We start from the raw sequence: 57,671 nt of genomic DNA, 5'->3' as shown, positions 1-57,671 counted from the left end.
AGCTAAGGATAAGCCGCCTAACATCCCCCAATAAAAAGGTTTTCCTTCTCTTAACCACAGCCAAATAAGATACCCACCACCAATTTCAGCTAACCCAGCTAAAAGGAATAATATAATCGTCATAACCAACCCTCACTTCTTTTTTAATCGTTTTTAACCTTTTACACAAGATATTCAACAAACTTGTCCGGACAAAAAGATGGATCGATCATAAAAAGAATTCTCTTTTTTACATGATCTAGTCAGGGATATTTGAAGTTAACTTCCACCTGAAATACAAGGTGTGTAGCAATAACAATAGGATTAAGCTCATAGCGAAAAACAAAAGGCTAGAGCTGTAAGGGATATTAATAAAAAGCGCTTGTTGGAGTGAAGTAACTAACATAATTACCCCTACACTAATGGTTGTTTTAAGAAGGAGCTGCTTCAACCTTTGGGGTTTGCTAAAAAATCTCATAAGAGTAGTGGCTATAAACCAGTATATAACAACCAGTGAAGTAAGAAAGATCATGTTTTTAGGACCTAGTAGTAAGCTCGTAATGAAACTGGAAATATAAAACAACACAATGTAAATAACAATAAAAAAATAAGGAAGTTTATGAGCTGATTTCATGAAAACATAGATTCTCCTTTTTATAGTTAGAATATTTTAATGTTTCAAGGCCTTTTGTCTGTGACAAAAGGCCTTTATATTATTGAACTCCTATCATCAAAGCAAAATAGAATGATAAAACCATAAGTAAGGTAGCGCTTGAAGTCATGGCTACCGATTCCCGTTTAACGGCTGCCATAATAGTTATCGCCGTAAATAACACGCCCATAATACCTAAAAGAAGACTCATGGGTCCAAAAGAAAAGCTTACGTTAAATATCTTTAAAGACTCTGCATTTTGAATGGTTTCAACTAGATCACTTTGCGTAAAAGTTGTGTATAGGGGGAAGCCCCATAAGACTTTATTAAACTATAGATTTGATGCGGAGGCCATGACTGCCCCATGAATGCGGTCAGGCCAAAAATAACCAACGCATAGATACTTTCTAATCGTGCCCATTTCAAGGGGTTAAAAGATGCATCATTGTTCCTTTTTCGAAAAATAATTCCATTAATTATCGCGAATAATACTAATGAAACCATGAATAAATGCTTAAAAAGCAAGGCTTGTCCATAGTTTACGGTTAAACTATTCTGATACTCTTGAAAAATGGAGGCATTAGGATAGTCGTATGAATTAATATCAATACTCATCGTAAAATAGCCTGCCACAGAAACAATAACCAAACAAACCACTGCAACCGGGGTAAACCATTTAAGAAATCGTAACCAATTCTCCTTTGTCTTTGAAAACCAACTTGCTACAAAAAGAATCCCTATCCACACCGTGACAGCTAAAAAATGAAACGTATGGGCTAGAAAACCCTGCCACTCTGTGATAGATGCTGCATGACTGGATCGTGTGTAGCCAACAAGCATTAACAATGTCAATAATAGAGCTAAACCAAGCAATATGGGATTAGATTTGAAGTTTTTAGGTAGTAAAACTCGAATAAGAAGCGCTGAAATAAGGGTAATGAACACCCAGGATTGACCCACTTCAAACGTAAGTAAGACATTTTTAAAAATGAACCACATATCCCGATCTGCCGAGAAGATGGCCGTTGTTCGAATAACGGGAAATAAAGCAGCTAGAGGGATAATTCCTGTGGCTATGTACAATGTTTTTTAGGAACGTGAATCGGTGGTTTATGATTCTCCGGAACGAGTAACAGAATGAGTGCTCCAATTAAAATGGAAAAAGAAATATACAATAAGACTTCAGATAACGTCAATAAAAATATCATGACTTTGTATCACCCTCCTTATTTCTTTCTCTTGCTAAACAGCATCCAGAACAATAAAAAGGCCCCAGCAATGGTTATAAAGATAATGATCCCATACATGAATGGAGATGGACTCGATTCATTATTATCAACTTGCTGTGAACCATTTCTTTCATCTGTCTCTTGTACCAAGGTTGAATCATCTGGTTTTGAAGTCTCAGGCTCTTGAGTTGTTTTATCTTTAGTCTCTTGATTGTCTTGTTCTTTATCTGGTGAAGACTCTTGGGCCGCCGATATCGTAAATCTGTATTGGTTTTTAATTAAATGACCATCTGCTCCAAGGATCTTCCAATTTACCTGATACGTTCCCGATGGAAGGTTTTCTTCAAAATTAGCTTGTAAGACATTATCGTTTAAGTTTACCGAGCTTGGTTTGATTTTTTCTTCTTTTTGATTTAGAACATAAAGAGTACTCCCGTTTTCAATTTTAGTATTAAAAGATAATTCTATTCGTTTAACGGTTTCTTCTAGTGTTGCCCCTTCCTTAGGCGTGGAGTTTTGTAATACAGAGTGTGCTTCTGCGCTCTTCATTGGGAGCATACTTACTATCAATGCGAATACCATAAACGAAGCTAACAGTTTTTTATTCATCGAATCTTCCTTTCACAATCTTTACCTTTTTAAAAGGAGTTTTCTTAAGTCTCTAACAATAGCATCCATTTCAATGTCTACTCCTACCTCTTTATGACTCCTCCTTCTGACGTGACTTAAAGATACTGGTCCCGTGAGCGAATCCACCGTAAAGGTCTATTTACCTAACATGTTTCTTCAATTTAGATAAATGGAATGAATATCCTTTCACTCATGCTTATCCCCTTTTTCTTAACGAATTCTTAATCAGAATAACACCTTAACGATGAAGAAGGCTTTCCAATCTGAAAATTGTTTGAAAGTGTTCAAAAACGAAAGAGAGATCACTTTTCTCCCCCAAAAATGCCCCCAAAGCTAAGCAGTGGAGGCATACGATTTAATGGTCATGTTGGTGAGAATGATCTTCACCTTCATTTTTACATAAAAGAGAATCATCATGAGGGTGTTCACGTGTTTCCATTTGGACCGTTACATGGCCAATATCTTTATCCTTTAGTTGGGACTCAACGTTTCTTAATAGTTCCTGACACTCTTGGACTGTTAAATTCTCCGTAACTACAGCATGGCAGGAGAGAGCATTTTGTCCACTTGTAATACTCCATACGTGTAAATCATGAATCCCTAAAATCTCAGGAATCGCCTCTATCGTATCGGTGATGTCTTGGATGTTTACGTTTTTAGGTGTCCCTTCCATCAGAACATGAACAGAATCTTTGGCTACACGCCAACCACTAATTAATACAAGGACAGCTACAATGACACTTGCAAGAGGGTCTGCCCAGCCCCATCCCAAGAACATGATGAGTAGCGCAGCAATAACAGCACCCACAGATCCTAATAAATCACCTAATACATGTAGAAAAGCAGCTCGCAAGTTTATGTTTTCCTTGGTATCCCCCTGACGCATCAAAATCCAAGCAACAATTACGTTTACAAGGAGACCGATGATACCTATCGTCAGCATTCCAACGGAAGCAACTTCAGGGGGATCTGCAAATCGCTGAAAAGCTTCATAAAAAATGTACAATGCAATTAATATGAGTGTAACTCCGTTGAAGAGGGCAGCTAGGATTTCAAACCGTTTATATCCGTAAGTCTTGCTATAGTTGGCTACTTTTTCTCCCATTATAAAGGCTAAAAGGCCAACCCCTAACGAGACGGAGTCACTTAGCATATGACCTGCGTCAGCTAAGAGAGCAAGACTATTGGTTAAGACCCCCCAATAGCTTCTACAATCATATACAAAGTAATAATAATAAAACTAATCATTAAAGCTTTTTTGTTTGCGCCATGCGTATGATCATGGCCATGATCGTGTCCCAAACTCATACCTCCTATGTTAATCCCTTATTCTTAAATGTTTATTAACAGTGACTGGCGTGCTTAATCGTTTGGTTTAGCATATTCATAACATGTTCATCATCATGGGAATAATACAGACTTTTCCCATCTCTGCGGAATTTTACTAACCGTAAGTTCTTTAGAAAAGTTAGCTGATGGGAAACTGTTGATTGACTTAGGCTTAGATGTTCAGCAATTTCGTTCACAGCATATTCATTTTGAAACAGTAAATGGAGAATCCGAATTCTCGTAGGATGGCACAATGCTTTAAAGGTTTGTGAAACGACAAATAATGTTTCCTCATCAAGTTCTTTTAGGAAACTGTCGTCCACTTTTTCCTCAAAATCACGTAACTCTGTTACCACGGCTTTACTATTATTTTTCGTTTGTGTTGCATCATTCATTAGCAATATCTCTCCCTTTCTGAAGTTATCCCCTCTACATATGTATATATTAACATATGAACATATTACACGCATGATAAATCAACGTCAAACATAAATAAGTTATTAGGGGGATACATTCATTTTACGCTTCTGATTAATGTCAAAACAACTATGGAGAGATAGAATGGGAACTGCATGGATTATGGGGCTTTTGCCTCTGGATTAGGAATAGGAATCGGCGGAATTTTTGCTTGGATTTTTAAAGGAGTTCAACAAAGCTTTATATACGCTTTATGCACGGGCCTTATCATTGGATTGTTAGCTTTTGAAATGATTCCTGAAAGTCTCCGCCTGGGGGGATGGGGAGTATTTTTTGTAGGGGCCATTGCTGGCATCACTCTTTTTCGGTGTATTCATCACTCTTTAGATAAGGTTACAATCATTACCCGAAGCCCTCAAAAAGATATCTTTGTTCGAACAGGTATTATCTTAACCATTAGTATTTCTGTTCATAACTTTCCAATGGGATTTGTACTTGGTTCAAATATAGGTTCAGAGTTAGCTGGTGCCATGGTGCTAACTCTCCTTTTACATAACATTCCCGAGGGGATTATCATATTCACACCCTTATTTTTATCGGGGTTTGGGATTCTAACCTGGATGTTGTGTACAATGGTTGTTACACTCCCCATCATCATAGGATCTCTATTGGGGCAATTTATCGATATTAGTTTCCCTTTTTTGTTAGCCTTCATTGTAAATATAACGATTTCCATTATTCTCATGGTTGCCATACAGGAAATTTTTAAAGAGTCTATAAAACAATCTTCCTGGATGTATAGCCTTATTGTGGGTATGGTAGGAGTTGGGGGTATCTATTTATATTTAACATTAAGCTGAGCAAAATAACCTCTTTAAAAGAAAACATTCGAGAAAAAGAAATAAAAGAACTTACCCTTACCATCTCACTTTATGGATCTAAAATAAAAAAATATATGTCTCTAACGATACTAAACAATTGCTACTTAGGACCAATAATTAAAAACTACTTACCTCACAGGCTGTTGGGATCATCTCAACAGCCTGTTTTTTATGCGACTGATTCAACTACCTAAGGGAAAACCATTAATAACGCTAGAAACTTCCATATTATATGGTCATCCCTACTCATCTTATCCCTTAACGCATTGGGACCATGTGTAAGTTGTTTAGAGGAAAAACAAAGTGACCATCATGAGAGTGGAAACATTCACCAGTTTTATTACAAAAGGGTTAATGATTTTAAGTATTCATTACAAGCATTTAATCAATACACTCTACTTATAAGTTAGTGATATTATGTAATCTAGCACCTTTAATGCTTTTTGAGCAACCACAAAGCTTGATACATTTGAAACTAGCATTTTTATCTAATTCAGTGACTTTGTGGTACAGAAAAAACTTTGGACAGGGGTATCAACATGAAAAGAATCACATTAATTGTAGCCATGATGGTTATTATGAATGTATCAATTGTCTCAACAGCTTTTGGTGCATCAGATAAATTCCAATCAAATTTAATGAGCGAAGCTGCTATCATGATAGACTCAGAGACGGGCGAAGTGCTCTACGAAAAAAATGCCAGTAAAAAAATGTATCCGGCTAGTCTAACCAAAATTGCAACAGCTATCTATGCGATAGAAACGGGTAATTTAGATGACGTTGTCACCGTTAGTGAAAATGCAAGAAACACGGTTGGAACAAAAGTCTATTTGGAGGAAGGGGAACAAGTTACCCTAAAAAAGTTGCTTCAAGGGCTGCTGATTAATTCCGGTAATGATGCGGGTGTTGCGATTGCGGAACATTTGAGTGGGAGTGTAGAGCGTTTCTCCACTGAGATCAACCAGTATTTGAAGAACGTCGTTGGCGTTAAAAATACCAATTTTGTAAATCCACACGGTCTTTTTGATGCTCAACATGTAACTACTGCGGAGGATTTAGCTAAAATTACACAGTATGCAATGAAGAATGAAGTGTTTAGAGAAATATTTGGCACAAAGAAACTAAAATGGAACGGCGAATCTTGGGATACTACTCTTTATACTCATCATAAGTTAATGAGGCAAAATCCATATAAAGGAGTAACTGGTGGAAAGACAGGATTTGTTAACCAATCAGGATTTACATTGGCAACTACAGCAGAAAGAGAAAACATAAGCTTAATAGTGATCACCTTAAATAGCAATTTCCAAAGAGGGGCTTATAAAGACACTACAAAACTACTAGACTATGGATTCAGAAGTTTTCAAACTTCTACTATCTCCGAAGGAACCACGTTTATAGTTGATGGCGTAAAGTATAAGGTCCCCGAAAAACTATCCTTTACAAAACCCTTAAATAGAAAGGTAACTAAAGAAGTAAAAAATGGAAAGTTAAAGGTTATTGATCAAAAAAATGGTTCAGTCCTAACATCCCTTAAATTGGATAAGGTTGAACCTAAAAAAGAAAAGGTAATGAAGGAACAAGATTCAGCATCTAAGAACGTTGATGCGGTAGGGGTAGTTCTCGGAAACCTCCCAAGGGTAGTATCTTTCCTTGGTAAGACATTGCACACCCCGTTGTTATTGAATACTCTTTCGTTCTAATCACTTATCGATTTTAATAAATATTGGTATGCTTGGTAACGATAAATGAACCCTTGCATGCCAAGGGTTTCCAATAGAGTTTGATTAAAGTAAAAATCATCCAGTACTGCGGTTCGAAAAAGTCCAAGCCCAGGACTTACTTCAAACCTCGTACTATACGTCCCCACCAAAGAAAATTAAACCTTCCTCATCATGATAGGGGGCACAAAAAAGGCTTTTTCGATCGAATCTTTGGGGTTAGATCGAAAAAGCCATGAAAAATCTATAAAGGGGTTACAACTCCTATTGCATCTAACTATTCGGGTCTCGCCAACATCTTTGACTCACGCTTACAACCCTAAATTAGAAAGAATCTATGGCCCTCATTCGAGATTCATAATAAGATTAAACTGGATATTTCAGCAATAAGTCGTAGCATTATTTATTACGACGATTTACAGCTAGGAAGTGTTATTTCGCGCGAACCTATTTATGAAATTTCAAATTACTTTTGTCAACCTTTGTAGTCTCTAGGCAAATGGGGCAAGGTTCGTTATTGTTTTCCATAGCTGAATTTTGGAAGGTCTGTTTATCCATTTGAACAGATTTGGATAAAAACAAGTGATGACAATGCTCACATTGGGCAAACAACTTTTCAGGCATACATATCCCCCCTTGAGTAGCTAATTTCTAGTTTATATAAAAATATACCTTTAATTTATTGAATTTAATCGAAGATACGTCCAAAAACACCCATGTAATGATAAGTCGAAAAAGTAAAAAAGACCAGATTAGAATAAGCTAGTCTTTCCTGAAGACCTAATTTCTTTAGAAAAAAGAAACTATGGTTTGTATTGTTTTGTTTTCGAAAATAATAAACACACCTAAACCAATATAAATTATTGCCATAGCCCATCTGCTGTATTTTTCAACTACTTCTTCGATACCTCCAATGTTTAAAAGCTTTTGTGCTGTGAGTACTAATAAATAAATTAAAAGGATAAATACAATTAAAGTTATTAGTAGTTCCCTACTGTTCAAAGTTATAAAATACGGAACAAACAATCCTATATTATCAGCGCCACAACTTCCTATTACTACCAATGAAACAGTTTTTACTAATTTACTTAATCCTCTTTTTTCTAATTGTTCTTCTACTATTTCTTCATCAGAATCTCCAAAAATTGCAACTTTCAAGCCAAAATAAATAGGAATCAATCCAAGCAGTCCCAGAACCCATTTTTCGGGAACAAAATTTAAGACATATGCTAAGAACAAGCTAATACCAATCAAAACAAATGAACCTAAATACTGGCCTATATAAATATCTCTATATTGCTCTCGAGTCTTGGCTCTCGCAAAAAAGATTAATAATAAAACGAATAAATCTAACGCAGTCGCTCCATATATTATAACTGCTGTGACAATTGTTTGAACCATAACACACCTCAATCAAAGTTCTAATTGAATATATTTAACTTGATTCAATTAGAAAGAAAATATACTTAATTCATTGATTTATTTAAATTCTAAAGGCAAATTGTTTACAAATAAAGGATATTATCTCGATGTCTTCTACTATCCTGCCATATAATTTAATAGTAATTATGTTAAAACCCCATAATCTCGCAATGCGTTACTCCACAATATGGTCTGTTTGTAGAAGATACCTTTTTATTTATAAAGGTATCTTAGTATCAATAACGTTCGTTTTTGATACAGAAATACGAAGAAGAAAATTTATTAATTTATCCTTGATATTCTAGTTTCAAAAGTCGTATCAAAAACAAAATATCAATATATACACTGAATATCCTTTTTGATAATATATAAGTAACGAATTTCAAAAGGAGTTACAAAATATGTTATTTGGGTATGCCCGGGTCAGTACAAAAGATCAAAATTTACATATGCAATTTGACGCGTTAAAGAAATATGGCGTAGAAGAGAAAAATATCTATTCAGAAAAAATCACCGGAACAAAAGAAGATCGGCCAGCATTCATGGAAATGATGAAGTATCTACGCGAAGGAGATACAGTGGTCGTTTATAAACTCGATCGTATTGGCCGTAGTACAAAACACTTGGTGGATCTCATTAATGACTTCCAGGACAAGGACATTAACTTTGTTTCCATAAACGAAAACATTGATACAACAACAGCGATGGGGAAACTTGTTTTTACAATCTTCAGTGGTCTGGCTCAATTTGAACGCGACATTATATCTGAAAGAACAAAATCCGGATTGGATGCTGCTCGAACTCGGGGAAGAAAAGGTGGTCGACCAAAAAAAGACAAATCCAAGCTGGATATGGCCTTTCGCATGTATGATAGTAAAGAGTATAGTATAGAGGAGATACTGAATGCAGCTGACATTAGCAGGGCTACTTTTTATAGATATTTAAGTAACCGTTAACTCTCAATAATTTCCTCGAAAAAGAGTTCTTCCTTTCTCCTACTATATAGTTCAAAAGCAGTTAGCCAAAATAGGGGGAGCGTCAGAAAATGCGGAATTACAACGTTAAATACATTTTTTCTAAAAATTAGATCCCATCTCGTGTATAATACTTTAAATCCTCACCCACTAAGCATCAAAACAAAATACTTAAATTATTTAAACTACAGATGGTACTTTTTTGCTCTTGCAAATTATTATTAGGGGGAAGCCAATGTTTAAAACATTGTTAAACAAAATATCAGATGCTAATTTAGGTGTATTTGGCAAGCGAAATATGTATGAAATGGCATTCGAAAATGCATGCCACTCGCCACCTCAATTTTACTGATGTAATAAAGACTCCTTGTACCTGAAACTCTCGCCCGTAAATACGGTTAAGTGAGAGTGATGGATAAGGCGATCAATGACCGCCTCTGTTAATATAGGGTCACCGAAAACGTGATTCCACTGGCCAAACTGTAAGTTCGTTGTAATGATAAGGCTCTTTGTCTCGTAACACATTGATATAACTTGAAACAGGAGCTCTGCTCCTTCTTTGTTCAAGGGAATGTAACCCAACTCATCTAAGATGAGGAGATCTAGCTTTTTCAATTGCTTTAAAAGCTTAGGTAGCGTTTCTTTTTGATTGGCTTCAATGAGCTGGTTCACTAACGATGCCACAGTATAGAACTTCACTTTACTGCCAAACCTGTGTATGGCATTCAGACCAACCAACGTTGCCAAGTAGGTTTTACCGGTTCCCACTCCACCATAAAAAATCATATTTTCCTTCTCTTTGATGAATTCTCCATTTAATATAGTATCTCGATCAATCCCTTGAGGGATTTGAATATGGTCCCAAACATAAGGGTGGTTGCTTGTTTTAGGGAGCTGGGCTTGACTCAATAATAGTTGTACTTTACGCTCTTCCCGATTCTCAACTTCTTTTTCAAAAAGCTTGAGTAAATATTCTTCATGGGTATCGGCCTCAATTTGGTGATAGTGTTCGCGAATCCAACTGAGTTTCAAACGTTTCGCGTGCTGTTCAATTTGTTCCCTCATGTTGTCACCTCCTGTTTAAAGAAAGCGTCATAATGAGAGAGTCCTCTGGTAGCTTCCGGAACGGGTGGAACTTTAACCTTAGGTTCCACCTCTTGATAGAGGCGATTGTCTTTTCGCAATGTATAAAAACAATGTTTAATATGATCTGAACTAGGGTGACCATGCGATGATGCTTGTTTTAACGCCTTATTTAGTAGACTGAAATCATTATTCTTTAATAGAGTTCCCAAAAGCCGTAAGGCTTCTTTTTGTTCTTCTTCTGTACAGTTCATGAGATAGTCCGTCCATATCGGTGGAAATTGCTCATATAAGTTGGTATATTTTATAGCTCTTGGTCGTCGCGAAAGTAAATGTAGATACGGCTGCCAAACCATTGATTTTCTCTTGGCACCATATAAACGACTGTGTTTAACGATGATTTCATTATGATCATTAAGAATCATAATTTCGTTGTAACTAATTTGCACACGTACTTTTTCCTTCGCAAAGCGTGGAGAAGTTGAATATAGTTTTTTATCAACTGTAACCATACCAGTCTTATCAGCTGTTACTTCCTCTCTACGAGCACACTCGAATTTCTTTTCAGGGAGAATAAGCCATTCTTCTTCATCCTCCGAAAACAAAACAGATTGAAGAACATTCTTGTCGTAATGGAGCCTATCACGATCTTCTTCTGCTAATTGCCATTGTGCTTCATTGAAATGGTCTAAATCAGTAATAAAGCATTCAGGAAGTAGGAAATTGTTTCGCACATATTTCACCATCGCTTCCACATGCCCTTTTTCATTTCCTTTTCCAGGGTTACAGAATTCATACTGGAATCCGTAATGTAAGACAAAACGCTCAAATGTCTCGGTGAGCTCGCGCTCTCCTTTTGCACCAATTTTCTTTACCGCCGGAGAAAGGTTATCAAAGCGTATCGTACGAGGGACACCACCCATGTAATGAAACATGCGCTGCAACCCTTCTAATAAACATTCTGTGTTTTCCGAAGGAAATACTTGAAAGTAGAAACAGTTGCTGAAAGGGAACGACATAACTAAATACGGAAGATCGATCACTACGTTATTGTATTCGAAAGGAGCCGTACCAAAATCCACTTGAGCTGTTCCTGGTGTGGAATCCAATGGCAAAGAGGATTCCTCGATATATTCTTTCAATTCTCTTTTTCTCTTAGATACGTAATCTCGCACAGTGCGCGCTGATCCCTTGAAGCTATGATTCTTTACTAATTGTTGGTACATTCGTTTTGCTGTTCGATGATTTTTCTTTTTCTTTTTCAGATCCTCTTTAATCCACTTATCTACTATTGGTTTAACAGGGTCCATGATAGGTGAAGGCCGTACAACCTTACCGCGTTGCTCAAACTTTTCTTGATCCGCATACTTTTTTACAGTTCTAGGATCTAAATTCATACGACTGGCTACACCTGAATATGTACAACCTTTTTGATTAGCTTCCAATCTGATATAATCGATCTGTTCCACTTGTAACATCTCCTAATTACCTCCTGCTGAACGTTGTTGGTCCAACGAGGAGTTTAAAGTTATTGGGAGAGGTTGGCAAGTGGATTTTTTATGTCTTCATGTTCGAAGAACACCTACATAAACTGACTGCCATTACCTACATTTCTAGAATGCCATAAACAAATTTAGGTAAGGTTCTGACCGTTATTATCTGGATATGTTTTTTTATAGTTGGACCTTTAATGGCCTTTATATTTACAGTTATGAGCGTTGATAGTGTGATGACCGAATCCTTCAAATTAAAAAAAGGGTACCTTTTTATTCTTGTTTATGTAGGCTTTGGGGTAGCTTATTTTATTACGCACCACAACAAAGAAAAAATTAATGATAAAGAAAGAGAAATAAGGAGGTTAAAAGATGAAAATACTGAGCAGCGTGAAAACCTAAAAGATCACGCAAAATCTCTATGGAAAGAAATGACCAAAATAAATGTACATGCTCATAATGAAAATGTTTTAAAAGTTTTCGAAAAGTTCATAATGAACAATTCGAATGTAGTAGCAGTTGAGCTTTACGATTATTATTTCCAAGATGGATCAGGAGATACAGATGTAACTATAAAAATTAATCATTCCTTAGGCTTAGTAATGGAAAATAAAGATCACAATACAATACTCCAGAACTATTATCACATTCCAAAACATACATTAGATAAATTTAACACTGCGCGATATATGTTCCACGCTACATATAACCAATTAGAGGACAAAAAACCTTTAATCCAATTTTTTACTGAAATAAGAAAGGAATTGTCGGGAAAGGATATTGAATACAACAAAAATGATGTAATAAAATTTGCACTTCTTGTTTTAGCAGGTGGACTTATAGATGAGTTTCTACAACGAGTAGACAATTCAAAGGTTAGAGATGTAGACCTTCTTGAAAAAGGTAATGAAGGTAAAACGCAAGATTTATTTGAGAAGGCTAAAACAGGGATTTTGAGAGGTATTTTAGACGATGGCGAGTTTTATTCCTTTAACTATAAGAAAAAAAATGGTGTACCTGATAAAGAAAAAAGATTATATGTTACTCGAAAGGTCCTTATGAGAGGTAAACCAAGCATTTTTGTAATAACTGTAGATAATAACGAAAATGTAAACGACAAGTCATTAATGGACTCCTTTATTAGGCTTTTGGAGATTGAACAATCCATTGAAGTAGAATATAATAATAATAAAGATGGTGTAAGGAGGACATAAAAGTGGCAGAAAAAGAAAACGTCCTTTTAAAATCCGTTCTTGATTATTTAGAAGAGAATGGAATCACAGTAAAGGAAAATGGAAAAACTCCCCAAGATCCTTATTATTATAAAAGTCACCAAAGCAGAAAAGAAAATTCAACCTTAGTAGTTAGATAAAGAGGAGATCATACATGTTAGTCTTGACTAATATGTATGATCTTTTTGTATCTCTTTAAACCCCGTTTATTAATTCCTTTAAAAACATAGATTAGAGAGTTAATTTATATTTTACCTTTATCCTTAAGACAAAGGTAAAATGCAACCCTAATATTTTTTTGTATATTTCTAAGATTATCTTCACCTTTAAAGTCTATTTTAGCAAGAATTTCTTCTCTGTCACTATTGGTCATTCTTTTGCCACTCTTCCTTATATAAGACTCTAAAATGTTTGTAGCAAATTCTTTTTTCTCTTCAAAATATAAAGCATTAAATCGGTTCACTACATTAAATCTAGACCGTAATTCTGGAGGGATTTTCTCCTTGTAATTTTGTTTATCTAAATTTGAGGTAAATATAATAATGTAGCCATTTAGATCGTGAACACGTCCCATCGCATCGTCAAATTTACCTTCCTCTAACAGTTGAAGGAAAAAGTTGTGAGCTGCAGGATCAGCTTTTTCAAATTCATCTACTAAAAGCACCCCTGCATTACTTTTACTTATCTTTTGTACTAGGTCACTTTCAGCTTCACTGTTCACATATCCTGGAGGACTACCAATTAAGCTTGCTAATGAACTTTCACTTTTGTAGTTAGCAAAGTTAATTTTCGCTAACGGATTATTACCATCAAGAAACCCATGCAAGATACGTGCAATCTCAGTCTTACCTACTCCCGATGGACCAAGTAAAAATACTGACATTATAGGTAAATCATTTATTTTTGTATTGAAAAACTTAAACATACTGATTTCTCTTTTTAGAATGTCTTTGAATTTATGATGACCAACCAAATCTTTTTCAATGGTCTTAAACAGGCTCTTAAGTCTAGTTTTATTTAAATCAATTACTTTGTTAATTGATTCAGAGAGTGGTTGTTCTTCTTCAACCTTATCTAAATCTTTACTTTCATTCATATTAATGAACTCACGGTACCTGAAGAACAGACTAAGCTCTTGAAGGGCGACTTGCTCGTATTTTGATTCTACCAAAAAACGAACATTCTCATGGTTTTCCGTAATTTGGTAAAGTAATTGCTCAACGTTATACTTCATAGTTTGAAAGTTCTTATTAGTAAGTGCAGTTACAGTACTGGTGAGATCAATATCACATTCAAAGTCAACGTCTGTTTTTTCAAGACCAATACCAAATTTCGCTAAGCTCAAAACAGGGATTCTATCTTCTTCCCTGCTTTTTATGTAATTCTGATATTCATCTTTATTGTAAACGTAAATAGTTTCTTTACTCAAAATTAAGGTCCTTTCTGACTAAAATTCAAGCCTTTGAACAATTGCCAATAAATCCAGATATCTATACATCTCGTTATTATGATCCTTCTCTACTCCGGACTCACTTTCACTGGATTCTTCTATCTCCTCATCATCAACACTTGTATCATTTTGAGTCAAATAACTAAACGTGCTCTTTAAGTCCCTTATTTCTCTATTTCCTTTGTAAATTCCTATAAGCGAAACATTTCCGACAAATAAGTCGTCGATTGTGTAATTATTTTCAAACTCATTTTGCACCTCTGAAGGTATTTTAAAAAGATATTGTTCACTATTTTTCTTGGCAGTGATTAAATACGAATGATCTTCACCTATTGTTTTCATCAGTTCCCCTATTGATATATCTTCATGTGTAAATCGATCTAAAACTCCTTGTTTGACTAGTTTCATTTGTCGTGTCTCTTCTTCGTTAGATAAAGATAATTCAATATCATTGATTAGAACTAATTGGCCTTCATTAGCTTTATCTATGTCTCCGTCAACTACTTTTATTGCAGAAATTAAACTTCTTAAGATAACAGCATTCGTGGTTTTGATTTCTACAGTTTTGTTTAGACCAGTGGCCTTTGAAAATTCGTAGGATCCTTCGCCTTCAGCTGTAAAAATAGTAGATAGCATTGCTTTTAACCTGGCAGTGAGTTTAGTTGTATGTGTTTTTTGCTCATTTTGGTCTTCTTGAGTAGGAACCTTATTATCAAGCAACATTGCTATTTCAAATACCTTATCAAAATTGAGATAAAAAACACTGAAGTGATCTAAATTTAATTTCATAATTACCCCCCCGTGTGTATGTCCCTTTTCAGCAGATACCTTTTAAATAGGGTTTTCTAGGTTACAGCATGTTGTAAAGTAATCACCCTTTTCTTCAAAATACTGGGGTATCGCTAGTTGTTGTTCCATTATGGTACTATAATGCTCGGTTATCCTCTATAGGACTCTTCATTAAAACATCTATCATTTTAACATTAAGAATCCAAATTAAGTACCCTTCTCTTTTTCCTTTAAAATTCTGTCGTTGCAGAAAAGATAGAAACAATCAAATCGCTGTATCGATTATCTCCCTTCGTGTCAATTCGTTCTTTTAAAGTCACAAGACCTGCTTGCTTCTCTCATAATTCTTTAATCACTTGTAAAAATATGAATCTGTGATCGCCCAAAACGTGTTAAATCATGACAGACCACAACATCATGTTTGCGTATTTGCTTCAATAGTTTTTCAAACTGTGGCCTGGACATAACCTCACTTTCTTTTTCAATAACAATATCTTCCACACCCGTAAAGCTTCTAATTCTTTAATCTGACGATCTAAATTTTGCTCGTTTGACTTTACTCGTGCATAGCCAAATATCATTACTTTCACCTCAATTGGTTTGAACAACCCTGAATGAACATTTTATACCTTGATATTACAGGGTTTTGTTTTGTGCGTACAGGGTGTACTCTAATTGAACAGAAATAAAGCCACGATTTGAAAACGTGGCTTTATTTCATAGCTGATAACCATTGTCTATATTTGTCTATTCTTAATGATTTCCTCAGTAACTGGATTAATCTTGTTTAAAGCTTCTTTATACTTATGATCCGGCAAATCGTTTGGGAGGAGATATGATAAAGTGAACAGCGCTTGATACAACATTTCTACATTTAGATTACCAAGATTAATACTATTTCCAAGATCTCTTTTTCTTATTTCTGTTACCGCAACATCAAGGCTACCCATTAACTCATAAAGTGAATTATGTTGCCTTTTAAGAGCCTGTATTTGTTCCTTAGAATCATTAGGGTACTCTGATTTCACATCATTTAAAAGCTCCTTGTACGAATTATCTTCATGATTCATATTTATCTTAGTCATGCTTACCATCCCTTTCACTTATATATTGTGAAGTCCATTTTGGCGTTTCCTTGTTAAATTCCATATAATCCTCATCAATAATATCTGATGGTAACTCATTAGTACTTTTGTTAATTAACTTCTTTGCCATATTCTTAATCTTATTAACTAACTTTCTATTTTCTATCTCTTGTTCTTCTTTTTGATAGCATGCTGGGCATTGGAATTCGTGACTCCATTCACTTTTTTCCACTTCAGCAAATATGGATGAGATATTTAGATGTTTAGCAATGCATGTCCTGTGTTGTCCATCTGTGAACGTATAATGCCCACATGACCTTATATGCATCTTAATTGACATCACTTCCTCTTGAAAGCGAGGTGTGTTAAAGTAATCTTTATTAAGTAAGCTCTTTGCTAAATCCCTACAAAACATAACATTGCTTTCACCAATACAATGTCCCTCTTTTTCTTTTACTTTTTGAGCTTCTTCTTCACTTAAATATAAAGAACAAACCCCTTTCCTTAGTGCATAACAATCGTATTGACCAAGTCGATAACTAAAATTGTTTTCTGTTGGGTTTACAGATTTAACTTCATAACCCAAAATGCTCACTATTTTTCATCCCTCTCTATTTACATTTTATGATGCATCTTTATTTGACGGCGTAAAAACCAGTTCGCAGTCCTTACAATAAAGGTGAAGAAACATTTTGTCTCTTAACCAGATTAAAGCAGCTAGTATTACCGCAAAAATCAATACGCTAAGAATATCGAATATATAAAATGTTGAGATATATGCTATTCCAATAGATATGCCTACTATGAAAATGGTTCCAAAACAACCTAAGGAACCGCGCTCACCTACTCTACGACTATTGCATCTGGGGCACCTCTGCCACTCCAAAATAATCACCTCTTCCAATCAGGAAATTGTATATTTTTTCTTTCGTCCTGACTTTTTATTATCAAACTCAAACTTGATTTTTCCGGCTGCTGCATCCTCCCATATGAGATAGGCATCAAAGGACTTTCCCTTTTTGCTTGCAAATCCCTTGATGAGATTGGTTTTCCCTTTAGCCAATAACTTTTTAACGTTGGCTTCTGATATATTTTTGCTTGCTATCTTTTTCGGAAATGTGAAACGGCAGCCGTTTTTATATTCCGTGCAACCGAAAAATTTTCGTTTATCAACTACATTTCCTTTCTGGCAAGACGGACATTTCCCGAGACTTATTTCTTGCTTCGATTCTTCAATTCTCTGTTCAATAGTTGTTGAATCTAACGATTCAGGCGTTTTATTCATTAATTCATGGATGAATTTGTCGATGTTTTTTAAAAATCCCTCTTTCGTTTTTTGCCCCTCACCGATCAGCCGCAAAAACTGCTCCCATTTGGCTGTCATTTCAGCTTTTGATAAAAGTGTCCCTTCGACCGACTGACAGAGGATTTCACCTTTCTTTGTGACCTCTACTTTATTTTTCTTAATGCTGATATACTGCTGTTTTTTCAAGGTTTCAATGATGTTCGCTCTGGTTGCTTCCGTTCCAAGCCCTTCAATATCTTTTAGGATTTGCTGTGAGTCACTATCATCAATCGCTTTTCCGCACGTTTTCATCATATTGATGAGCTGACCTTCCGTGTATGGTTTTGGGGGCTGCGTCATACCATCCTTGATTTTAGGTGAAACCAGTGCGCCCTCACCTTCTGATAACGATGGTAATTTGGTTTCCTGCTCTCGATCAGTCTTCTTGCTTTGTTCATTAGCAAACAATGCTTTCCATCCCCTGTCTTTCTCAACCTTACCTTTTGCATGGAAAACGACCCCTTTTACATCAACTTCAACCTTTGTCTCTTCATAAAGGTAGTCCGGTGCAAACATGGCCAATGTATTAAGGAGAACTTCAAAGTAAATATTCCTTTCTTTTTCATTGAGTCCTTCAATGGTTTGCGCTTTGGGAATCGTCTTCGTCGGGACTATGGAAAAATGTTCCTGTACCTTTGAACCATTGACATAACGCTTCTGGGGATCAGGGAACGCCATATCAAATGACACTCCGGCAACAGATTGATATGCTGAAAAATTACTTTTGAGGTAGGCGAACTCACTTTCAGTAATATAATTAGAATCCGTCCGTGGATACGTTAACAGCTTTTTTTCATAAAGGTTTTGCATGATTTTCAATACGTCCGTGGGACTATATTTCCACTTTTTATTTGCCTTTGTCTGCAAGGTGGAAAGACTGTGCAATTTAGGGGATTTGGTTTTCTTTGATTCTTTGGTGAGCTTAGTAATCGTGGTGTTTTCTTCGGATTGTAAACCTTGATCTTTCATGAAATTTGTTAGGTCATCTTTTTTGGCAAAACGATCTTTATATTTTGCTTGAAATGTACCGTTTTCAACTTTGATATTTGCAAAGAGTTCATAAAACGGTTCCGGCTTGAAATTATGTATCTCTTGTTGTCGGGTGTAGATCAAATACAACGTTGGTGTCTGAACCCTTCCCAAACTGAACGTTTCCCGAATCCCCTTTTTCTGCAACAGCAGCGAATATAAGGGGAAGCGTTCATCCCAACGAGCCAATCCCCAATTTGACGGGCTTGCGCTTCTTCATAGATAGACAAATACTTATTTCCTGAATGAAGGTTCTCAAACCCTTTTTGAATTTCCTCGACTTCTAATGAATTAATCCATAACCGTTTTGTAGGCTTATTTTCAGCTCCGGCTTTCCGAATAATACTGCGAGCAATATTTTCACCTTCCCTTCCGGCATCAGTAGCCACGACAATTTCACTTGCTTTCTGTAGTAAGCCCTTCACAATATTAAATTGCTTTTTCTTATCTTTGGGCACCTCAAATTTATAATGATCTGGAAGAATGGGAAGATGTTCTAAACTCCATCTTTCCCATTCCTTTTTGTAAGCACCAGGCATTACTAAAGAAACCAAATGACCGATTCCCCATGTAATAACAGCTTTGTCGTTAAAATAACGGCGATCATTAACCTCTATATGTCCGTCTTTTTTGCTCGTGTTCTGGAAAGCACTTGCATAAGCCGTAGCCTGACTCGGTTTTTCTGCTAGAATTAATACGGATCCCATTTTCAAGTCAATCTCCTTATAAAGTTATTATTACATCGGTAACTCATCAGGAACAGAAGTAGTATCTTCTTTGCGCTTGTCTTCTTCATCTTCAACCTTTGATTTATCTTCTGTTTGGTTTTCCTCTGTGTCATCATCCTCAGCGATTTCATTAATAGCATCATCTAATGCTTCCTGATCGATTTCATTTTCATCTGTGTCAAGGTCATCAAGTTCACTTTCAATTTCATCTAGTGTGCTTTGCAGTTCGGAAGTAATACTTTCACCCCTTTCCTCTTGTTCGACTTCTGGTTCCTCATTATCTTGATTACCATAAAGCATGGACAACTCCTCTTCTGTCAGTTCGTCAGAATGGTCATTGTCTTCGTCTTCATCTGAAAAGTCCTTATCAGATAAATTTTCCGGCTTTTTATTTTCTTCATACTCATCTTGCATTTGCTTATCTTGCTCAACTTCCACTTCAGGTTGCCTTTCAATCTCCTGATTTTCTGAAGTTTCTATTTCATAGGGAGTTAAATGAAAATCTTTAATATAGCGTTTTCTGTTTTTCTCATAACAAGGCTTCCGTTTTTTATCGAACAAAAAGCCTTTATAGATGATATATTGAAAGGCTTTTTTGGCATGGATGGGATTAGCTTCAGATGATAGAATGAAACACTCGTCATCAGCTAAGTTTGCTAGTCTGCCGGCACTAATTAATTCTTTCTTTTGGTACTGCTCGTTTTCACTCACACTCGTTTTTCCTTTAGTATTAAGAAGCCCGCCGGGTTCACTAATGCCGCCTGTGTTGTATTTGACAGTTTGTGGTTCTGTTAAACTGGAAAAGTATTTTGCTGTTTCGGGATCTCCTGTTTTTAAGAAAAGCCGAATGGCATGATTACTAACAATCGAACGCACGCCTTCTTTCTTATAGAGAAGCTCCATTTTTGCTAAGTCTTGAATGATGGTTTGCATGGATATATTTAACCCTCGACAGGTGGCAAGAGTCTCTTCATACCCGTTGAGCCTTCCGATGTTTTGAAATTCATCTAACAAAAAGGTAGCTTTAATGGGGAGTTTCCCATCCGGTTGCTTATCAGCTATACTGTAAAAAGCATCAATCAATTGGTCGAAAAAGGTTGCTGTTATAGCCTGGAAGGGGTTCTTACGCATTGGAATTTTGACATAGAGAATGCTTTTTTGTTTTTGGAAGTCATAGAAGTTAAAGTCACTCGTTCTCGTCATACGATTGACCATATTAATTTGAAAGATCGAAATAACCGATGAAAAATTGGACAAAACACTCGACCTTGTATTAGATGTTAAGGAGGTCAACCCTTTTAATATGTGGTAAGCTTCATGACCTTTGCCTACATCATTTTCGACAAAGTCACTAAACGTTTCAATATCGGGATTAACATAATCGTTAAAAACCTCAACCACATCGTTCATATTGGCCTTTGGGTTAATACCTTTGCAATAAGTAATTAACCCTTGCAGCATCTTTTGAGCACGCTCCATAAAGAAGTCGAACTTTCCATCTTCTGTTGAGTTTTTTGCCATAGTCATAGAAACCTTTTGCGCATCAATATCAGAGAAAACATAATCTAAAGGGTTATGCCCACTCTGCATAAAATCAAGAAAGTCAATTTGAAAAACTGCAAATCCCTGATCCCGTTTTAATTGTGCTGTATCTCTATGCAGTTCACCTTTTGGATCGGTCGTAATGATTGTATCGGTTCTATTATTGATAAGATTGGTTAAAACGTAGCCTTGACCTTTAGCAGAACCAGGAGATCCTACCACAATAACATTCCGGTTGTTGGCTTTTGAATCATTAGGTACGATAATAAGATTATTTTTTTTAGGGTCTCTTGCAAGAATAATGCCTTCTTCTGCCGAAAGTGCAACATTGTAATCCTTTGGGTCATACTGTGCATGTTTTCTTTTAGAGATGATACCGCTTTGAATGTATTCATCGACTGTCCCCATTCTCCCCTGGCCGTGAACACCATGAGAAGAAGCATCTTCATAGGTTTTTTCAAAAATATCTGTAGTTTTAAGAAACCATCCTAAAAACAAGAAGGATAAGACGCTGACAATTAACAAGTTTTGAGAGTTTGTTGTTTGTAAAAAGTTAAAGACAGATTGATAATCCATTAATGCATCTTTAATGCTCACACCCGCCGCTAAAACATATAACAAAGCACTTATGATGTAAGCTACAACTATTGACGTTAGAAAAACAACAGTGATTTTCTGCCATGCACCTTTTTTTAACTTCCGTTTTTTCACTTTATACCATCCTTTCATGTTAGAGTTCTAGTTCATCATCTTTCCTGCGTTGTTTACCACGCCTTCTCTTCTTCGTTGGCTCTTTCCTATACTTCTGCTCTTCATTAGCCTTTTGAATTTCATCTAGGGATTGCAGCATGCCATCAGCGACATGGCTCATATACTGACTTTCAATTTTTTGTTGAGGCGTCTGATCGTAATTACCTTTTCCTTTTACATGGTTGTTATCTGCTTGAATCTGCTTAATGTCCTGACGGATGTTTCCTTTACTTCTTCCATCCGTAATCTTCGTATTTAACTGGATTAACGCTTCAGTATTAGTGATTTGTGTATCATATCCATAATGTTTGTCTAGCGCTGATTTCAGGAGCTTCTTGTTCCCTTCAATTTCTTTAGATAGATTCTTTTTCTGCAATGTATATTGCTCTATTTTATTGCTGGCTTTATATGCTTCGTCGAATTGCTTTTGTTTTAAAGCTTCGGTTCGATTACGACTTTGCTTATTGAGTGCACGATCAAGAATGAATATACTTTTTGAGATATTTCTTGTTTGAGACAAAATAGAAGGAACCTGAACGGTTGTCGACGTATCTTTATCTTTCGCATAGCTTTGAACGTTCTTTTCGTCCATCAGTCTTCCTGTGTCTTTGAAATACTGAACAGCGTGATATTTTTCCTCAGGTTTGTATTTGTCAGCGGCATCTGGGTAAAGATGCTTAAATTCTTGTTCTGTAAACCCTTTTTGAATTTCATGTGCCAGTTCAGCTTTCTTGAGAACAGCTTCAAATTTCGCCTTCTCATCGTTGTAACTTCTTTCTCTTTTCTTAAGTTGGTCAATTTTTTCTTTCATTTGCTCCTTATAAGAAGAAGGATTAAATCCATAATAACCGACTTCTTTAGGGTTTTCTTTGTAAACATGATGAGCCTTGTTCACAAGGTTCTTTTCAGCTTGAATTTTTAGTCTTTGATTTTCTAACTTCTTCTGCCAACTTCCTTCGGAAATCTCCTTATACACTTTGTTTGCAACAGCAAAATCTACATATGATTTTGCTCGTTTAGCAACCATAACTAAAGCTGACTTTTGTACATCATTCAGTGATTGATTTTTACGAATTTCTTTTAACGATTTATTAATGTTGTTATTGGTTTTAGCATCATCAGTCGTAACAACTTTTTGCTTTTCTTTATGAGAATCTAGTTCTTTGTTGATTTCATAAATTTCCTTATTTAATTTCCCGTAGTACGTAGCCGGTTCATATGGCTTCCTTGTTTTTTCAGCTTCTTCTTTCACACGTTTTTCAAATTGATAATCTTCTCTTTTTAATCGAATGTGAGCTACTTTATCGATTCCTTGTTTTTCATAACTTTCATGTGAAACTCTGTTCTCCAAATCTAATTCTTTATATTTCTCATTTATCTTTTCAGCGAAGTTTTTCCTCCAATTAACTAATGTTTCTTTTCTATTCCAATTTGTTAAATGTTCAGATTTACCGTTTACCTTTTTCCTTTTATTACCCCATGTTCCATCTTCATTAAAAGGTCGCATGGTAAGCATGATATGTGCATGTGGATTATGATCTTTATCTCGATGAATAGAAACGTCTGCAACCATTCCTTCTTCAGAAAAATTTTCTTTACAGAATTCTAAAAGCAAATCAGATTGGTTTTCTTTGGATAATTCTTTTGGCAATGCAACAACAATTTCTCTTGCTATTTGTGAATTAATTTGCTTTTCAGTCTTCTCGACTTCATTCCATAATCTCTCGCGATTCTTAGCCCAATCAGGTGAGTTTTCAGGTGAAAGAATATAAGATTCTGGTTGAACTTCACGTTCTTTATAATTTTTGGTTAATCCATCACGTTCTGAATAAAGAGATTCACCACTACGATATGCAGCACAAGCTACAGCAGAACGATCAGACTTATTAATAACCTGAGCCATAAACAAAAAATATGACATATCCTTTCACCTCCTTATCTTTTAGCCCCTGCGGGTCAATTGACGTAAGACAAAATTATATTATCGCCAGAGATTTATTCGAGCGAAAAGCGAGTTCCCATTTTCCCCTGTCAAGGGGTATAAATGGGCACTAAGAAAAAATCCTTAGTGATCATTGTATCACATTTTGGTTGGAAATGGTAGACTTTCCAGTTGTTAAATTGTATAATATTCTTAAACATAAACCATAAAGGAGAATTTCTAATGACAAAACGAGATCCTTTATCACAAGCTCAGAAGCTTGAAGAGAAAATCAAACAAATGCAAAATCGTCAAAAACATTATATTGAAAAAGCACAAAAAGAAATCGGTCAATATTTAATGGATACATGGGATATTGAAGATATTGACCAGGCTAAAGAAGTTATTGATTCTTTAAAGGGAAATGCTCAGCAATATTTCGAAAATGAATCTAAAGATGTACAGGAAAAAACTGAAGTTTTAAATGAAAACAATGGTTAAAAAAAGACCCATTTCGGAAAAAGAAAAAAGGATTTCTCAGTTGAAAGAACGAAAAAGACAAATTGAACGATTTGCTAATGATAAGGAACGGAAAAAAAGAGCTAATCGTTTAATTCAAACAGGGGCGTTAGCAGAAAAGTATTTTGAAATGGAACATTTAACGATGGAAGATCGGGAGGAACTATTTAAAGTATTTGCAAACTATATTAATCAAAATAAACCCGACAAGTATAAAAAATAAACGGAGGTTTTTTGAATGGATGCGAAAGATCATGTAAATCAACAACTTTATGAAATTCTAGAAGAACTATTTGATAAAGCAAGAAATATGAGTCCATCCAGACATTCAAAACCTGAAATGTCACTAGACCAAAATCATGATTCTGGAAAACGCATATCCTCTATAGATAAAGACACACCTACTAAAAATCAAAAGGCGAATTTAAGTAATTTATCTTTTAAGGAATTATCTACTGCGAAGGAAAAACTAAACGATCTAAAAAATGAATTAAACCAAAACCCACGTAAATATAAAACAGAATTAGCTAAAATTAATGGTGCTGAAAATAAAATTACGAACGCAATGGAAAAAAGAAAAAATAAAGATTTAAATAAAGCCATTGATGTATTAAAGAAAAATCCAAGACGGTATGTATTGAAAGTCGTTGAAACTAAAAATAAGCTGGACACTTTACGAATTCATCTTGAAAAAAATCCAAGACGGCATAAATCAGCTCTTGATAAAGTAAATAAGTTAGAAAGTAAACTCAATCAAAAAATCGACAAAATGAAAACTCAACAAATCAGAAAAGCCATTTATGTGATACAACGAAACCCACAAAAATATGGTCAGGAACTTAAAAAGTTCCAAGACATTGAAAAGAAATTAAATAACAAATCTGATCTAGAGAAAAAACATGAAAAAGATACCGGTAAAGATCATGAGAAGTCCAAGGAAAAAAGTATGGAATTAACGATGTAAACCTGTTCAACTCAGGTTTACTTTTTTCTACTTCCTTAGTATATACTGTAACTCATACTGTGTTATAAAATATCCTGTAGTATATACTCAAATATGATTTAAATTTAATTATATCTTGTATTATATACTGTAATATATTATATTGGAATTAAGTAATTAGGATATACTACAATATATATTGAGGTGAGCAAAGGATGAAGATATTTGCCTTTGATGTTGGAAACGGTTTTGTGAAAGCAAAAAGTGAAAAAAGAACTCTAATCGCACCAAGTATGATTGCAAAGGAAAGTGCTCTCGGTGACAGTTCCATAGCAGAACAGTTCGGAGGCGAAAAGGAATATCAGATCTTCAAGTCACCGATGGATGAAGGTACCTCATATGTGTGGGGCGAGGGTATCAAAGAAGCAGTAGAAGCTCGTAAGCTTCTTAATACTTACACACATAACAACCGTTATGACAGTAAACGATTTAAGCTTTTATCTCAGTTCATACTGGCCGAATTGGCTAGTGATTTTGAAGAAGATGTCTTAAAGGACGTTGTGGTGGTCACCGGCATGCCGTCTCGGGAAATTAAAACCTCAGCTGACAGTCAGCTTAAAGAATTTTTAACAGGGAAACATTTAATTACCCGTGGTGATATGGAGAAAGTCGTAAATGTGAAAGATGTTCGAATTCTGGAACAGCCATTAGGAACGCTGCTCAATCTGTATATGACCGATGATGCTAAAATTCATAAAGACTTGAAAACGAGTACCCTATCAGTATTGGACTTTGGAGCAGGGACAACGATTCTTGATACGTATAAGAACATGAAGCGTATAGAAGATGAATCAGAAACCTATTATGAAGGTATGATTGATGTTTACAAATCCATCGCTAACCAAATACGGAAAGAACATGATGCAAAGAACTTGGATGAATCCATGATTGAGGAAGGTATCCGTAATAATTACACAGTTGAGCTTTCTGCACGAAAGAAGATTCCATTTGAAAAAGAAGCTAATCAAGCAATTAATGACTTTGTTGATACGTTAATATCTAAAGTTGATCGGACGCTTGCTAGTCGAGATCATATTGATCAATTCATTGTGACAGGTGGAGGTTCACAAATTGTTGCTCAACAATTCAGCGTTGATTTTGGGGAAGATACCCTTGAAATTGTTGAAAACAGTCAATTAGCCAATGTGGAAGGATATTATAAATTTGCTCATGCTATAGCAAAGAAAGGATGATTGCATGAGTACAACTGAACGAAAGCTTTTCTCTTATGATCTGGAAGAAGATGCTGATATCCATAAATTCTTAAACCAACTTCCGAAAAGGCAGCAGTCAAAATACATTCGTATGGCCCTTCGCTTATTAAAAGAGAAATTTGATCAAGGTGATATAGCACAGTCAAGGGCTATATCACCTGATACAACACGTCATATCACGAATGAGGAAGCAACGGTAAGCAGTGAGGATAACGACGATTTTGAGGATATGTCAGATGATATGTTGAACTTAGGGAAGTAATAAGAGACGCTTTAAGCGTCTCAACTAAAAAGGTTGATGGTATGGAATTAAATGATATTCGTAAACATTATGAAATGATCCTGGACTCTGATTGGAGTAAAGAAAAGAAAACAAATGAACTATCGGACCTGATGACAACCATGGAGAACGCCTTTAATATACCATTGATGAACGATGAACAATGGAATAAAAAGCATGAACAGGTTATATCTTTGTACCGCAATATTTCTTCCAGTAGAGAATTTTAATCCATATACTGTTTGTAATGATTCATTCCGTGCTATAATAAGCATAGAAACAGTATTCCACCATAAAATAAAGAAAGACCGAAGGTAAGGGCATACCTCCGGTCAGCAATAAGTCGATTTCCCCTGCAAGGGGGGTCGGCGTTAGTGGATTAGAAATAGACCACCGGAGCCGTTAACTCAAGGGGGGTCTATTTCTTTTTTTTATGAAAAAGCGACAGTATAGCCACAATGAGTGACGCTGTTGCCAACGACACCATAATGATCTGGTATACAGTCATATGGCACACCCCCTTCCGTTATAGCATGTCGCAAGACACAACAAACAACGGGAGTGCGCCGACCACCCCTTGAGAAAAACCCGACTACTGCATGCCTCTATCATAACACTTCCAGTTTCACCAGTTAATGGTTTCTACAATAAAAGCCGTTTTACAACAAAGGAATTTGATCCCTTTCTTTCGAATAATAAAAACATATGATATAACCCCTATATCACTTCGTATGCCCTATGAAAAAAGCATTTTTGTTTTAGGTTGTGTCAGGGAGTGATATAGCTGTTATAATCAATTTGAATGAGGGGGTAGTGTTATGTCAGATGATACACAAAAAGTGACTATTTATAATGCTAGTGATGTAGCTTCGATTCTCAATTTAAAATTATCCACGCTAAGAAAATACGCGAACGTATTACACAAAGCTGGCTATCGTTTTCATAAAAATGAAAAAGGGCATCGAGGTTATTTTGATAAAGATGTTATGGTGATGCGTAGATTGATGGAAACCAAAAACCACCCTGATATGACACTAGAACAGGCATCAAATGCCGTCATGTCATGGGTTCAACAGAATGATGTGTCACCCCGTGACACAACTGATGTATCACCTGAACAGCGTTATATCAGTTACGATAAATTTAGGGAGTTTCAGGAGCAACAGGAAGAGCAAATGCAACAAATGATCGACCTAAATAAAGAATTAATTAACCGTTTGGATCAACAGCAAGAATATCTTGACAATCGATTGCAGCAAAGAGATGAACAGCTTATGAATGCCATTAATCAAACACTTGAAACAAAACGACAAATAGCAGCATCCAGCAAACAAGAAGAGGAAGAGGATGAATCTAAAAAGCCTGGTTTCTTTAAGCGTTTATTTTCAAAGGAATGATGCCGTTCCAATTCCAGAGCCATTATACAAGTCAACACCCTTAAATCCATTGGATCTTTTTCTTAAAGCTATAATAATACTAAGAAGGTGATTAATATGGATCCAGACATGGAAAATATTTTAATGAAGTATATTACGCTGCCCCTTGTCTTAAAAGTGTTTAACCGTGATCAAAAACTCTTTGATGATTTTAAAACAAGGAATGTTTATTTAGATAAATTGGATGCGGTTATGGAATCCGTACAAACTGATCTCAACCACGTAAGGCAACAGATGTATTTAAAACACCATATTGATGTTAAGCCATTAAAACCAAAAGGCGAGATCCACCCTTACAAGTGGAAAACACTTGACCATGAAGGAATTATAGAATTATCATCCAATGAGCTTCAGGAACTTACCAAAAATGCTATGCAAGAATACTTATATGGCTCTTTATCGAAACCGCACAAACAAACGAATCGCTCCTGGTACGAATAAAAAAACATTTTAAATAGGCTTATTATTCTGTATGAAGGTGCTTTGCCAGCTGGTCATAGCTTTTAGTGACTTCCTGAATGATATCCTCCACAGAGAATATATTCTCTAATTTCTTGTTGTCTTGACTATTTATCCTAATTCTCCCAAATTCATTACCTCTATACCGTTTCACTGATCTTAAATTCCTTAGAGGTGGAAACGACTTTTTCATAACGGGATAAGGAGCATAGAAAATGTATAGAATCTTACTATCGCCATTAAGAATGGCTAACGAAAACAAGCTGTAATAATTACTGTACTTCCCTTTGTTCATCTTCTGACAGTTCGGGCACGTAAGTATTTCCTCTTTCCGATTATGTAGATACCAGTGAATATTATGACCTTCATCCTTTATGATTTTTCTATGGCCGTCACATAATTTTGTATTAACCTCTTTTTTAGGTTGGTATTTTCTTAATTGAGTGTACCGACTTTTCTTAAGCAGCACCATACAATTATGTTTAAGGGTGAATAACTTATTCTTTTTATCGAAATCCCTCTCTTCTTCAGCCGATTGACTTAGCCAATAAACCCAATAACTGAGCTGTCCAGCACACATGAGTTCCTCATCTTCTTCGGACCATTCCTTTTTAAAAGCTTCATAATCCTTTTCGTATTGCGCCTTAATATCTGTTGAAATCAAGTTATCAACCCCTTGTAAATAGTTTAATAGTCTTCAGATTCATTAAAATCTTCTTCATTATTTTCTAACCAGTCATAATAAAGGTTTGATCTTAATTGCTGCCTAGACCGTATTCTTTCTGTAGCTTTAGCTTGATCTCGTTGAACTTGATCATGATGGTTTTTTCTAATGTTCTTATTTTTTAATATCATAGCTAGACCATTAACAAAGAATTTACTAAAAACCGTAATACTTCCCTTTTCAAGCTGATCAATTACTCGTAGCCATTGCTTATCAAGATCAGCTTTTGTGAATGATGTAATTTCCTTTTCGGAGCATTTAATAATTGTTTGTGTTATATCCTTGTTAGCAATCTTCTTTTTCTCAAGATAATGATAGAGATATTGAAAACAACTATTTTCATTGATTAGGAGATTACATTTATTTATGTTTTCATCATCATCATCATTTTTTTTCGTGGGTGTTTCTCTATGTATGGTATTTTTTCTATCTATTGATGATGATGAATGAAAAGAATCTATGTTTGTATTCTTTGTTGTATTCTCTTCTGTATTCTCTGTTAAAGGACGAGTTGATTCAACATGTCTAGACGTGTTGAATCGACACTTCTGGATGTGTTGATTCAACATTTCTGGATGTGTTGATTCAACATATCCCATGTCAGACGTGGAATCTGGGGAAGTTTCTTTATTTATTTCATCCTGAATGTATTCTTCAAAGTCACTTACATCATCATCAATTTGATCTTCGCGATCTTTCATCACATGGTTCAGCCGTTTTAAGAATTCTGGTATGTTTAAACGAATATGTGTAACAGTTTTACTATCGAATTTAAAAATCTTTTTAACTACTAGATTTTCCTCAACAAGTCTTTTCATTGCTGTTCGATAATTAGCAGGGGTGAGTCTTATTTCTTCATACCATTCTTTCTTTTCTTTGGCGATCCAATAGTGTCCTTCCTTCTTGATTCGCAGTTTTGATTTTCCGTCTTTGTTTGGCAGGTACCAGTAAACAATTTGAGCAAGAAACAAACCCGAGACAATATCGCCTTTTTCACCAATAACATCTACATAAGACTTTTTAAAATCAATGGTATCCTTAGTTTCTTTCTCCCATGTAATAAACTGTTTCCAAGAGTTAAACATAATAAAAAACCTCCGTTTTTTTCCTGTCACCTAAAACACCTAAAATATGACAAGGGAAAACAAAGGTTTTATCTTCACTTCCATGTATAAGTTTGCTATAATTAAGTAGGATATAATTATACATGATATAAAGATTCTCTGTTTTTCCCTCCTTTGATTTGGGGTTTCATTTGGTGCTTGTTTGGCGACTAGAACCAAATGAAACTAGGTGGGGGCAGGGAATTTTTTTATTTTAGATAATTTAATAAATAGTAATTTGTGATATAAACTATCACTTGGTATGCTTATACTATATTCCTGATACACTATCTTAAAATCAGTATAACAAAACTTTCCTGTAAATGAAATAAGGTTAGGGGGGAAGATATGGAATCAAAGGTAGGAATATTGCTAAATAATGAGATTAACGACATTATAGATCAATTAGCAAAGAGGATGGGTACAAGTAAAAGGAATGTTATTTCGCTTGCTTTGACTCGTATTCTTGATAGTGATCTCTCGAAGGAAAAAATATATGAAATAAAAACAAGTATTCATGACTTAAACCATGCTACTAATATAACTGTAAACCAGCAGTTTAAGAAAAAATTAGAAAGCATAGATCGATACGGTTTATCTATTAGGATGTTTTTTGGATATCTGCTATGTGATTATTTTTATAAACATTATAGCTCTTTTCTAGGAAGGGATAAGCTAAAAGAGGATGTTTCTGAATATGAGACCCAAAAAGAAAATATCCAAATAAAAATCGACACGAACGTAAAAAGCAAAATAACATCCTATTGTAATGATAATTCGATTGCGGTTAGTAGCCTTTTTGCTCACTATATAATGAATAAACAAATAAACATAAATGATTTTAGATCAGAGGAAACAGATTTTATGACTTTGACTTTTAGTAAGGGTGTTAAAAAAAGGTTTCATAGTAATGCGAAGGAAATGAACGTCGGTTATTTATATTACATAAACTTAATAGCCGCCCAAATATGTGAAAATTTAAGATTATAAAGGGACTTAAATAAAAACAGTAATCTTATGCTGTTTTTTATTTACAGCCATCTTCATTCCTGATACAATGTTATTAGAGATATAAAAAAGGAGGGAACCTATGACTTCATCTGAACGTGGACATTTGATCGAGTGGCTTTTTGTTATCACTGGAGATAACTTATCTCTTTGGGAACAAACAAATGATGATGTGTTGGTAAGGTTGTTTGAGAAAACGGTCGAGGAACACGGACAGTTGGGTTTATTACATTCATAGATGCAGTTATTTGACATGAGACTGTTTGTTCCGACAAATAATGGTAGAATGTAAGGGAATTACAGTGGTAGAAAGGAGAATGGCGCATGTTTAATAGAATTGGACAGTTTTTAGATATTCTTTTCGCCGATTTGCAAACAACGTTTCTTACTGTATTTGCTATCGGACTTCTTATTTGTGCAATTGGGGTTTGGGCTGGAGACGACCATTCCGGGCCTAAGTTCAAAAAAGGACTTGTTCTCTGTGCCTTTGGTGTAATCGTGTTCCTGCTTGCAGGACCGATCGTTGAATACATCGATACGAACTTGTAAGGCGGGATAATATGTCAAGAGAATTGTTTACAGATCGAAAAGAACGACTTAGGCAAGAAGGAAAAGTTGAACTGCCGATGAATATTGACTCTAAAAAATATCTCATTGGTAGTTTAGCCTTCCTGGACTTACTGATTTTGGCACCGGCCGTTATGCTGTCTGTAGCTATCGTGATTGTTTATTACGTGATGACGGGCTCAGTCAATCAGGTGATTATTATTATTTCTCTTACGCCTACGATGATCATGTTGATTTTACAAGTGAGTAAGCATCCCGAACGAAAAAATATATCGCTGCTGCAATACAAACTCTTATGGAGAATGAATTACAAAAGGCGTGTAAAGGATTTTTATTATTCAAAAGGGGCAATGACGATGGCGACAACAAAAGAAGGCGCTGGGGATACCAGAGTGAAGATCCCAGTCAAAAACATTGCTAACGGTTGTATTGAAACGAAAGACAATCGTCTTGTAAAAATCATTGAAGTATCAAGTATTAACTTATCTTTGATGAATGAAATAGATCAGGACGATGTTCTCGTTTCTTATCAGAACTTTATTAATGAGTTAGAAGAAAAGCAAATCCAGGTAGAACAAATTGCTCAACCTATTAATTTAGCTTCCTATTCTGCTTGGATAAAAGAAACAGGTCGAGAGGATCGGGCAACCTTAAGAAAAGTCAAAGAAGCCTATATGGAACAAATTGAAGATATACAAAAGAACAAGTCCATGGTGACGAGAAAGCGCTATGTAAGCATCTCTGTTCCAAATAAAGCGAATGCCTACGATACTATTGAGATGAAGGCAAATCACATTCAATTCAAATTAGAAAATATGCTTTCTGGTTACGAGAAGCTTACAGCAAACATTTTAAAAAACGATGATCTTATACGGTTAATCTATACATGTATTGATTTTGAAAATGCTCAATCGCAGGGGGAAGGGATTGTTAAAAAGGCCAAATCTCAATCTCCAGTTGTGGTTGGGAAGGATACCAGTAAAGAATTAGATGAATTAGTCAGAAAAAGAGCTTCAGAAACGTTTAAATAGAGGTGATTATTTGTGGGACTGCTCTCTACGCTTTTTAAGCCAACCAAACATAAAAGAGAAAAGGCAGAAGAATCGATTGTTCAAAACCAGAACCTCCTAACAGCCATTTCACCAGATAGTATCAAAGAAAAAGAAACGTATGTCAGAACGGGATCAAATTACACGAGAACCCTTCTAGTCGTCAATTATGACCCTGTTCAGGATCAAAGGAAAGTCCAGCAAATCTCTGAAATGTCGGAGAATATTTCGATTGTCAACTACATTAAGGAATATTCCATAGGAGAAGTAAAAGATAATCTTATCAAGTCTATTAAGCAAAATAGGATGAAAAAAAATAATCGATTTGCTGATGATGAGACCGAGATAGAAGCAGACGCACAAATTGATTCAGCCAAGGAAATGCTTAAAAGCTTAACGTATTCCAGCGATAAAATCTACCTATTTCATACTTTAATCCATTTGGTTGCAAAGGACTTAAACGAGTTGGATCAACTGACGTTACGGGTTAAATCTCGTTTTGAATCCATTGGAGTTATTCACAATCCGACAGACCGTGCGATTGATGCGTTTAATTCCTTCTTGCCCCTTAACTATAACTACGTAAAAGAATTAACGTACAAGATGATGAATTCAGAAGCTGTGGGGTACTTTTTCCCTTTTCACGAAAATGAAATGTTCGATGAAAAAGGGGATATCAAAGGAAAAAACATTTCGACAGGTAATGTGGTGATCGTTGACGATACAAAATTATTAAATCGACATGAATTTGTTATTGGAATTTCTGGCTCTGGAAAGACAACTTATTTGCTGATTAACATGCTTAACAAATACATGCTTGGCAGGAAGGTTATTGCGATTGATCCTAAAGGTGACTTTGGGCGTATTTTTGAAGACATGGGAGGAACCTGGGTAAAGTTCCAATTGAAAGGAGGGAAACGGGTCAACCCGTTTGATTTACCATCTATATCCGATGAAGACATGGAAGATGTAGAAATGGGAAGTGTTCTTTTAACAAAAATTAGTCACTTGTTAACCATGTTTCGCTTAATATATCCTTCTATGAATGACCTTCAAGAAGATATTTTGTCTAGATATATTCAAAGATTATATGAAGAAAAAGCTGGAATCACCGATACGACAGATACAACGAGATTAGAGTCAGAAGACTTTCCTGTTTTAGAAGATTTATATGATTTGATCGAAGATGACAAAGAAGAAAATCCCACTGTTTATGAAAAAATGTTAGAGTTTCACACAACATTAGAAGCTTATGTTTTTGGTATGTACAGCGATCTTTTGAATGGTCCTACAAACGCTAATATTGATAGCGACCTGGTCAACTACGATTTAAAGGCATTGCAGAACCAAGATAAAATACAGAGAATTTTATTTTATAATATTCTTTCGCATACAACCAATCAGGTCATGGAGGATCGTGAACAAGAAACGAATGTGTTTATTGATGAAGCACATATCATTGCTGATCCGAAAGTGCCTTTAGCTATGAACTATGTTCACTATATGATGAAAGTTTTACGTTCATTCAATACAGGTATTATCACAGCTTCCCAGTCGATTAAGGACTTTTTATCAGCAAGGGATGAATATCGAAATTATGGCGAAGCCGTCATTACTCAATCCATCCAACGATTATATCTGCCGATGGCAGAAGAAGAATTGAAATATTTAGAAGAGGAATTAGGTAATACATTCAGTAAACAAGAACGAAGTGTCCTTATCTTAAAGGAAGGATCTCAAGATGAACAAGCCGGAAAAGGCATTTTCTATACGGGATCTAAGAAAATTAAGTTAGAAGTCCAAATGAATGATCTGGTTTACCATTTATGGAAAGAGAAAAAATCCATTCATGATTATGTATAAAGGGTGTCAGGCATGAAAGAAACAGGGAAAAGCATACTTGCAACGATCATAATGAAAGCCGTGCTATCCCCGGTAGGGATAGCTTGTCTGGCTGTTGGCGTTATTTGCTTACTTGCAAGTATCTTTATCTTTTTCCCTCAAAGTGAAGGGTTTGATAAAGAAAATCCTGAAGCAAACAAGGACATTCTGAATGACCATACCGGATCTTATGCAACTTGCCAACCTGATGGGGAACTGAATAGGGAATTGTACATAAGTCAATTCCAGGATGCAGGTGTCTTCACCGGAAAAGGGGATATATTCATTGAGGTTGCTGAGAAATATAACCTTGATCCGGTACTCCTGGCTTCTATTGCCTTTCACGAAACAGGATTTGGAACATCCAACTTAGTGGAGAATTATAACAATCCCGGGGGATTATATAACTCAACTATTAATGATTTTTTTCGCTATGACAGCCTTCAAGCTGGTTTAGATGCCATGGCTGATAATCTTTATGATAATTATTATGCAGAAGGTCTTTTTACGATTGAACAGGTTGGTCAGAAATACGCTCCTATTGGGGTTAAGAACGACCCTAACAACTTAAATGCCCATTGGATCCCTACCATCAAAAAGTACTCCAGTCAGCTTGGAGGGTTAATCATGCACTGTACAGTAACGAATAGTGATGGATTTGTTTTACCTACAACGGATCCTTATATTACTTCCGAGTTCGGTTATCGCACTTGGCCAGATGGATCTGTTGAATTTCATAAAGGGTTAGATTTTGATTGTGAGAAGCCAGATCCTATATTGGCTGCCCAACAGGGAGAAGTGGTTTATGCCCAATTTAATAACGGAGGGTACGGTAATCTAGTGATCATCAAGCACCAAAACAATGTATATAGTGCATACGCACATATGTCTGAATTAAGTGTACAGAAAGGGGATCAAGTGAAGGCCAAACAACAAGTTGGCGTTTGTGGAACAACAGGAAGTTCAACTGGTACTCATTTACACTTTGAAATCCAATTAGGGAATCTGTTCGGCGAACGAGTAAAGCCGGGAGATTATTTGGATGTTCACAATGTCCCTAGTCTAAACGGAATGTAGTATTGATGCTAAAAAAAGGGGTTGAATAGATGCTAAAACATTTAAACTTACTTTCAATCATACTGATTTTTCTGCTTGTGATCGTTAGCATCTTCTTCTTCAATTTCTATACAAAATACGGAGATTTACAAGCTAAAAATCAAGAACTCTCCCGTCAGGTTACAGAATTAAAAACCACAGCATCAATGAATCAGGAGGTTTATACCAAAACCGAAGAATACTTATCAGCTTTGATGGAAGGTAATGCTAAAAGCTATATGACGGAAAGTTACCTTAACAAAACAGAGAACATGGAACGAGGGATGAGTCACGAACGAGCAGAGCTTGAAGAGATTGATATTTATAATATATCTGTTCGACAACAAGAGAAAGGGACATACCTCGTCTATGCGATTTATAAAGCTTCCCTAGGGGGGGTAGATGTGGAGGTGGAAGACCCTTCCCAATATACGACGTACTTTCTTATGTCGAAAGTGACCTTTGTTCAGGAAAATGGGGAGTTAAAGGTTAATAATCACGATTTACGTCCGATAGAAAATTCCCTTAAATTTTTTAATGAATTAGAAAAATAGAGGTTGAGTTAGGAGAGATGACATGAAAGCATTTATGGAAAAAGTTTTGCTCATCTCAGGACATATAAGAAAGAAAATACTGGCGGCCATCGATCGGTTGGCAAAAAATGAAATCGATAAAGCAAACCGTGAATATGAGTTAAGATACGGCCAGTCGTTAAATGAAGATGAAATCATTGAAATCAAGAAAAATACACTATTGAGATTATGGAAAATTGTTGGTGTGTTTTTGATCCTACTTGTGTTTCTATTGTCTCAAATTTAAGGGGGGTAGGTATGGCAAAGAGAGTGTTCATTATCTCAATATTTATTGTTATAGGGGCCTTTGTTATCACTAATTCTTCCGTATTTGCGGAACCCGGTGGGTTCTATGATGATGTGATAGAACAATATAAACAAGAAACTGGTAACACTGGCAGAAAAGTAGAACATCTCAAATCTTATATGAAAGACATTGGGCTTGATAAGTACAACTACTCATCCAACACTTTTGACTGTGCTTGGTATGACGTGACCTGTCATGTATCTGGAGCTTTCCTGTTCTCAAATATGGTTGGATTGGTGAAAGCAGGTGTCGACCAAATATCCGATATCGTGAAAACCCCTAAAAATATTACAACAGATGCTGATAATTTGTGGTTTATGTATGGCTTTGAAACTTTGTCTTGGACGATGGCATCCATTTTCCTGCTATATCATGCCATGAAGATCACAGTTTTATATATGGGGCAGGCTGAAGAAGGGATGAACATTCTTCAAGAAAAATTATGGCAACTCCTCGCCGGCGGGATACTATTAGGGGTTTACACTAAATTTTTTGAATGGGTCATGGAACTTCAACGGTATATTGCTGAAGCACTCGGAGAGTCGGTTGTCAGTGGGAAAGATATTGCCATCGCTCTCGCAGTAAATTCCCCCGCCTACGGCATCGTTTTATCGCTTTTTTTAGCAGTAATCCTCATTGTTTTTGCGATTGCTTATCTTTATCGATATGCCCTTTTTACTTTGTTGTTTATCACGGGAGTAATCGCTATTCCAACGATTGTAAATGACACATACAACTTCTTCAACATTTGGTTAAAAACATTGATAAGCAATGTGTTAACTTTTTCACTTCAAACGTTGTGTTACGCACTAGGATTTAAGCAGTTAGTCTCCCTTGAGCAAGGAGCCATGCTTTATGGTATTGCGTTCTTTATATTAGCGTTGTCTGTTCCCTCTTTGCTGAATCAGTTTGGTGGATCAACCGGTTCTGGTCGTGCAGTATCATCTGGCGTTAAAAATGTTGTACGTTATGCAGGAAGACGTTAAGGACAGAAAGGAGAATGTTTTGTGAAAAAGATTATGGTTTTACTAATAACTGCTGCTGTATTTCTGATTACGGGGTGTTCTAATGCTGGGGAAGAAAAATCAGAGGCTAAAAGTGAAAGTAAACCTGATAAGCCTATATTTACAAAAGAGGATATTTCTTTAGCGAAGGAAATGATATTTTTTGTAAACGAAAAGGAAAAAGAGTTTATTGCAAAAGTAAATGAACGGTTAAAAGAAAAAAAAGGGGAAACATCTGAAGAAATTCGTAAAAAGACAAAACCCCTTGCTCAAAAGATAGTAATTCATCCTTTTTTGGAAAAGTACGGGGAGCATGTAACAAGTAATACTGAACAAATAAAGGTTGAGCTACATTTAAAAAAAGCTGAACTTTTTGAGTCGAAGTACAATAAAGTCTCTCCTACATTCACAAACCTTAAATTAGAAAATCCTGAAATTATAAATCATGAGAAATCAAAGATTCACGAGTTGGTTTTTAAGATTAACGAGTCTGAAACCGAATCAGTCGATTTACAATACTACAACCAATATACGTTTTTGAAAACAAATGAGGGAAAATTAATAATAAACGATTTTCCACCATTATCACGAGAAAGTGCTATTTATCTATGGGATAGCGATAATGTAAAGAATAAAATTAAGAAACTGCCACCTTTGCAATAATGGATCAGGGAGGGAAAAAGCATGTATCGTACTGTTGCTAACAAAAACGGCACAATAGAAGTCAATGGAGATGTCTTCCGCTTTTATCAACCGGCAGATGAATATAAAACTGAAAACCGAGAGGAAATTGAAGAATCTTATACAAATAAGATGGACTCCATTTCGGATGACCCTCACTTTATTACAGCTCAGAATATAGAAAGCCGGAACGGCCAGGTTATTTTTGAGTATAGCTTAAAAGGTTTGAAAATGTTTGATTACTTGAGGACTCTCTTCTTAGAAGAAAAGATTTACTACTACCGGTCTTTAATTGAAATGGCTAAAAGGGAGGACGTGAACGTCCTTTGGCAAAAAGAAAACTTTGCTATTGACCCGCATGATCAGACAATGAAAAGTATGGTTATTGAACACGATGCCTTTGAGCTTTATGAACAAAAAGATAACGTCCAGGCCATAAAAGAATTGGTGATTTTATCTCTCACATCTATGACCCGTGTGTTTGGAAAGCCCCGGCGCGCGGACTTCCTTGAACAAAATGAAAATGTGATTCATTTTGCTGAAAAGCTCTATCTCAAAGCAAAAACCCTTGAAGAAATGGAAGAGTATATCAATGGAGAAATCTACCGCATTGATATGAGGAAAAAAGAAAAAGCACAAACTGCGCTAAATCAAAGTAAGTGGGCTTCATTGTTGTCAAAAGCTAAGATAAAAAGAGATGGAGAGTTGAAAGAGAGCCGGCAGGAAATGGTTGCAAGTTTAGAAGAAGACTCTGAAGGTGAACCAAGTGAAAATCAAAGGGTTAAAAAGAGTGGTAAAAGCGATAAAAAGTTATACGGTGCGTTAGCAGGTGCCGTTCTCTGTGCCATAATCCTGAGTGTCTTTTTGTCCAATATTAACGAGAAGTCCCAAACCAATACAGCAACAGCATCCCAGCAGTCACAGGCAAAAGGGGAAATAGTTACCATCTACCGTGACTCTTTTTTTGAGAATCCTGAAAGCACAATAAAAAAATTAGAAGAAATCGGGTATGGAAACCTCAAGGAAGCTGATCGAAAGATTCTAAACCATTTGTATGTTGAAGCAGGGAAGATGGATAAGGCCATACAGAACGACCCTAAAATGGCGGGGGAAGTTGCTGAAAAACTTTATCAAGAGGAAAAACAAAAGGAATTAGAAGACTTGATACAGGGGCTAGAAAAGCCAAATGATACAGCCTCTCTTTACCTGGCTATGTTACAGGAGGATTGGGGACAGATTACTTCTTTACATGAAGGTATGACTTTAAATAATGAACAAATAAATGCTGTTTTAACAGCTTATTTACAACTTGGCGATGTTGAAAAGGCTGAAGAGTTTGTTCAAGGGTTAGAAACCCCTAGTGAGGAATTACAAAAACGTATGGATAAGGCCCTTGATTTACAGAAGCAAATTTATGCGGCTGAAAATGAAAAAGCCCAGCTGAAAAAGGAATTAGATGACACAGATGATAAAGAAAAGCAGGAAGAAATTTCTCAAAAGATTGAAGAATTAAATCAAAAGGTAGATGATTTGAAGAATCAATTAACGTCTGTATAACAATTATTAAATTTATAAAGGAGTAGTTATATTATGAAAAGTACAGGTGTCGTAAGAAAAATTGATGAATTAGGTCGTGTCGTTATTCCAATGGAACTACGGAGAACCATGGATATTAAGATTAAAGACTCTATGGAGATTTTTGTGGAAGACGATAAGATTATTTTGCAGAAATATAAAGCTCAAAGGGAATGTATTATTACAGGAGAGGTTAATGACAACAATGTGGAATTTGAAGGTGGTCTCGTGTTAAGTCTTAAGGGAATGGAGATTCTTAAAGATCAGCTCGAAAACGAGATGCATGTTCATTCATGAAGGAGAGATAAATCTTGAAGCAACAAATTATCGGTAAAACCGGAAGTGGAAAGTCTGTCATGTTACGAAAACGAGCTTTGCATGATGCTAATAAGGGTTTGAATGTCGTTTTTGTTGATGGTATCGAAGGATATTCAAATCACCAGAGAAATTTATACATCAAAGAATTAATAGAATACCAAGATCATAACCTCAACATATTGACTATTGATGAATTCATCAATGAATATGCTCGTATTAAATCTTGTGATCGTCTATATATGGACCACGTTAGTAAAGATATGTTAGGAGAAAGTCTTTTTCAAGATACGTTAGATTTGATTCAATCGAAAAATGATGGTTTTCAAAACGTTTGTGCAGTCGTATATGGTGAAGGGTCTGATCACTATTTACTTGACGGGTTTGTTCCTATTCAAACGGTCATTCGTGTTTAATGACTATACGGCGAGGGGGCTTATGAAGCCGGACCATATCTTTTTTTTGTCGTTGTTCTATTTGTTGGTATTGTCCTCATGCTACCAGATTAGGAAGGTTTATGGTTTATAGTTTCTTGGGAGCAAAAGAAAAATGAAAGAAGGTGGACTCATGGCAATACGTGATGTATATCCAATAAAATACTACAGCAAGGAAGGGTTTGTTGAACGGAAATTTGAGATCAACGAAGAAGACTTGCCAGAAATCATTGAGGAATATCTCTCAAGGTATACGGATGCAGACATTGATGAAATTGAAATCGTTAATAACCGTCCGATGAACATTTGGTTACATGCCAAGTGTCGGAAGTTTATTGATCCCGACGACCCATATAAGAATAAAACTACCCAGGAAGCAGAAGTCGAAGTCACAGGAGATTATGATGGAAACCCCTTACCGGGGTTATGGTAATTATGTTTTTTAATGGGGGTACTCCGAGATACGTGTAATTTTAGGACATGGATTGGGAAAAATCCATAACCCCCTTTTATCAAATAACTCTTTGAGGGATACAGCCACATGCCCATCAAGCTAAGCAAAATTTGATACAAAAATAGCCGGTCTCCTGTACGTTAAGAGAAGTCGGCTATTTTTTTAAGTTCAAACGGCTTATTGGTTGCCAGACACTATTTCCTTCAAGTTATTTATTTTGTGCTTCCTGAATACTTCTTGCTTTCCTGAGGGTCATCCTCTTTTTTGTTGATTCTTCCATTCTTGCTGAAAGATTTTGAATATAGGATTCTGTTAATTTGTGCGGGATGTATCCAATCCGTTCACGTATCAAATTTTCTAGTACAAAGCACTTTCTTGTCCAGTAATCATACAGTTCATAGGTGTAACGTTCACCGTCTTGAAACTCATCAGCACCCGTTTTCATGGCTTGAATAAACGTATGACGAGCATGGTAGGTTTCTGATCGCTCTTTACGAGCGATTTTTAACATAAACAAAAGTTCAATCGTTGTATAGGTCATTAATTCAGGCGTGGACTTCTCTGCATCAATATTGGATGGTTGGGACTCTGGCAAGAAGTTTTTCCGCTTGCTGTCTTGTTGTACATCTGCCTTGTCAATTTTCATCTCGCAAAAGTCGCAGTAGTAGTAATATTGTTCATATAATTCGACTTTACTTCCGCAGTAGCAGCATGTTTTCATAATAACAAAACTCCCTTTTCATTATAGTACTTGAAATTTTAATTTCTTATTAGGAAATGTTCGTCTTTGTAACGAAAAACCGTCTCTTTTTCTCCGGATTACCAGGACAAATTGATTAAAAAAGACGAACGATATTTTGCCCTGGTTGATTGGCCAAGTCCGAAAAGACGAACAATGGTTTTCGGCCATGATTCCGGAAGAAAGAGAAAGCCAAATTTCTATTGCTTTTCTAGGGTTATATCACAGTCACCGCATTTTACATTCACTTCTTTTTTTGATGACCGCATAATAAGCCCGCAACCTGAACATACCCATTTGTATGAAGAAGGCTTCCCTGCCGATGAAGTCTCCCTTCCTGATTGCATTTCAGCTTCCCCCGCCGACTGGCCATTCTCAAGAGCGTTAAAATATATGGAACCACGCCGGGAGATCGTAAATACATCAGCGCTTATATTCATGTTTGAAATTTCATCTTTAACTTTCTGTCCAAGTCTTGCATAAGTCCACCCATGCTTAGCGTCAGGTTTATCGTTTTGATATTCAAACCCGATCTCTAATACCTTCTTTTTAAAATGCTTATTGTGATATGTCCCTTTGCGGCTGCAATCCTGTATGTTATGGACTTTGTGGTAAAGATGCACCATTTCATGAAGCAGAGTGTCCATTGTTTCGTAAAAGTCCAGATCAAGAAACTCTGCTGATAGATTGATTTCGTACATTTTGGTTTTGCCTTCTTTGTCACCCCAAACGGGGACAACCGTGCACCATCCCATCGACTTCCTTTTGTGACCCGATGATTGAATTGTTATAGCCGGAGTCGGAAGCTCATTATTAAAATAGTGCTGATTGAACAAGTAAAAAGCGTTATGCAGCTCCTGTGTGATTTGATCTATATTCACCTCATGAATTTCAGGCATATTGTTGACCTCCCTTTTTGAACCATATGGTTCAATTTCATAAATTCATTATATCAGAGGGGAAAATAAATCCCCCGCCTTGAATTATTCATGAACTTTCATATCCCTTCATTTGGTTTATAAGATAAATTATTTTTATGGTTAGCCGGGCTACAGTTCGAGTTCACAATCATGGTTTTTTATAGAACGCCTGTATTCCTTTTCTTGCTCTTTTTCCTTCTCCACTTGATTTGATTTTTCACACAAATCAACGTACACACGACGCAAGCCTTGTTCTGTTTCCTCAACTCCCTCATATTTAAGGGAATTGACCCTGACGACTGAATTTTCAGAGAAACCACCGTTATCCTCGATCAAATGAAGATTAATTAACATGGTGTAATCAGGATAAACCCAATCGTCTCCTTGTTTAATATAGATGGGAAAACTTTTACCCAAAAAATCAATCTTACCTTCAGGATCCGTGATGTCTCTAAGCTCGTTCATGGAAAGGATAGGCTTGTGTTTAAACATTTCTTTCTCTAAAACAGCTAGTGAAACATTTTCCCCCACAAGTGGTTTTAATGTTTTGGTGACGTTTTTAACCCTTTCAGGAACCTCGGCTTTTGCTATAACCTTCGACTTTTCATCTGGAACCACTATTGGATGAACAAATTCATTCCTCATGATATTCACTCCTATTTGAAATTTTAAAAAAATAAATTTATCTATCGTTCTTCTCTTTTCTTTTCCACTTCAACAACAAGACCTTTTTCTACCCAAGACAAGGGAACTTTGTTTCCATCGGTTTGTTCATACTGCACACACCATGCAGATTTACCTTCTATTCTTTCAGCATTTCGACTTCCTCCTTTTCTGGTATGAACAAAATGTTTTCCTTCGTCTGCTTGGACATCATTTAGATTTACAATCATTTGCTTTTCTCTCCTTTGAAATTATTTTTGATTTTGCAACTCCGAAACGGAGTAAGTCCCCTAAAGGGGATTATTTTTCCCTTTTGCTATGGAGAATCTCAAAACACACATAAAAAACCGTCAATACATCATGGAATACCGTAGCGAAAGCGTAGGCTATGCCGTGAAAGTGTATTGACGGTTTTTTAATCTTCTTAGCTTCCAATGGGGAAAGGCATACGGTTCCTGCCCCATTGGAAGGTTAGAAGATTTGTGCTGTTTTACGATTCGGAGTGCAAAAGGAAAAATAACCATAATGAAAAGCAGGCGTGCGCCTGCTATACGATTTATGTATTCGATTTTGACGTTCGACTCGTTCGGTATGGCCGGAAGGCAAACAGAACAGGAACCTACGGAATGTTGGCGTTAGCCTTACAGTCCGTGGTTATCGGTCTGTTTAGTACCGAAGCGACACGTAGGGAATGACGAAAAGCGCTCTTTGCTTTTCGATCAATCCCTAGTGCAGTCGCCCATGTGTGTTAATTGAAAATTATCTTTATTTATTTTTTCGGATTTCCGATATTAGTTCTTCAACTACCTGTTCTAGCTGATTAAAATTCCTTTCCAATCGCATCAACAGATAAAATGTTACTACGATAGGGAACCCTAAGTTTCCTATTAAAGCAACCCAATAATTCGGTTCCAAACCAATCACCCACTTTCAAAATATATATTCGGATTTCATGTCTTCATTAGTAGATTATAGAGGTAGTACTCGGATTCGAACCGAGGATGAAGGTTTTGCAGACCTTTGCCTTACCACTTGGCTATACTACCATCAGTTATATTTTCCTCTCTTATATCTAAGAGAGGAGTATATTAAAAAAAATTAACATTACGAGGAAAATTTATATAGCGTTTTTAATGCACGCCTCTTTAGGTTTGAGATATTCTGCTCACTTTCTTTTAGATATTCAGCAATTTCCTTATTGGAATACTGATATATATAAAACAAGGAGACAATTTCCTTTTGTTTGTCAGTAAGCTTAGTAATAGCCTTCGCAAGTGATTTGTTTGTAAAAATATTTTCTAAGTATTTATTATCCACTATTTCTTCATATGGGACCGTTTCACTACCAAAAGTACCCAAGAGATCTTCGGAATTATCCTTCTCATTTACATTTAGCCGTTTATTCAATATCAGGGGAAATCTATAGGACTTTAATTTAGCTCTCTTATCATAGTCAATGGAGAAATAATAAATTAAGCTGGATAAGTAATTTATTATTTTGGCCTTATTATGATGTTGCTTAAATCTCTCATCTAATAAAGCAGCAGCCTTTTCATCTCCTTCCAAGTATCCATTTAATAATTTCAAGTTCTCCTCATCATCCAAAAATCTTCTCACAATGGGTTGAGCCATAAGTTTCTCATTATCTCTTTTAAACTCTTTGAATTTAATTGTTTCTTCTCTCATTGAGCCCCCACCTTTCCGCTTATTTCTGAATTATCTGTCTAATAAAAGTAAATTGAATTAAATCCTAGACGTATCAGGAACGTATGTTCCTGGTACGTCTATTTTATTACCTATTTTTGTAAAAATAAACTATTGACTAATAATTTATTTCACTTTATCTAAATTTTCTTGACAATCCTCTTTGGAATACACTTCATAACAAGTGCTTCGTAGGTTGTTTATTTGCTGGGCTAATAACATACAAACCTCTTGATATAAAGCTATATCCTCACTATGAGCTACATCTAATTTTTTAGTACAGCGATGTAAATCCTTTCTCAATTCTGTATACCGTTCAAATAGACTTTCATAATAAAAATCATTCTGTTGTTGCATATCTGTCCCTCCTATCGAGGCATTTCTATATCATTAACTCCTTTTCTAGCTGCTTTTGATTAAATCCCATGACTTTAGAAACACCTTTGCTTGTTTTTATAACTGTAAATGGCGTTCCCCTCCCCCCATGGTTCATTAGTTCCTCTCGGTATAATTCATTTTTAAAAATATCCTTTTCCTCATAGGAAATGTTGTTCATTTCCATCCAATCCTTTTGTTTTTGGCAGAATCCACAAGTTGCGCTGGTATAAACTATTATTTCCTTCATGTCCGCACTCCTCCTTCTGTTTAATTAGTAAAGTGATAGAAATTTTAAAAAATAAACATGCATTTTATTACATAAAACACCATTTATTTTAAAAATAACGGAACATATGTTCGTGTTTATTCGTTTATTAATTACTACCTTTTTCACTTTAGGTAGTAACAACAACATCTGGAGGGGTACTATGAGTAATCAGGAAGAAATACTAGAGTATATCAACCTATTAGAGCCAAAGATTAAAAAAGTATTGTACCAGACTCATTTTGAAGAAAGAGAAGACCTTGAACAATCCATCAAATTAAAGATTTTAGAGAACGCAGAAAAAATAACAAATCTTGAAACCATAGGTTTTTTTGAATTTAAAGAAAGAATAGCCGAATAATATTAAGTTTTAAAAAGAAGTCGATATCCACATTATGGATATCGACTTCTTTTATTTATTGTTTCTTTAATACCCTGTTTGTTGTTATCCCAGCTGTCATACTGCCACTAACGTTAAGAGCCGTCCTCCCCATATCTATTAGTGGTTCAATAGATATTAACAATCCGGCCAAGCCTACTGGTAGATTTAATGTCGATAAAACGATTAATGCCGCTAAGGTGGCTCCGCCTCCTACCCCTACTACGCCAAATGAACTTATAGCTACGACTATAACAAGGTTAATTAAAAAAGTTGGGTTCGTAGGATCTATATTTACACTTGGAGCAATCATGACTGCTAACATAGCCGGATAAATTCCCGCACATCCATTTTGGCCAATGGATAAACCAAAAGATCCAGAGAAATTAGCAATACCATCAGATACATTAAATTCTTGTTTTTGAGTTTTAACATTCATAGGCAATGCGGCAGCGCTTGATCTAGACGAAAAAGAAAAAGTTAAAACTGAACTTACTTTCTTTATATAATCCATTGGTTTAACACCTGCTATGGCTAGTATTATTAAATGAACTATAAACATTGCCCCTAATGCAATATATGAAGCAATTAAGAACTTACCTAAATCCCAGATTGTGTTCCAATTACTTAAAGCTACCATATTAGTCATTAAAGCCATTACACCGTAAGGAGTAAAGCTTATAATAATTTTCACCAAATTTAATACTAGTCGCTGCAAGGAATCGAATATTCCAATTAATTTATCTGCATGGAATAGGGAAGTTTTTTCCAACCTCATTAAAGCTAAACCAATAAATGAAGAAAAAATTACCACAGCAATAGTAGACGTGCTTCTACTACCAGTAAAATCTAAGAACGGGTTCTGAGGGATAATAGCCCTGATTCTATCCGGTATCGTTTGACTATTTAAATCATCTAAACTGGTTTCTAAGTTCTCTGAACGAATGGATTCCTCTTCCCCGAATCTTAGGTTTGAAGTATCCAAATCAAAAACCAAAGAAGCCCCAATCCCTATAATCGCTGCTATGGCTGTCGTCCCAATTAGCATACCAATTACTGAAAAAGACATTTTTCCTAAGTTACGTCCTGACGAACTCTTCACAAAGGCCATAACAATGGATACAAATATTAAAGGCATTATTAACATCTTAAGTAAATCTACATACCCATACCCTACTATTCCAATCCACTCTAAACTCTTGTTTAAAATTTCAGTTTGTCCATAATGGGTCCAGTGTAATAACGCCCCAAAGAGTACTCCTAACAAAAGGGCCAACGTTACTTGCTTTGAAAATGATAGTCCTATTTTTTTCAGTACTACCAATATGGACATAAGTAAACCAAATAACCCAACATCCAACAAAACAAACGATAATTCCATAGTTTTTCCTCCTTTTAAGTAGTAGTTACTTTAAAAGTGAAGGAAAGGTTTTCGACTTAAACTCTACTCCATGGATTTATAAAAGTTATTTTACAGAGAGATTTATCCCCCTAACTAAATAGGTCAGATTTTAAGTCAAAGATAAATAACCTGTTTAAGGGGCTGCACTTTTTCCTCTTTATAGTTATAGACTTATAAAGGAGTGAAAACTATGACATATGATATCGTTAAGCAACTCCCTTTAGATAAAAGGATAATTACTGCCATAGAAGAAGAAATACCATCAAATATTACTTCTATCGGGGCACCATGGAAATGGAAACAAGGATACACTGGGAATGGAAATATAATTGCTGTACTTGATTCAGGATGTGAAACTAAGCATCCAGACCTTAAAGAAAGAATCGTTGGAGGGTATAACTTTACTGAAGATCATAACGGGGACGCATCCATATACCAAGATTTAAATGGTCATGGAACTCACGTAGCAGGTATACTAGCAGGGTCATTAAATAACACCGGGGTAGTAGGAGTAGCACCAAAATCTAACCTATTAGTTTTAAAAACACTTGATCACACAGGGACTGGTAGTGTAAAGGCTTTGGTGGAGGCAATTAACTACGCAATTAATTGGCGAGGCTATAACAATGAAAGAGTCAGAGTAATATGTATGTCCCTAGGATTAAAATCTACTTATCCAGAACTACATCAGGTTATAAAGCGAGCAAAGAAAAATAATATTAGTATTGTAGCAGCTGCTGGAAATGAAGGTGATGGAAATATTAAAACTAAAGAATACCTGTACCCCAGTTTTTACAAAGAAGTAATTAGTGTTGGTTCTATAAACGAGGTTAGAAAAGTAGCTTCCTTCTCTAATACTAATAAAGATGTTTCTATTTATGCGCCTGGTGTAGGTATATTTTCGACTTCAATTGATAAAGGATACACAGAATTATCAGGAACCTCAATGGCATCTCCTCATGTAGCAGGATCAATTGCATTACTAATAGAGGAATACGAACGGTTTTGGACAAGGAAAATAACAGAAGAAGAAATATTTAGAATACTAATGGAACATACAAAGATTATTAAAACTAATGAAAAAGTGGAGTACAACATTTTGGACTTATCTAGTTCAATGATTGGCAAGTAATTACCCATTTTTATTCTTTAAAATATGAATTTTAATGAAAAAACTTATGTTGATTCAAAAAAAATCAATAAACTTTATCCTAACTGTTTATTTCCTCACTGCTAATCCCTCTTTAGTTAATTAGAAAGAGCAATAATTGTTCTTTCAATACTAAAAAGAGGTGAGTAATATATGGCAGAAAGTAATTGGGAACTTGGAGGTTTAAATTTTCGAAAGTCCTCAGTTAGTGGTTTAGAATGGTTACCTTCTGAAGACTTCAAACAGTTTAAGAAGTTATTAGACCATTTAAATTTAACTGAACTACTCGACGGTACGATTTTGGAGCAGAGTGCTGCAGAATTAACTATGGGTGTTGGGACTGAAAAAGAAGTAGATGTAACGATGCAGGTAATAACGTTTAACAAAAATACTAAAGCCGAGATTATTAGCAGCAACGAAATCCCCTTCTTTGCAAGGCTATATCATCTAATTGAAAACAGAAACTCTCTTCGACTTGTTGTCATTGAGGACAACGAGATCGTGTTCGACGAAGGAGAGCCTACAGAGGTTGACAATTTAACCGCTCCAAGTATTGTAGAGTTTCTTGAGGGGCGGAGTCTCAAAATGAGGTATCTGCTGAAGCTTGGTACGATGGAGTCCCTTGTATGGGAAATGGTTGTTGTGTGTTTTCGGAACCAGCTTGGGTTGGAGGTCCGTTAATCCCTATCTATTATAATTGGTGTGGGGCAGGATGTGGAAGTGGCAGCACAGTAAACAGCTTGGACACATGTTGCAGAACACACGACTACTGTTACCGTAGTTTTTCAGGTTACCCAAGTCGTTGCGATTGTGACCAAAATTTAATTAATTGTACGTATGGAGAGCCTGGGTATGGTCCTCCGGTAATTCGTACAGCTTTTAGAGCTAAGATGAACCAGATGGGTTGCTAACACTCTTAACTGTCTGCATTACTGAATTCAAACGGAAAGTAAATCTCTAGATTTGAACAATAAATATTAATATACAAAAAGGGGAGGGAAAATGATGGCCAATTATAAAAAAAATAATACAGATAAAAATAAAGAAGTAAAAGCAGCTTATATGACATATTGCGATAAGCATACAAGTTGTTGTTATATGGAAGGTTGTTCGGCTGAATTCCGATATTACCCTAATACCGGACTTGACACATTCCAGAGTTGTGGTTGTTAACCAACATTAGAAAAGTAACCCTAAACATTCATTTATTAGAATGTTTAGGGTTTTTAATATTTTATTCAGATGAAGAAAATCAGAGAAAAGAGGAATAATGTTGAACGTATAAAAATAACCATATTTTTGTCAGGTTATTTTCTTTTGTATATAATGGTAAAGACAACATTCCTAATTTTGTCTTCACACGTTGACAGTAGCCTTACAAAACCTTTCTTCTATAAGGCCATATTACATCATGATGAATGACATAATTAAATATCACGGTGGTGGTGATTTTGATTAGAAATTTCTTTTCGATTTTATCCGCAATATTTTTAGTTTTAACATTTTTCCTCTTCGTATATAACCCTTCACAATGGGGAGGTAACTTCTTTGATTACATTATGAACTTAAGTGTTTATTCCCCTTTTATTATTGGCGTGCTAGGAATAGTATGTGCATATCTGGGGCGCAAGGGTAGTGTTAGAATTTCTCTTATCCTACTTAATATATTAATTTTATTATTATTTCTTATTTCATTCCTTATAGGTACATTTGGATTTCAAGATTCATAATACACTTTAAGAGATCCTTTCAAACAAACGGCGCGTTTATCGATAACGCGTCCTTTTGTATAGGATTTTCCATCACAAAGAAGAGTTGTGGTTTTTAGGTGATAAAATTTTCCGAAAATAGGGTGTTTAACTAGACCCTTTTCCTATAAGGGGTACGGAAACGATTCGTAGATTGAGGGGCCACTCCGGCAATCAGGCTATAGTATGGAGGGACAAGCTGATCTTTTTTAGATCAGCCTTTTTGTTTATCTCTCGCTAATTTGTTACGTTTTTTTATCCCGGGTGGTTGTTCTAACCACCCGTCTTTAATCATAATATCAACCCCACTTTTGGCAAGTCGGGAAACTTCTAATGATAATCGTTGATAACTAAGCATGAGATTGCTTCGCTGACTGGCAGCCGCAGAAGTAGCACAGTTTACTGTTCCAGCAGACATAAGCAGAGACATTTGAAGCATTAGTAATTTATCTGAAAATGTTTGAATAACTTATGCTTACATCAGATACTTGTGGTGCTTGTACATCCTCTTTTATTAATGTATCAACAAAAATCTTAATATGTTTTTTTGAAATTTCTTTCGCCCGTAACATATAATCCTGTACCTTCTTAGACGGTGTTTAAGAATTGCGAGTGCGAATTTATTAAGAGTGTGGATTCGTTACTAGTCAATTTAGGAAAAATATATATGTAATTTTTTGCAAATTATAAATCCTAATGTTACTATATGTCTATAAATAGATATGGAGGTAATTTATGTATACTATTAAAGAAGATGTATATGTAACTGACATCTCTGAAGAGCAATCAATTATATTCGATTACAATAACAGTATGTATTATAGCTTAGATAATTTTTCAAAATTTATTTGGAGTTTAATAGATGAGAATGATGTATGTAATATAAACGATATAATTGTAAGCGCTTTAAATAAATTTGATGTCTCAGAGGATGTTCTAAGGAATGACGTGCAACAATTTCTCGATTCCCTAATAAAAGCCGAATTGGTGATGGAAACAAATGAAAAAAAATAAGGTCAGAATCTTTGTACTACTGTACTCGGTGGATAAAAAATTAAAGGATTATGGAATAAAGCCAATCATAGAAGATTTAAATATGAAGTATAAGAATTACCGTAAAAAGGTCACAGAAACAAGTGATATTGTTCAAATATGTAAGGATATAGATTCAGTTTGTCAGCATCATCCACTTAAGTCAAAGGCCTTATGTCTTCACAAGTCACTAGTAGGCTATATGTTAATTAAAAAACTAGGCTATGATATTGCTATTCATATAGGGATAGCACGAGAAACCTTTGAAGCTCATGCTTGGCTAGAATACAATGGCAAAGTTATCAATGATAATGAAGAATATATCAGAAGTAAGTATTTAACTACTTTTAAAAGCTAAAGGAGAAGATCAATGTCCTTTTTAGGTCTAACTAGCGCATTTGAGGATCTTCAAAATGCAAGAAAGAGTAATAAATTCATAGAGCAACAGAAAGTATTTGTAGGTGAAAAAACTTATTACGTTTTTAAAAATGGAGAACTTAGCAATTTCCATGCTGAAACAATTGTTGAACGATACTTAGTCAATGGATTTTCATTTTTAAATAACTTTAAAGGTGGGTTTTCACTAGTTATATTTGATGTTCACAAAAATATCCTGACTCTTGCAAAGGATCCTTTAGGACTGAAACCTTTATTTTATAGTATTGATGAGAACTCTGTTTTATGGTCATCCCACATTGATCATCTACTCGAAGAGTCTTCATCAGACTTAATATTGAACAGTGAATATATCGAACGGTATATATCTATAAGGCCCTCAGCTACTAGCCCTACAATATACAAAAACATTTTTAGAGTTGAGCCTGGACAAGCTGTATGCATTAACCTTAATGATAAAAAAGTGGAAAAATATATGTATTATAAATTCCCGAAAAACGATTACAGATATCTTGATAATGAGGAAGATTTAATCAATTCCTTTCAAACCATCTTTGAGAATTCTATTGATAAAAACTTTTCGGATATCAAAAATGAAAAGATTGCCTTTTCTCTTAGTGGTGGGCTGGATTCAAATAGTATTTACAGTTTTGCGTACAATAAAAGATATTTAAATCCTATGAATACATATACATATTCTCTAAACTTTTCAAATCCAGATGCTAACGAAACATCCTATATAAAGGAATCCCTGAGAAGGTATCCTCCCAAAGAAAGTACTATATTAGAAGCAGATGATTATTGGAGCTTTAAGGACGGACTGGAGGTACTAGGTAAGTATCCTGAACCCTTCCCTTTCTTGAATCATGCACTAGCTAAACTTGTTCCTCCCCTCTTGGAGCAAAGTAATATTAAGTACATTTTCAGTGGTCATTTAGGAGATCATGTACTAGACACTCAGAAAGGCTTTTTAAGAGAGTTATTAGTTAGGAGAAGATTCAATACATTCATTAAACACTATACGAATATTTTGGGGAAATCCGGTATCAAAGAAAGCTTTAAAAAAGAATACTGGAAATCTCTTATCCCTCCGAACGAGGAGATTTTATGGATGAAAAACAAACCTCAACTTAAAACTAATTTCGTTTCAAACGGTTACACTTCAGACTCTAAAGGAATTGAGAACTATTACAAAGCTATCGTTTATCAAAATGGGCATGAATGGTCGGCACCGTATATTTATGGAAGACATGGGGTAGAAATCAGATATCCATTTTTAAATCTAGAATTAATTGAATTTTTACTCAATATACCTCCCTATTTTAAAGATAATAAGAAATCAAATAAGTATATTTTAAGAGCTGCTTTAAAAGGTATTTTGCCCGAAAAAATTAGAACAAGGGTTGGTAAGTCAACTCAAGGCCATTTGATCATAAAGGGTATCCAAAAAGAATGGTCAAGTATCACTAAGTTTAGCGACCTTGAATATGTAAGGAATTTCATAGATGTAGATATAGATACGTTCAATGATAGATTAGAAAATTTTTATCACGGTAATATCTCTAGCTTTTCTGACATTTCTTCAATAGGAAGAGCTCTTACTTTAGAAGCTTGGTTAAGGGAACGATTTAGTTAAAAGAATGGTGGGTCCTTAAATAATACGAAGAGGTGAAGCGAAATGAAAAAAGAAGAATACAAAGAGTACAAAGCTCCAAAGCTAATTGAATTAGGAGATGCTGTAGAATTAACTAAAGGTAACTATGTGTCTAATACTCCGGAATGCTATGATAATTCCTGCGATTTCTATTTAGTACGAAACTAAGAGTTTATAAGTTTAGATTTTTAGATTAAAAACAATAAGGGCCCACCATTGTTTTTACTAAGGAAGGATAAAATGCTTAAAAAGTTAATAATCAACTTTACTAAAAATCACGTAAAAAAGATATTGATCATATCTTTTTCCATTTTTTTGACGGCTAGTATACCTTTACTGGTTCCTTTGATTAATAAAATTTTACTAGATACCGTTCTACCGGGAAGAGAAATTGAGCTATTATTAACTATACTAATTATGTTTTTAATTTTAATAATTGGTAACATATACTTCAACTTTTTAAAACAAAAAAATATACATATACTTTCTGACAAACTGCAATACGAAATACAATTGCACCTTATTGATAATTTTAAAGAAAAAGGCCTGCATTTTTACAATTCATACAGTCGCTCATTAATTCACAGTCACTTTTATAGTGATATCAACAATTTGAAAACAATATTTAAAAACCTTTTCCCCATCGGGATACAAATAAGCTTTCAATTTATAGGAGCAATTCTATTGGTCTTATGGTTAAGCTGGCAATTTGTTTTCATAATGCTTGCCTGTGTGCCTTTTATTATTTATTTCACAAAAAGAGTAAAAGGGAAAATCGAGCGAATGTCTTTTATATACCAATCAAAGTCAGCCAATAATCAAGAATACATCAATACATTTATTGATGATTATGAGAATATACGGATGCTAAATGGGCATTCTCATTTTACTGGCATATTAAATCCGAAATTAAAGTCCTTATTAAAATACTCTAAAATAAACGGTATTTTAAACGGAGCTTCTACTTCTTTAAACTTAATGTCTTATTGGGTAACTTTTTTTTGTGTACTTTCTCTCAGTTCCTTCTTATTATTGTACGGAAATTTAAGCATAGGATCCTTTGTAGCTATTAATACGTATTTCGGAATGTTAATTAGTCCTGTTATGGCATCTATGGATATTTATTATAACTGGAGTATGTTGAAAGGGTCTATAAAAAGAATTGAAGAATTCTATTACAATGGCCAAGAGGAGACAAAAAAAACACTTGTGGATAGCGTACAAAGCTTTTCTAGCCAGACATTAACATTAAAAACGTTAGATAATAGGCATACCATCCTTGACCATTATGGTTTTAAATTAAAAGAAGGCGATATTTTATCCATAGCAGGAGGAAACGGTGCTGGGAAAACAACTTTACTAAAAACACTTTCAGGGATTAATAAAAACTTTGAGGGAAAAATTGTATTGAATGACGTGTATGAAATTAGCGATTATGAGATTAGTCAATCAATTTCTTACCTGAATCAAAATATAAGCTTATTCAAAGGGACAATCTCTGATAATATTACTTCCTTCGGTCTATACAATGATGATGAACTACTGAATGTGTTAATTAATGATACAAAACTATTACACTTCGTTAATCATTTGGATGAGGGCTTACAGTATAAAATTGACTTCAATAATTCAAACTTATCGGGTGGCCAAAAACAAAGAATTGCTTTAGCCCGAACACTTATGAAGGATGCTGAAATCATTATTATGGACGAACCCACGGCAAGCCTTGATAGTGATTCTGTGAATAGTTTCCTAGAGTTGTTAAAGTATTTAAAATCTAAAGGGAAAATCATTATTCTATCAACACATGATACACAAATAAGTGAATATGCTAATAAAAAAATAAATTTATAACATTTATGGATTCAATTACTTGTTAAGTGGGTGAATCATTTTGGAATGGAAAACATATTTATTAAGTGAAATTTTGAAACCTTTATTTCTAATAGTGGGCATTTTTTTAATAAGTATTTCTCCTTTATTTATGACGGTTGAAGGTTTTGTTTGGCCTGGATTTGAATCAATCGGTAGCGTATTTGGACAAATGATGCGCCTGGAGTCGCTAGTCTATACAAACCCAACCTCTGGGGTAGAAAGAAGTCTATTTCCCATTATATTTAAGGCCTTTGCAAGCTCCTTGAGAGTATTGGGTCTAGCTCTTATTGTTTCCTTCTTTATTGCTCTTCTTGGAACCATTATTTTATGGCGTGCTCCAAAGAGGGTTTATAAAGTTTGTTTATCATCATCTTCTTTCCTGCAAAGTATTCCAGATGTCGTTTTCGTTGTTGCCTCTCAGATGTTTCTCGTATGGCTATATTTCCAGACAGGGACGACCTTTATAAAGCTTGCAGGAGCCGGTGAAGAAGAAGCTATTTTAGCACCTGCATTAGTTTTAGCTATTCTTCCAACGATGTATTTTCTCCAATCCATGTTGGAACTTGTTGAAGAGGAGAGGAAGGAGCCCTACTATGACCTTGCTACAAGCAAAGGACTAACCAAATCATTTATTTTGCTGAAACATATTTTGCGGAACATGTTTGTCCGGCTTGCCTACCAAGCGAAATTTCTAATTAGCATTATGGTAAGTAATTTACTCATCGTTGAATACCTTTTTGAGAATCTTGGAATGACTTCCTTTTTACTTACCTATTCTCAACCACCTGTGTTTTTTGTTACAGCTTTATTGTTCTTCGGTCCTATCTATTTGTTTTTAAAAGTTATTGAACTGTCCCTGTACTTCTTCACAAGGCAGGAGGTCTCTTTATGATAAAAAAATTAGGTAAACAACCTTCTTTCCTTTTGGGGATTGGTTTTTTATTACTTATGTTAGCTGGTAGTTTTGTGCACGCAATTTTCTTTGATTCCTATGTCCTCAAAACTCCATTTCTATATAATGATGAGAATAAGATAGTGGGGCCTCCATTTGCTCCCTTTGAACACTCCATATTAGGCACAGATATGAACGGGAATCACTTGATTTATTATATTTTACAAGGGGCAAAGTTTACAATCTTAGGATCATTGTCTATAGGTCTTATTAGTTTTTCCCTTGCTTTTCTAATCGGGATCCCTCTTGGGTTCAGGTATAAAGGGAAGTCTAAAATTGTCGAAAACACAGTTTCTGCTTTATATTTCATTCCTGCTTCCTTGATTGCCTACAATTTTCTCAGACCCTTGTTATGGGAACCTATGTCTGGATTGCCAACAAGCCTTGCTTTTCGATTGGGAGTAGAAGTTTTGGTTATCAGTATCTTATTAGTACCGCCTGCAGCTATTCTCATAGCGAATGAGACGAGTGTCATTTTAAAGAGGGAATATGTCACAACAAGTAAAGTTCTAGGGGCAGGACCATACCATCTGTATCGTCGTCATCTTATCCCCCATATAAAAGAGAACCTGGTTACAATATTTATGAGACAAACCATTCAAGCTATTCTTGTTATGAGCCACTTAGGTGTATTTGAACTCTTTTTTGGTGGAACTAATGTAGAATATGGATTGGGCGCTGGTCCACCAACTCCCATCACCTTTGAGTGGGCATCAATGGTAGGCATGTACTATGATACATTGCAAACAAACGTTCATTGGTTAGTAGGAGTACCATTAATTTTTCTGGTGTTATTTGTTATTGCCTTGATGGGTATAATTCGTGGTGTTAAGAATGTTATGAAGCTTGATGACCGAAACGTCTACTTAAAGAAAAAAAGAAGGGTTGAAGGAACTGAGAGGCATTCAGCAAAGTTAGAAACAACGGATTTTACCATGGTTAAGGATTCATCTAAATAAAAGGATTTTTAGTTAAAGTGTGAGTTTGTTTGGAGTGAGCTCAATATGTGACTACGCCCTTTTAACATTTATTTAAAATAGTCGACTCTTCTTA

67 protein-coding genes, 1 tRNA gene and 2 pseudogenes (1 of these 70 only partly in view) are annotated in these 57,671 nt (G+C 35.4%); 38 read left to right on the top strand and 32 right to left on the bottom strand.

Annotated features, from left to right (window positions below):
- From MUO15_RS21420 to MUO15_RS21400, 6 genes and pseudogenes are all read right to left on the bottom strand, one after another.
- Nucleotides 1-123: the 5' end (the start) of a YnfA family protein gene (locus MUO15_RS21420; RefSeq protein ID WP_245036224.1), read on the bottom strand. It extends 198 nt beyond the left edge of the window; the window shows 123 of its 321 coding nt (coding positions 1-123); its start codon is at nt 121-123; the stop codon falls past the left edge of the window.
- Between the two features lie 781 nt (nt 124-904).
- Nucleotides 905-1,630, bottom strand: a complete 726-nt coding sequence (locus tag MUO15_RS21415) for a copper resistance D family protein (RefSeq protein ID WP_245036223.1) — start codon at nt 1,628-1,630, stop codon at nt 905-907.
- Nucleotides 1,631-1,704: 74 nt separating this feature from the next.
- Complete coding sequence (locus tag MUO15_RS21780) at nt 1,705-1,839, bottom strand: hypothetical protein (RefSeq protein ID WP_256464198.1); 135 nt, start codon at nt 1,837-1,839, stop codon at nt 1,705-1,707.
- Nucleotides 1,840-1,857: 18 nt separating this feature from the next.
- Nucleotides 1,858-2,469 carry a copper resistance CopC family protein gene (locus MUO15_RS21410; RefSeq protein WP_245036222.1) on the bottom strand — a complete coding sequence of 204 codons (612 nt, stop codon included), beginning with the start codon at nt 2,467-2,469 and terminating at the stop codon, nt 1,858-1,860.
- 376 nt (nt 2,470-2,845) lie between these two features.
- Nucleotides 2,846-3,798 (bottom strand): annotated as a pseudogene (locus tag MUO15_RS21405) (cation diffusion facilitator family transporter).
- Between the two features lie 35 nt (nt 3,799-3,833).
- The gene (locus MUO15_RS21400; protein ID WP_245036221.1) at nt 3,834-4,214 is read right to left on the bottom strand and encodes an ArsR/SmtB family transcription factor; all 381 of its coding nucleotides are present in this window, start codon (nt 4,212-4,214) and stop codon (nt 3,834-3,836) included.
- 177 nt (nt 4,215-4,391) lie between these two features.
- Between MUO15_RS21400 and MUO15_RS21395 the strand changes: the two genes are divergently transcribed.
- Entirely contained in the window at nt 4,392-5,096 is a 705-nt protein-coding gene (locus MUO15_RS21395) for a ZIP family metal transporter (RefSeq protein ID WP_245036219.1), read from the top strand.
- A gap of 560 nt (nt 5,097-5,656) precedes the next feature.
- A complete protein-coding gene (locus tag MUO15_RS21390; RefSeq protein WP_245036218.1) occupies nt 5,657-6,820 on the top strand; it encodes a D-alanyl-D-alanine carboxypeptidase family protein in 1,164 nt (387 codons plus the stop codon).
- Nucleotides 6,821-7,285: 465 nt separating this feature from the next.
- Here the strand turns inward: MUO15_RS21390 and MUO15_RS21385 are convergent, their stop codons facing one another.
- Nucleotides 7,286-7,462, bottom strand: a complete 177-nt coding sequence (locus MUO15_RS21385) for a hypothetical protein (protein WP_245036217.1) — start codon at nt 7,460-7,462, stop codon at nt 7,286-7,288.
- 165 nt (nt 7,463-7,627) lie between these two features.
- Entirely contained in the window at nt 7,628-8,239 is a 612-nt protein-coding gene (locus MUO15_RS21380; protein WP_305853293.1) for a CadD family cadmium resistance transporter, read from the bottom strand.
- Between the two features lie 422 nt (nt 8,240-8,661).
- Between MUO15_RS21380 and MUO15_RS21375 the strand changes: the two genes are divergently transcribed.
- Nucleotides 8,662-9,216, top strand: a complete 555-nt coding sequence (locus MUO15_RS21375) for a recombinase family protein (protein ID WP_245036215.1) — start codon at nt 8,662-8,664, stop codon at nt 9,214-9,216.
- Between the two features lie 363 nt (nt 9,217-9,579).
- Here the strand turns inward: MUO15_RS21375 and istB are convergent, their stop codons facing one another.
- Together istB and istA are read right to left on the bottom strand one after the other, a co-directional pair.
- Nucleotides 9,580-10,299, bottom strand: coding sequence for an IS21-like element helper ATPase IstB (gene istB, locus MUO15_RS21370; protein WP_245036214.1), 720 nt, complete (start codon nt 10,297-10,299; stop codon nt 9,580-9,582).
- Nucleotides 10,296-11,795, bottom strand: coding sequence for an IS21 family transposase (gene istA, locus MUO15_RS21365; RefSeq protein WP_245036213.1), 1,500 nt, complete (start codon nt 11,793-11,795; stop codon nt 10,296-10,298). Before istA ends, istB begins: the two co-directional genes overlap by 4 nt.
- A 212-nt stretch (nt 11,796-12,007) precedes the next feature.
- Between istA and MUO15_RS21360 the strand changes: the two genes are divergently transcribed.
- A complete protein-coding gene (locus MUO15_RS21360) occupies nt 12,008-13,024 on the top strand; it encodes a hypothetical protein (protein ID WP_245036212.1) in 1,017 nt (338 codons plus the stop codon).
- Nucleotides 13,025-13,026: 2 nt separating this feature from the next.
- Entirely contained in the window at nt 13,027-13,182 is a 156-nt protein-coding gene (locus tag MUO15_RS21355) for a hypothetical protein (RefSeq protein WP_245036211.1), read from the top strand.
- Nucleotides 13,183-13,286: 104 nt separating this feature from the next.
- Here the strand turns inward: MUO15_RS21355 and MUO15_RS21350 are convergent, their stop codons facing one another.
- The 9 genes from MUO15_RS21350 to mobQ all read right to left on the bottom strand — a co-directional run bounded on the left by MUO15_RS21350 (nt 13,287) and on the right by mobQ (nt 23,681).
- Nucleotides 13,287-14,471 (bottom strand): AAA family ATPase, encoded by a 1,185-nt coding sequence (locus MUO15_RS21350; protein ID WP_245036209.1) that lies wholly within the window; start codon nt 14,469-14,471, stop codon nt 13,287-13,289.
- Between the two features lie 18 nt (nt 14,472-14,489).
- Complete coding sequence (locus MUO15_RS21345; protein WP_245036207.1) at nt 14,490-15,281, bottom strand: hypothetical protein; 792 nt, start codon at nt 15,279-15,281, stop codon at nt 14,490-14,492.
- 348 nt (nt 15,282-15,629) lie between these two features.
- The gene (locus MUO15_RS21340; RefSeq protein WP_245036205.1) at nt 15,630-15,782 is read right to left on the bottom strand and encodes a recombinase family protein; all 153 of its coding nucleotides are present in this window, start codon (nt 15,780-15,782) and stop codon (nt 15,630-15,632) included.
- A 236-nt stretch (nt 15,783-16,018) separates the two neighbouring features.
- Nucleotides 16,019-16,366, bottom strand: coding sequence for a hypothetical protein (locus tag MUO15_RS21335; protein WP_245036203.1), 348 nt, complete (start codon nt 16,364-16,366; stop codon nt 16,019-16,021).
- Nucleotides 16,359-16,961 carry a hypothetical protein gene (locus tag MUO15_RS21330; protein ID WP_245036201.1) on the bottom strand — a complete coding sequence of 201 codons (603 nt, stop codon included), beginning with the start codon at nt 16,959-16,961 and terminating at the stop codon, nt 16,359-16,361. The genes MUO15_RS21335 and MUO15_RS21330 overlap by 8 nt, the downstream gene beginning before the upstream one ends.
- 309 nt (nt 16,962-17,270) lie before the next feature.
- Complete coding sequence (locus MUO15_RS21325) at nt 17,271-18,854, bottom strand: type IA DNA topoisomerase (protein ID WP_318036241.1); 1,584 nt, start codon at nt 18,852-18,854, stop codon at nt 17,271-17,273.
- A complete protein-coding gene (locus MUO15_RS22025) occupies nt 18,821-19,447 on the bottom strand; it encodes a toprim domain-containing protein (protein WP_318036240.1) in 627 nt (208 codons plus the stop codon). The genes MUO15_RS21325 and MUO15_RS22025 overlap by 34 nt, the downstream gene beginning before the upstream one ends.
- Nucleotides 19,448-19,477: 30 nt before the next feature.
- Nucleotides 19,478-21,721, bottom strand: a complete 2,244-nt coding sequence (locus MUO15_RS21320) for a VirD4-like conjugal transfer protein, CD1115 family (protein ID WP_245036199.1) — start codon at nt 21,719-21,721, stop codon at nt 19,478-19,480.
- 19 nt (nt 21,722-21,740) lie between these two features.
- Nucleotides 21,741-23,681: a MobQ family relaxase gene (gene mobQ / locus MUO15_RS21315; RefSeq protein ID WP_245036197.1), complete on the bottom strand. Its 1,941-nt coding sequence runs from the start codon at nt 23,679-23,681 to the stop codon at nt 21,741-21,743.
- Between the two features lie 243 nt (nt 23,682-23,924).
- On the opposite strand from mobQ, the gene MUO15_RS21310 reads away from it, so the two are divergent.
- The 8 genes from MUO15_RS21310 to MUO15_RS21275 all read left to right on the top strand — a co-directional run bounded on the left by MUO15_RS21310 (nt 23,925) and on the right by MUO15_RS21275 (nt 28,574).
- Nucleotides 23,925-24,182, top strand: coding sequence for a hypothetical protein (locus tag MUO15_RS21310; RefSeq protein ID WP_245036195.1), 258 nt, complete (start codon nt 23,925-23,927; stop codon nt 24,180-24,182).
- Nucleotides 24,183-24,222: 40 nt separating this feature from the next.
- Nucleotides 24,223-24,423, top strand: coding sequence for a hypothetical protein (locus tag MUO15_RS21305; RefSeq protein WP_245036193.1), 201 nt, complete (start codon nt 24,223-24,225; stop codon nt 24,421-24,423).
- Between the two features lie 15 nt (nt 24,424-24,438).
- Complete coding sequence (locus MUO15_RS21300) at nt 24,439-25,164, top strand: hypothetical protein (RefSeq protein WP_245036191.1); 726 nt, start codon at nt 24,439-24,441, stop codon at nt 25,162-25,164.
- A gap of 194 nt (nt 25,165-25,358) precedes the next feature.
- Complete coding sequence (locus tag MUO15_RS21295; protein WP_245036189.1) at nt 25,359-26,396, top strand: ParM/StbA family protein; 1,038 nt, start codon at nt 25,359-25,361, stop codon at nt 26,394-26,396.
- Between the two features lie 4 nt (nt 26,397-26,400).
- Nucleotides 26,401-26,679 (top strand): hypothetical protein, encoded by a 279-nt coding sequence (locus MUO15_RS21290; RefSeq protein WP_245036187.1) that lies wholly within the window; start codon nt 26,401-26,403, stop codon nt 26,677-26,679.
- A 41-nt stretch (nt 26,680-26,720) separates the two neighbouring features.
- Nucleotides 26,721-26,927, top strand: coding sequence for a hypothetical protein (locus MUO15_RS21285; RefSeq protein WP_245036185.1), 207 nt, complete (start codon nt 26,721-26,723; stop codon nt 26,925-26,927).
- Between the two features lie 588 nt (nt 26,928-27,515).
- Nucleotides 27,516-28,094, top strand: a complete 579-nt coding sequence (locus MUO15_RS21280; protein WP_245036183.1) for a DUF3967 domain-containing protein — start codon at nt 27,516-27,518, stop codon at nt 28,092-28,094.
- A gap of 96 nt (nt 28,095-28,190) precedes the next feature.
- Entirely contained in the window at nt 28,191-28,574 is a 384-nt protein-coding gene (locus MUO15_RS21275; protein WP_245036181.1) for a YhjD family protein, read from the top strand.
- Nucleotides 28,575-28,596: 22 nt separating this feature from the next.
- Here MUO15_RS21275 and MUO15_RS21270 read toward each other — a convergent pair whose 3' ends face one another.
- A complete protein-coding gene (locus MUO15_RS21270) occupies nt 28,597-29,256 on the bottom strand; it encodes a hypothetical protein (protein ID WP_245036179.1) in 660 nt (219 codons plus the stop codon).
- A 23-nt stretch (nt 29,257-29,279) separates the two neighbouring features.
- Nucleotides 29,280-30,401, bottom strand: a complete 1,122-nt coding sequence (locus MUO15_RS21265) for a hypothetical protein (protein ID WP_245036177.1) — start codon at nt 30,399-30,401, stop codon at nt 29,280-29,282.
- Between the two features lie 366 nt (nt 30,402-30,767).
- Here MUO15_RS21265 and MUO15_RS21260 point away from each other — a divergent pair, with 366 nt between their 5' ends.
- From MUO15_RS21260 to MUO15_RS21195, 14 genes are all read left to right on the top strand, one after another.
- A complete protein-coding gene (locus tag MUO15_RS21260) occupies nt 30,768-31,409 on the top strand; it encodes a hypothetical protein (RefSeq protein ID WP_245036175.1) in 642 nt (213 codons plus the stop codon).
- A gap of 100 nt (nt 31,410-31,509) precedes the next feature.
- Entirely contained in the window at nt 31,510-31,665 is a 156-nt protein-coding gene (locus tag MUO15_RS21255; RefSeq protein WP_245036173.1) for a YccJ family protein, read from the top strand.
- Nucleotides 31,666-31,751: 86 nt separating this feature from the next.
- On the top strand, nt 31,752-31,976 hold the full coding sequence (locus MUO15_RS21250) for a hypothetical protein (RefSeq protein WP_245036171.1): 225 nt from the start codon (nt 31,752-31,754) through the stop codon (nt 31,974-31,976).
- 11 nt (nt 31,977-31,987) lie between these two features.
- Nucleotides 31,988-33,025: a TraC-like domain-containing protein gene (locus MUO15_RS21245; RefSeq protein ID WP_245036169.1), complete on the top strand. Its 1,038-nt coding sequence runs from the start codon at nt 31,988-31,990 to the stop codon at nt 33,023-33,025.
- A gap of 12 nt (nt 33,026-33,037) precedes the next feature.
- A complete protein-coding gene (locus tag MUO15_RS21240; RefSeq protein WP_245036167.1) occupies nt 33,038-34,906 on the top strand; it encodes a VirB4 family type IV secretion system protein in 1,869 nt (622 codons plus the stop codon).
- 12 nt (nt 34,907-34,918) lie between these two features.
- The gene (locus tag MUO15_RS21235) at nt 34,919-36,001 is read left to right on the top strand and encodes a peptidoglycan DD-metalloendopeptidase family protein (protein ID WP_245036165.1); all 1,083 of its coding nucleotides are present in this window, start codon (nt 34,919-34,921) and stop codon (nt 35,999-36,001) included.
- Nucleotides 36,002-36,030: 29 nt separating this feature from the next.
- Nucleotides 36,031-36,573: a hypothetical protein gene (locus MUO15_RS21230; protein ID WP_245036163.1), complete on the top strand. Its 543-nt coding sequence runs from the start codon at nt 36,031-36,033 to the stop codon at nt 36,571-36,573.
- A 22-nt stretch (nt 36,574-36,595) separates the two neighbouring features.
- A complete protein-coding gene (locus tag MUO15_RS21225; protein WP_245036161.1) occupies nt 36,596-36,838 on the top strand; it encodes a hypothetical protein in 243 nt (80 codons plus the stop codon).
- 11 nt (nt 36,839-36,849) lie between these two features.
- Nucleotides 36,850-37,884 carry a conjugal transfer protein TrbL family protein gene (locus tag MUO15_RS21220; RefSeq protein ID WP_245036159.1) on the top strand — a complete coding sequence of 345 codons (1,035 nt, stop codon included), beginning with the start codon at nt 36,850-36,852 and terminating at the stop codon, nt 37,882-37,884.
- A gap of 21 nt (nt 37,885-37,905) precedes the next feature.
- Complete coding sequence (locus MUO15_RS21215) at nt 37,906-38,565, top strand: hypothetical protein (protein ID WP_245036157.1); 660 nt, start codon at nt 37,906-37,908, stop codon at nt 38,563-38,565.
- 21 nt (nt 38,566-38,586) lie between these two features.
- Nucleotides 38,587-40,140: an AAA family ATPase gene (locus MUO15_RS21210; protein ID WP_245036155.1), complete on the top strand. Its 1,554-nt coding sequence runs from the start codon at nt 38,587-38,589 to the stop codon at nt 40,138-40,140.
- Nucleotides 40,141-40,173: 33 nt separating this feature from the next.
- Entirely contained in the window at nt 40,174-40,455 is a 282-nt protein-coding gene (locus MUO15_RS21205) for an AbrB/MazE/SpoVT family DNA-binding domain-containing protein (protein WP_245036153.1), read from the top strand.
- Between the two features lie 14 nt (nt 40,456-40,469).
- The gene (locus MUO15_RS21200; protein ID WP_245036151.1) at nt 40,470-40,889 is read left to right on the top strand and encodes a hypothetical protein; all 420 of its coding nucleotides are present in this window, start codon (nt 40,470-40,472) and stop codon (nt 40,887-40,889) included.
- A gap of 157 nt (nt 40,890-41,046) precedes the next feature.
- Nucleotides 41,047-41,340: a hypothetical protein gene (locus MUO15_RS21195; RefSeq protein WP_396266369.1), complete on the top strand. Its 294-nt coding sequence runs from the start codon at nt 41,047-41,049 to the stop codon at nt 41,338-41,340.
- A gap of 229 nt (nt 41,341-41,569) precedes the next feature.
- Here the strand turns inward: MUO15_RS21195 and MUO15_RS21190 are convergent, their stop codons facing one another.
- From MUO15_RS21190 to MUO15_RS21150, 9 genes are all read right to left on the bottom strand, one after another.
- Nucleotides 41,570-42,082, bottom strand: coding sequence for a hypothetical protein (locus tag MUO15_RS21190; RefSeq protein ID WP_245036147.1), 513 nt, complete (start codon nt 42,080-42,082; stop codon nt 41,570-41,572).
- Nucleotides 42,083-42,300: 218 nt separating this feature from the next.
- Nucleotides 42,301-42,999 (bottom strand): SprT-like domain-containing protein, encoded by a 699-nt coding sequence (locus MUO15_RS21185; RefSeq protein ID WP_245036358.1) that lies wholly within the window; start codon nt 42,997-42,999, stop codon nt 42,301-42,303.
- Nucleotides 43,000-43,149: 150 nt separating this feature from the next.
- The gene (locus MUO15_RS21180) at nt 43,150-43,665 is read right to left on the bottom strand and encodes a hypothetical protein (RefSeq protein ID WP_245036357.1); all 516 of its coding nucleotides are present in this window, start codon (nt 43,663-43,665) and stop codon (nt 43,150-43,152) included.
- Nucleotides 43,666-43,706: 41 nt separating this feature from the next.
- A complete protein-coding gene (locus tag MUO15_RS21175; protein ID WP_245036356.1) occupies nt 43,707-43,913 on the bottom strand; it encodes a hypothetical protein in 207 nt (68 codons plus the stop codon).
- Nucleotides 43,914-44,448: 535 nt separating this feature from the next.
- Entirely contained in the window at nt 44,449-44,607 is a 159-nt protein-coding gene (locus MUO15_RS21170) for a YvrJ family protein (protein WP_245036355.1), read from the bottom strand.
- Between the two features lie 51 nt (nt 44,608-44,658).
- Nucleotides 44,659-44,729, bottom strand: a tRNA-Cys gene (locus tag MUO15_RS21165).
- Between the two features lie 58 nt (nt 44,730-44,787).
- Nucleotides 44,788-45,369 (bottom strand): RNA polymerase sigma factor, encoded by a 582-nt coding sequence (locus MUO15_RS21160; protein WP_245036353.1) that lies wholly within the window; start codon nt 45,367-45,369, stop codon nt 44,788-44,790.
- 144 nt (nt 45,370-45,513) lie between these two features.
- Nucleotides 45,514-45,744 carry a hypothetical protein gene (locus MUO15_RS21155; protein ID WP_245036351.1) on the bottom strand — a complete coding sequence of 77 codons (231 nt, stop codon included), beginning with the start codon at nt 45,742-45,744 and terminating at the stop codon, nt 45,514-45,516.
- A gap of 25 nt (nt 45,745-45,769) precedes the next feature.
- Nucleotides 45,770-46,012 (bottom strand): glutaredoxin family protein, encoded by a 243-nt coding sequence (locus tag MUO15_RS21150; protein WP_245036349.1) that lies wholly within the window; start codon nt 46,010-46,012, stop codon nt 45,770-45,772.
- Nucleotides 46,013-46,193: 181 nt separating this feature from the next.
- Between MUO15_RS21150 and MUO15_RS21145 the strand changes: the two genes are divergently transcribed.
- The gene (locus MUO15_RS21145) at nt 46,194-46,391 is read left to right on the top strand and encodes a hypothetical protein (protein WP_245036347.1); all 198 of its coding nucleotides are present in this window, start codon (nt 46,194-46,196) and stop codon (nt 46,389-46,391) included.
- 55 nt (nt 46,392-46,446) lie between these two features.
- Here the strand turns inward: MUO15_RS21145 and MUO15_RS21140 are convergent, their stop codons facing one another.
- Nucleotides 46,447-47,790, bottom strand: coding sequence for a cation:dicarboxylate symporter family transporter (locus MUO15_RS21140; protein WP_245036345.1), 1,344 nt, complete (start codon nt 47,788-47,790; stop codon nt 46,447-46,449).
- Between the two features lie 211 nt (nt 47,791-48,001).
- On the opposite strand from MUO15_RS21140, the gene MUO15_RS21135 reads away from it, so the two are divergent.
- The 3 genes from MUO15_RS21135 to MUO15_RS22270 all read left to right on the top strand — a co-directional run bounded on the left by MUO15_RS21135 (nt 48,002) and on the right by MUO15_RS22270 (nt 49,872).
- Nucleotides 48,002-48,943 (top strand): S8 family peptidase, encoded by a 942-nt coding sequence (locus MUO15_RS21135; RefSeq protein ID WP_245036344.1) that lies wholly within the window; start codon nt 48,002-48,004, stop codon nt 48,941-48,943.
- 171 nt (nt 48,944-49,114) lie between these two features.
- Nucleotides 49,115-49,642: a hypothetical protein gene (locus tag MUO15_RS21130; RefSeq protein WP_245036342.1), complete on the top strand. Its 528-nt coding sequence runs from the start codon at nt 49,115-49,117 to the stop codon at nt 49,640-49,642.
- Nucleotides 49,588-49,872, top strand: a complete 285-nt coding sequence (locus MUO15_RS22270) for a hypothetical protein (RefSeq protein ID WP_396266366.1) — start codon at nt 49,588-49,590, stop codon at nt 49,870-49,872. The genes MUO15_RS21130 and MUO15_RS22270 overlap by 55 nt, the downstream gene beginning before the upstream one ends.
- Nucleotides 49,873-50,923: 1,051 nt before the next feature.
- Here the strand turns inward: MUO15_RS22270 and MUO15_RS21125 are convergent.
- A pseudogene (locus MUO15_RS21125) lies at nt 50,924-51,281 on the bottom strand (DUF3231 family protein).
- A 163-nt stretch (nt 51,282-51,444) separates the two neighbouring features.
- On the opposite strand from MUO15_RS21125, the gene MUO15_RS21120 reads away from it, so the two are divergent.
- From MUO15_RS21120 to MUO15_RS21090, 7 genes are all read left to right on the top strand, one after another.
- Nucleotides 51,445-51,723 carry a PqqD family protein gene (locus MUO15_RS21120; protein ID WP_245036340.1) on the top strand — a complete coding sequence of 93 codons (279 nt, stop codon included), beginning with the start codon at nt 51,445-51,447 and terminating at the stop codon, nt 51,721-51,723.
- Nucleotides 51,710-52,099: a lasso peptide biosynthesis B2 protein gene (locus MUO15_RS21115; RefSeq protein ID WP_245036338.1), complete on the top strand. Its 390-nt coding sequence runs from the start codon at nt 51,710-51,712 to the stop codon at nt 52,097-52,099. Before MUO15_RS21120 ends, MUO15_RS21115 begins: the two co-directional genes overlap by 14 nt.
- 12 nt (nt 52,100-52,111) lie before the next feature.
- The gene (locus MUO15_RS21110) at nt 52,112-53,773 is read left to right on the top strand and encodes an asparagine synthase-related protein (protein WP_245036336.1); all 1,662 of its coding nucleotides are present in this window, start codon (nt 52,112-52,114) and stop codon (nt 53,771-53,773) included.
- Nucleotides 53,774-53,815: 42 nt separating this feature from the next.
- Complete coding sequence (locus MUO15_RS21105) at nt 53,816-53,959, top strand: lasso RiPP family leader peptide-containing protein (protein ID WP_245036334.1); 144 nt, start codon at nt 53,816-53,818, stop codon at nt 53,957-53,959.
- 72 nt (nt 53,960-54,031) lie between these two features.
- The gene (locus MUO15_RS21100) at nt 54,032-55,645 is read left to right on the top strand and encodes an ATP-binding cassette domain-containing protein (protein ID WP_245036332.1); all 1,614 of its coding nucleotides are present in this window, start codon (nt 54,032-54,034) and stop codon (nt 55,643-55,645) included.
- Between the two features lie 40 nt (nt 55,646-55,685).
- Complete coding sequence (locus MUO15_RS21095; protein WP_245036330.1) at nt 55,686-56,558, top strand: ABC transporter permease subunit; 873 nt, start codon at nt 55,686-55,688, stop codon at nt 56,556-56,558.
- Complete coding sequence (locus MUO15_RS21090; RefSeq protein WP_245036328.1) at nt 56,555-57,577, top strand: ABC transporter permease subunit; 1,023 nt, start codon at nt 56,555-56,557, stop codon at nt 57,575-57,577. Before MUO15_RS21095 ends, MUO15_RS21090 begins: the two co-directional genes overlap by 4 nt.
- The last annotated feature ends 94 nt before the right edge of the window (nt 57,578-57,671 follow it).

Source organism: Halobacillus amylolyticus, assembly GCF_022921115.1.
Taxonomy (GTDB): domain Bacteria; phylum Bacillota; class Bacilli; order Bacillales; family Halobacillaceae; genus Halobacillus_A; species Halobacillus_A amylolyticus.
Note: the sequence above shows the minus strand (reverse complement) of the source record. Positions and strands in the feature narration are given on the sequence as shown.

Excerpts from the sequence above, each read along its gene's own strand:
- MUO15_RS21250 (WP_245036171.1), top strand. The coding sequence starts at position 31,752 with ATGTTTAATAGAATTGGACAGTTTTTAGATATTCTTTTCGCCGATTTG.
- MUO15_RS21380 (WP_305853293.1), bottom strand. The coding sequence starts at position 8,239 with ATGGTTCAAACAATTGTCACAGCAGTTATAATATATGGAGCGACTGCG.
- MUO15_RS21245 (WP_245036169.1), top strand. The coding sequence starts at position 31,988 with ATGTCAAGAGAATTGTTTACAGATCGAAAAGAACGACTTAGGCAAGAA.
- MUO15_RS21260 (WP_245036175.1), top strand. The coding sequence starts at position 30,768 with ATGGAATCAAAGGTAGGAATATTGCTAAATAATGAGATTAACGACATT.
- MUO15_RS21090 (WP_245036328.1), top strand. The coding sequence starts at position 56,555 with ATGATAAAAAAATTAGGTAAACAACCTTCTTTCCTTTTGGGGATTGGT.
- mobQ (WP_245036197.1), bottom strand. The coding sequence starts at position 23,681 with ATGTCATATTTTTTGTTTATGGCTCAGGTTATTAATAAGTCTGATCGT.
- istB (WP_245036214.1), bottom strand. The coding sequence starts at position 10,299 with ATGAGGGAACAAATTGAACAGCACGCGAAACGTTTGAAACTCAGTTGG.
- MUO15_RS21180 (WP_245036357.1), bottom strand. The coding sequence starts at position 43,665 with ATGAGGAATGAATTTGTTCATCCAATAGTGGTTCCAGATGAAAAGTCG.
- MUO15_RS21190 (WP_245036147.1), bottom strand. The coding sequence starts at position 42,082 with ATGAAAACATGCTGCTACTGCGGAAGTAAAGTCGAATTATATGAACAA.
- MUO15_RS21160 (WP_245036353.1), bottom strand. The coding sequence starts at position 45,369 with ATGAGAGAAGAAACAATTAAATTCAAAGAGTTTAAAAGAGATAATGAG.
- MUO15_RS21390 (WP_245036218.1), top strand. The coding sequence starts at position 5,657 with ATGAAAAGAATCACATTAATTGTAGCCATGATGGTTATTATGAATGTA.
- MUO15_RS21280 (WP_245036183.1), top strand. The coding sequence starts at position 27,516 with ATGTCAGATGATACACAAAAAGTGACTATTTATAATGCTAGTGATGTA.
- MUO15_RS21335 (WP_245036203.1), bottom strand. The coding sequence starts at position 16,366 with ATGACTAAGATAAATATGAATCATGAAGATAATTCGTACAAGGAGCTT.
- MUO15_RS21220 (WP_245036159.1), top strand. The coding sequence starts at position 36,850 with ATGGCAAAGAGAGTGTTCATTATCTCAATATTTATTGTTATAGGGGCC.
- MUO15_RS21375 (WP_245036215.1), top strand. The coding sequence starts at position 8,662 with ATGTTATTTGGGTATGCCCGGGTCAGTACAAAAGATCAAAATTTACAT.
- MUO15_RS21395 (WP_245036219.1), top strand. The coding sequence starts at position 4,392 with ATGGATTATGGGGCTTTTGCCTCTGGATTAGGAATAGGAATCGGCGGA.
- MUO15_RS21275 (WP_245036181.1), top strand. The coding sequence starts at position 28,191 with ATGGATCCAGACATGGAAAATATTTTAATGAAGTATATTACGCTGCCC.
- MUO15_RS21210 (WP_245036155.1), top strand. The coding sequence starts at position 38,587 with ATGTATCGTACTGTTGCTAACAAAAACGGCACAATAGAAGTCAATGGA.
- MUO15_RS22025 (WP_318036240.1), bottom strand. The coding sequence starts at position 19,447 with ATGGGATCCGTATTAATTCTAGCAGAAAAACCGAGTCAGGCTACGGCT.
- MUO15_RS21780 (WP_256464198.1), bottom strand. The coding sequence starts at position 1,839 with ATGATATTTTTATTGACGTTATCTGAAGTCTTATTGTATATTTCTTTT.
- MUO15_RS21135 (WP_245036344.1), top strand. The coding sequence starts at position 48,002 with ATGACATATGATATCGTTAAGCAACTCCCTTTAGATAAAAGGATAATT.
- MUO15_RS21115 (WP_245036338.1), top strand. The coding sequence starts at position 51,710 with ATGAAAAAAAATAAGGTCAGAATCTTTGTACTACTGTACTCGGTGGAT.
- MUO15_RS21285 (WP_245036185.1), top strand. The coding sequence starts at position 26,721 with ATGGAATTAAATGATATTCGTAAACATTATGAAATGATCCTGGACTCT.
- MUO15_RS21225 (WP_245036161.1), top strand. The coding sequence starts at position 36,596 with ATGAAAGCATTTATGGAAAAAGTTTTGCTCATCTCAGGACATATAAGA.
- MUO15_RS21345 (WP_245036207.1), bottom strand. The coding sequence starts at position 15,281 with ATGAAATTAAATTTAGATCACTTCAGTGTTTTTTATCTCAATTTTGAT.
- MUO15_RS21385 (WP_245036217.1), bottom strand. The coding sequence starts at position 7,462 with ATGCCTGAAAAGTTGTTTGCCCAATGTGAGCATTGTCATCACTTGTTT.
- MUO15_RS21265 (WP_245036177.1), bottom strand. The coding sequence starts at position 30,401 with ATGTTTAACTCTTGGAAACAGTTTATTACATGGGAGAAAGAAACTAAG.
- MUO15_RS21150 (WP_245036349.1), bottom strand. The coding sequence starts at position 46,012 with ATGAAGGAAATAATAGTTTATACCAGCGCAACTTGTGGATTCTGCCAA.
- MUO15_RS21130 (WP_245036342.1), top strand. The coding sequence starts at position 49,115 with ATGGCAGAAAGTAATTGGGAACTTGGAGGTTTAAATTTTCGAAAGTCC.
- MUO15_RS21155 (WP_245036351.1), bottom strand. The coding sequence starts at position 45,744 with ATGCAACAACAGAATGATTTTTATTATGAAAGTCTATTTGAACGGTAT.
- MUO15_RS21415 (WP_245036223.1), bottom strand. The coding sequence starts at position 1,630 with ATGTGGTTCATTTTTAAAAATGTCTTACTTACGTTTGAAGTGGGTCAA.
- MUO15_RS22270 (WP_396266366.1), top strand. The coding sequence starts at position 49,588 with ATGGGAAATGGTTGTTGTGTGTTTTCGGAACCAGCTTGGGTTGGAGGT.
- MUO15_RS21230 (WP_245036163.1), top strand. The coding sequence starts at position 36,031 with ATGCTAAAACATTTAAACTTACTTTCAATCATACTGATTTTTCTGCTT.
- MUO15_RS21100 (WP_245036332.1), top strand. The coding sequence starts at position 54,032 with ATGCTTAAAAAGTTAATAATCAACTTTACTAAAAATCACGTAAAAAAG.
- MUO15_RS21140 (WP_245036345.1), bottom strand. The coding sequence starts at position 47,790 with ATGGAATTATCGTTTGTTTTGTTGGATGTTGGGTTATTTGGTTTACTT.
- MUO15_RS21205 (WP_245036153.1), top strand. The coding sequence starts at position 40,174 with ATGAAAAGTACAGGTGTCGTAAGAAAAATTGATGAATTAGGTCGTGTC.
- MUO15_RS21185 (WP_245036358.1), bottom strand. The coding sequence starts at position 42,999 with ATGCCTGAAATTCATGAGGTGAATATAGATCAAATCACACAGGAGCTG.
- istA (WP_245036213.1), bottom strand. The coding sequence starts at position 11,795 with ATGTTACAAGTGGAACAGATCGATTATATCAGATTGGAAGCTAATCAA.
- MUO15_RS21400 (WP_245036221.1), bottom strand. The coding sequence starts at position 4,214 with ATGAATGATGCAACACAAACGAAAAATAATAGTAAAGCCGTGGTAACA.
- MUO15_RS21290 (WP_245036187.1), top strand. The coding sequence starts at position 26,401 with ATGAGTACAACTGAACGAAAGCTTTTCTCTTATGATCTGGAAGAAGAT.
- MUO15_RS21105 (WP_245036334.1), top strand. The coding sequence starts at position 53,816 with ATGAAAAAAGAAGAATACAAAGAGTACAAAGCTCCAAAGCTAATTGAA.
- MUO15_RS21110 (WP_245036336.1), top strand. The coding sequence starts at position 52,112 with ATGTCCTTTTTAGGTCTAACTAGCGCATTTGAGGATCTTCAAAATGCA.
- MUO15_RS21300 (WP_245036191.1), top strand. The coding sequence starts at position 24,439 with ATGGATGCGAAAGATCATGTAAATCAACAACTTTATGAAATTCTAGAA.
- MUO15_RS21235 (WP_245036165.1), top strand. The coding sequence starts at position 34,919 with ATGAAAGAAACAGGGAAAAGCATACTTGCAACGATCATAATGAAAGCC.
- MUO15_RS21145 (WP_245036347.1), top strand. The coding sequence starts at position 46,194 with ATGAGTAATCAGGAAGAAATACTAGAGTATATCAACCTATTAGAGCCA.
- MUO15_RS21360 (WP_245036212.1), top strand. The coding sequence starts at position 12,008 with ATGGCCTTTATATTTACAGTTATGAGCGTTGATAGTGTGATGACCGAA.
- MUO15_RS21175 (WP_245036356.1), bottom strand. The coding sequence starts at position 43,913 with ATGATTGTAAATCTAAATGATGTCCAAGCAGACGAAGGAAAACATTTT.
- MUO15_RS21255 (WP_245036173.1), top strand. The coding sequence starts at position 31,510 with ATGACTTCATCTGAACGTGGACATTTGATCGAGTGGCTTTTTGTTATC.
- MUO15_RS21295 (WP_245036189.1), top strand. The coding sequence starts at position 25,359 with ATGAAGATATTTGCCTTTGATGTTGGAAACGGTTTTGTGAAAGCAAAA.
- MUO15_RS21310 (WP_245036195.1), top strand. The coding sequence starts at position 23,925 with ATGACAAAACGAGATCCTTTATCACAAGCTCAGAAGCTTGAAGAGAAA.
- MUO15_RS21120 (WP_245036340.1), top strand. The coding sequence starts at position 51,445 with ATGTATACTATTAAAGAAGATGTATATGTAACTGACATCTCTGAAGAG.
- MUO15_RS21410 (WP_245036222.1), bottom strand. The coding sequence starts at position 2,469 with ATGAATAAAAAACTGTTAGCTTCGTTTATGGTATTCGCATTGATAGTA.